At 55.2% G+C, this 57,671-nt stretch carries 41 protein-coding genes (2 of these 41 cut by a window edge); 19 read left to right on the forward strand and 22 right to left on the reverse strand.

The genetic code is table 11. The features are described from left to right. The 4 genes in view from Pla52o_RS02950 to Pla52o_RS02965 are tightly spaced (at most 60 nt apart) and all read right to left on the reverse strand, a layout consistent with a single transcriptional unit that may run on beyond the window. Positions 1 to 1,847, reverse strand: the 5' portion of a protein-coding gene (locus tag Pla52o_RS02950; RefSeq protein WP_146593063.1) for a hypothetical protein. The gene continues 1,048 nt to the left of window position 1, outside the view; only the first 1,847 of its 2,895 coding nucleotides appear in the window; it begins with the start codon at positions 1,845 to 1,847; the stop codon falls past the left edge of the window. Continuing rightward, positions 1,847 to 4,612, reverse strand: coding sequence for a GAP1-N2 domain-containing protein (locus tag Pla52o_RS02955; RefSeq protein ID WP_146593064.1), 2,766 nt, complete (start codon positions 4,610 to 4,612; stop codon positions 1,847 to 1,849). Before Pla52o_RS02955 ends, Pla52o_RS02950 begins: the two co-directional genes overlap by 1 nt. Then, entirely contained in the window at positions 4,609 to 5,958 is a 1,350-nt protein-coding gene (locus tag Pla52o_RS02960; protein WP_146593065.1) for a hypothetical protein, read from the reverse strand. The genes Pla52o_RS02955 and Pla52o_RS02960 overlap by 4 nt, the downstream gene beginning before the upstream one ends. A 60-nt stretch (positions 5,959 to 6,018) precedes the next feature. Next, a complete protein-coding gene (locus Pla52o_RS02965; protein ID WP_146593066.1) occupies positions 6,019 to 6,996 on the reverse strand; it encodes a hypothetical protein in 978 nt (325 codons plus the stop codon). A gap of 1,007 nt (positions 6,997 to 8,003) precedes the next feature. On the opposite strand from Pla52o_RS02965, the gene Pla52o_RS02970 reads away from it, so the two are divergent. Beyond that, complete coding sequence (locus tag Pla52o_RS02970; protein ID WP_146593067.1) at positions 8,004 to 8,666, forward strand: PEP-CTERM sorting domain-containing protein; 663 nt, start codon at positions 8,004 to 8,006, stop codon at positions 8,664 to 8,666. A 122-nt stretch (positions 8,667 to 8,788) separates the two neighbouring features. Here the strand turns inward: Pla52o_RS02970 and Pla52o_RS02975 are convergent, their stop codons facing one another. Then, a complete protein-coding gene (locus tag Pla52o_RS02975; protein ID WP_146593068.1) occupies positions 8,789 to 11,158 on the reverse strand; it encodes an inverse autotransporter beta domain-containing protein in 2,370 nt (789 codons plus the stop codon). A gap of 739 nt (positions 11,159 to 11,897) precedes the next feature. Here Pla52o_RS02975 and Pla52o_RS02980 point away from each other — a divergent pair. After that, positions 11,898 to 13,703: an ATP-binding cassette domain-containing protein gene (locus Pla52o_RS02980; protein ID WP_146593069.1), complete on the forward strand. Its 1,806-nt coding sequence runs from the start codon at positions 11,898 to 11,900 to the stop codon at positions 13,701 to 13,703. Between the two features lie 29 nt (positions 13,704 to 13,732). Here Pla52o_RS02980 and Pla52o_RS02985 read toward each other — a convergent pair whose 3' ends face one another. From Pla52o_RS02985 to rpmB, 7 genes are all read right to left on the reverse strand, one after another. Next, the gene (locus Pla52o_RS02985; protein ID WP_146593070.1) at positions 13,733 to 15,094 is read right to left on the reverse strand and encodes an ANL family adenylate-forming protein; all 1,362 of its coding nucleotides are present in this window, start codon (positions 15,092 to 15,094) and stop codon (positions 13,733 to 13,735) included. Between the two features lie 14 nt (positions 15,095 to 15,108). Next, a complete protein-coding gene (locus Pla52o_RS02990; RefSeq protein ID WP_146593071.1) occupies positions 15,109 to 15,846 on the reverse strand; it encodes an SDR family NAD(P)-dependent oxidoreductase in 738 nt (245 codons plus the stop codon). Then, the gene (locus Pla52o_RS02995; protein ID WP_146593072.1) at positions 15,836 to 16,144 is read right to left on the reverse strand and encodes a hypothetical protein; all 309 of its coding nucleotides are present in this window, start codon (positions 16,142 to 16,144) and stop codon (positions 15,836 to 15,838) included. The genes Pla52o_RS02990 and Pla52o_RS02995 overlap by 11 nt, the downstream gene beginning before the upstream one ends. A 247-nt stretch (positions 16,145 to 16,391) precedes the next feature. Next, on the reverse strand, positions 16,392 to 17,369 hold the full coding sequence (locus Pla52o_RS03000) for a hypothetical protein (protein ID WP_146593073.1): 978 nt from the start codon (positions 17,367 to 17,369) through the stop codon (positions 16,392 to 16,394). Between the two features lie 244 nt (positions 17,370 to 17,613). Next, the gene (locus tag Pla52o_RS03005) at positions 17,614 to 19,209 is read right to left on the reverse strand and encodes a Na+/H+ antiporter NhaC family protein (protein WP_146593074.1); all 1,596 of its coding nucleotides are present in this window, start codon (positions 19,207 to 19,209) and stop codon (positions 17,614 to 17,616) included. A gap of 35 nt (positions 19,210 to 19,244) precedes the next feature. Further along, on the reverse strand, positions 19,245 to 19,550 hold the full coding sequence (gatC, locus tag Pla52o_RS03010) for an Asp-tRNA(Asn)/Glu-tRNA(Gln) amidotransferase subunit GatC (protein WP_146593075.1): 306 nt from the start codon (positions 19,548 to 19,550) through the stop codon (positions 19,245 to 19,247). A gap of 51 nt (positions 19,551 to 19,601) precedes the next feature. Continuing rightward, positions 19,602 to 19,871 carry a 50S ribosomal protein L28 gene (gene rpmB, locus Pla52o_RS03015; RefSeq protein WP_146593076.1) on the reverse strand — a complete coding sequence of 90 codons (270 nt, stop codon included), beginning with the start codon at positions 19,869 to 19,871 and terminating at the stop codon, positions 19,602 to 19,604. A gap of 241 nt (positions 19,872 to 20,112) precedes the next feature. Between rpmB and Pla52o_RS03020 the strand changes: the two genes are divergently transcribed. The 4 genes from Pla52o_RS03020 (at position 20,113) to Pla52o_RS03035 (ending at position 23,411) form a co-directional block, all read left to right on the forward strand. Next, positions 20,113 to 20,670 carry a hypothetical protein gene (locus Pla52o_RS03020; RefSeq protein ID WP_146593077.1) on the forward strand — a complete coding sequence of 186 codons (558 nt, stop codon included), beginning with the start codon at positions 20,113 to 20,115 and terminating at the stop codon, positions 20,668 to 20,670. A gap of 262 nt (positions 20,671 to 20,932) precedes the next feature. After that, positions 20,933 to 21,187: a hypothetical protein gene (locus tag Pla52o_RS03025; RefSeq protein WP_231612047.1), complete on the forward strand. Its 255-nt coding sequence runs from the start codon at positions 20,933 to 20,935 to the stop codon at positions 21,185 to 21,187. Between the two features lie 138 nt (positions 21,188 to 21,325). Beyond that, positions 21,326 to 22,552, forward strand: coding sequence for a DUF1559 domain-containing protein (locus Pla52o_RS03030; protein WP_146593078.1), 1,227 nt, complete (start codon positions 21,326 to 21,328; stop codon positions 22,550 to 22,552). Positions 22,553 to 22,922: 370 nt separating this feature from the next. Further along, positions 22,923 to 23,411, forward strand: a complete 489-nt coding sequence (locus Pla52o_RS03035) for a thioredoxin family protein (RefSeq protein WP_231612048.1) — start codon at positions 22,923 to 22,925, stop codon at positions 23,409 to 23,411. Positions 23,412 to 23,650: 239 nt separating this feature from the next. Here the strand turns inward: Pla52o_RS03035 and Pla52o_RS03040 are convergent, their stop codons facing one another. Genes Pla52o_RS03040 through Pla52o_RS03050 form a run of 3 tightly spaced genes read right to left on the reverse strand, consistent with a single transcriptional unit; the run spans position 23,651 to position 26,661 of the window. Further along, complete coding sequence (locus Pla52o_RS03040; protein ID WP_146593079.1) at positions 23,651 to 24,874, reverse strand: MlaD family protein; 1,224 nt, start codon at positions 24,872 to 24,874, stop codon at positions 23,651 to 23,653. A 9-nt stretch (positions 24,875 to 24,883) separates the two neighbouring features. Beyond that, on the reverse strand, positions 24,884 to 25,852 hold the full coding sequence (locus tag Pla52o_RS03045) for an ABC transporter ATP-binding protein (RefSeq protein ID WP_231612049.1): 969 nt from the start codon (positions 25,850 to 25,852) through the stop codon (positions 24,884 to 24,886). Continuing rightward, positions 25,849 to 26,661 (reverse strand): MlaE family ABC transporter permease, encoded by an 813-nt coding sequence (locus tag Pla52o_RS03050; RefSeq protein ID WP_390620835.1) that lies wholly within the window; start codon positions 26,659 to 26,661, stop codon positions 25,849 to 25,851. Before Pla52o_RS03050 ends, Pla52o_RS03045 begins: the two co-directional genes overlap by 4 nt. A gap of 387 nt (positions 26,662 to 27,048) precedes the next feature. On the opposite strand from Pla52o_RS03050, the gene Pla52o_RS03055 reads away from it, so the two are divergent. The 3 genes from Pla52o_RS03055 to Pla52o_RS03065 are packed head-to-tail and all read left to right on the forward strand — an operon-like array spanning position 27,049 to position 32,166. Beyond that, positions 27,049 to 28,074, forward strand: coding sequence for a sugar phosphate isomerase/epimerase family protein (locus Pla52o_RS03055; protein ID WP_231612050.1), 1,026 nt, complete (start codon positions 27,049 to 27,051; stop codon positions 28,072 to 28,074). Continuing rightward, complete coding sequence (locus tag Pla52o_RS03060) at positions 28,031 to 30,607, forward strand: c-type cytochrome (protein ID WP_146593081.1); 2,577 nt, start codon at positions 28,031 to 28,033, stop codon at positions 30,605 to 30,607. The genes Pla52o_RS03055 and Pla52o_RS03060 overlap by 44 nt, the downstream gene beginning before the upstream one ends. Further along, complete coding sequence (locus Pla52o_RS03065; protein ID WP_146593082.1) at positions 30,601 to 32,166, forward strand: DUF7133 domain-containing protein; 1,566 nt, start codon at positions 30,601 to 30,603, stop codon at positions 32,164 to 32,166. Before Pla52o_RS03060 ends, Pla52o_RS03065 begins: the two co-directional genes overlap by 7 nt. Positions 32,167 to 32,204: 38 nt before the next feature. Here Pla52o_RS03065 and Pla52o_RS03070 read toward each other — a convergent pair whose 3' ends face one another. Beyond that, positions 32,205 to 33,056: a fumarylacetoacetate hydrolase family protein gene (locus Pla52o_RS03070; protein WP_146593083.1), complete on the reverse strand. Its 852-nt coding sequence runs from the start codon at positions 33,054 to 33,056 to the stop codon at positions 32,205 to 32,207. Positions 33,057 to 33,268: 212 nt separating this feature from the next. Here Pla52o_RS03070 and Pla52o_RS03075 point away from each other — a divergent pair, with 212 nt between their 5' ends. Next, positions 33,269 to 34,567, forward strand: coding sequence for a hypothetical protein (locus Pla52o_RS03075; protein ID WP_146593084.1), 1,299 nt, complete (start codon positions 33,269 to 33,271; stop codon positions 34,565 to 34,567). 81 nt (positions 34,568 to 34,648) lie between these two features. Here the strand turns inward: Pla52o_RS03075 and Pla52o_RS03080 are convergent, their stop codons facing one another. The 3 genes from Pla52o_RS03080 to Pla52o_RS03095 all read right to left on the reverse strand — a co-directional run bounded on the left by Pla52o_RS03080 (position 34,649) and on the right by Pla52o_RS03095 (position 39,522). Continuing rightward, a complete protein-coding gene (locus Pla52o_RS03080) occupies positions 34,649 to 35,947 on the reverse strand; it encodes an alpha/beta hydrolase family protein (RefSeq protein ID WP_146593085.1) in 1,299 nt (432 codons plus the stop codon). A 331-nt stretch (positions 35,948 to 36,278) separates the two neighbouring features. Then, a complete protein-coding gene (locus Pla52o_RS03085; protein ID WP_197168963.1) occupies positions 36,279 to 37,502 on the reverse strand; it encodes a glycosyl hydrolase family 28-related protein in 1,224 nt (407 codons plus the stop codon). A 655-nt stretch (positions 37,503 to 38,157) separates the two neighbouring features. Then, positions 38,158 to 39,522 (reverse strand): IS4 family transposase, encoded by a 1,365-nt coding sequence (locus tag Pla52o_RS03095; protein ID WP_146593087.1) that lies wholly within the window; start codon positions 39,520 to 39,522, stop codon positions 38,158 to 38,160. 564 nt (positions 39,523 to 40,086) lie between these two features. On the opposite strand from Pla52o_RS03095, the gene Pla52o_RS03100 reads away from it, so the two are divergent. From Pla52o_RS03100 to Pla52o_RS03115, 4 genes are all read left to right on the forward strand, one after another. Next, on the forward strand, positions 40,087 to 41,664 hold the full coding sequence (locus tag Pla52o_RS03100) for a DUF1549 domain-containing protein (RefSeq protein ID WP_197168964.1): 1,578 nt from the start codon (positions 40,087 to 40,089) through the stop codon (positions 41,662 to 41,664). Positions 41,665 to 41,818: 154 nt separating this feature from the next. Beyond that, positions 41,819 to 43,108, forward strand: a complete 1,290-nt coding sequence (locus tag Pla52o_RS03105; RefSeq protein ID WP_146593089.1) for a DUF1501 domain-containing protein — start codon at positions 41,819 to 41,821, stop codon at positions 43,106 to 43,108. Then, complete coding sequence (locus Pla52o_RS03110) at positions 43,105 to 44,205, forward strand: WD40 repeat domain-containing protein (protein WP_146593090.1); 1,101 nt, start codon at positions 43,105 to 43,107, stop codon at positions 44,203 to 44,205. The genes Pla52o_RS03105 and Pla52o_RS03110 overlap by 4 nt, the downstream gene beginning before the upstream one ends. A gap of 310 nt (positions 44,206 to 44,515) precedes the next feature. Further along, positions 44,516 to 45,961, forward strand: a complete 1,446-nt coding sequence (locus Pla52o_RS03115) for a hypothetical protein (protein ID WP_146593091.1) — start codon at positions 44,516 to 44,518, stop codon at positions 45,959 to 45,961. Positions 45,962 to 46,358: 397 nt separating this feature from the next. On the opposite strand, the gene Pla52o_RS27300 is transcribed toward Pla52o_RS03115, so the two are convergent. Together Pla52o_RS27300 and Pla52o_RS03120 are read right to left on the reverse strand one after the other, a co-directional pair. Then, positions 46,359 to 46,649 carry a hypothetical protein gene (locus Pla52o_RS27300; protein ID WP_231612051.1) on the reverse strand — a complete coding sequence of 97 codons (291 nt, stop codon included), beginning with the start codon at positions 46,647 to 46,649 and terminating at the stop codon, positions 46,359 to 46,361. Beyond that, positions 46,646 to 48,583: a GntP family permease gene (locus Pla52o_RS03120; RefSeq protein WP_146593092.1), complete on the reverse strand. Its 1,938-nt coding sequence runs from the start codon at positions 48,581 to 48,583 to the stop codon at positions 46,646 to 46,648. The genes Pla52o_RS27300 and Pla52o_RS03120 overlap by 4 nt, the downstream gene beginning before the upstream one ends. Before the next feature lie 480 nt (positions 48,584 to 49,063). Between Pla52o_RS03120 and Pla52o_RS03125 the strand changes: the two genes are divergently transcribed. From Pla52o_RS03125 to Pla52o_RS03135, 3 genes are all read left to right on the forward strand, one after another. Further along, a complete protein-coding gene (locus Pla52o_RS03125) occupies positions 49,064 to 50,488 on the forward strand; it encodes a class II fumarate hydratase (protein ID WP_146593536.1) in 1,425 nt (474 codons plus the stop codon). A gap of 67 nt (positions 50,489 to 50,555) precedes the next feature. After that, positions 50,556 to 51,293 carry an ATP-binding cassette domain-containing protein gene (locus Pla52o_RS03130; RefSeq protein ID WP_146593093.1) on the forward strand — a complete coding sequence of 246 codons (738 nt, stop codon included), beginning with the start codon at positions 50,556 to 50,558 and terminating at the stop codon, positions 51,291 to 51,293. Continuing rightward, the gene (locus Pla52o_RS03135; protein ID WP_146593094.1) at positions 51,290 to 53,410 is read left to right on the forward strand and encodes an ABC transporter permease subunit/CPBP intramembrane protease; all 2,121 of its coding nucleotides are present in this window, start codon (positions 51,290 to 51,292) and stop codon (positions 53,408 to 53,410) included. The genes Pla52o_RS03130 and Pla52o_RS03135 overlap by 4 nt, the downstream gene beginning before the upstream one ends. Positions 53,411 to 53,627: 217 nt before the next feature. Here Pla52o_RS03135 and Pla52o_RS03140 read toward each other — a convergent pair whose 3' ends face one another. After that, complete coding sequence (locus Pla52o_RS03140) at positions 53,628 to 54,992, reverse strand: glycerate kinase type-2 family protein (RefSeq protein ID WP_146593095.1); 1,365 nt, start codon at positions 54,990 to 54,992, stop codon at positions 53,628 to 53,630. Between the two features lie 56 nt (positions 54,993 to 55,048). Here Pla52o_RS03140 and Pla52o_RS03145 point away from each other — a divergent pair, with 56 nt between their 5' ends. After that, the gene (locus tag Pla52o_RS03145; RefSeq protein WP_146593096.1) at positions 55,049 to 57,505 is read left to right on the forward strand and encodes a DEAD/DEAH box helicase; all 2,457 of its coding nucleotides are present in this window, start codon (positions 55,049 to 55,051) and stop codon (positions 57,503 to 57,505) included. 82 nt (positions 57,506 to 57,587) lie between these two features. Beyond that, positions 57,588 to 57,671 carry the 5' end (the start) of a tetraacyldisaccharide 4'-kinase gene (gene lpxK / locus Pla52o_RS03150; RefSeq protein WP_231612052.1) on the forward strand. The gene runs 1,020 nt beyond the window's last position, so the window shows 84 of its 1,104 coding nt (coding positions 1-84); its start codon is at positions 57,588 to 57,590; the stop codon falls past the right edge of the window.

Below are 57,671 nucleotides of genomic sequence, written 5' to 3' on the forward strand. Positions count from 1 at the left end.
ATGGAGCGTTCTTCGGCGACGCGTTTGAATTCCTCCGCCATTGACGATTCAGGTAAACGCGAGGCAAATCGTTTCATTTCGGTGGCGAGTTGATCGAGTGACTTCGCCTCCAGCAATGAGCTCAACAAGCGGCTTTCTTCCTCAACGCGTCCCATTTTCTTTTCAATCGCATTTCGCATCGAGATCACGCGTGGGCGAACCGAAGCAATTTGATTGCGAGCCGAGGTGGAGGCGCGAAGGTAGGAGCTTTGTAGTGAAGTCAATTCGTCGAGAACGTCGCCGAGCTGCAGTCGTGCGTCCTGGTTTGCCGGGCCACGTTCAATCGTCTCGACTCGCTCGTGAATGGCCGTTAATTGTGCGAGCAATTGTTCGGTATGCTGGGACGCGATGGCAGATTCCCAATCGCTTTTACGTCGCTGCATGACGAAGACTTTGCCCCGTTCTTCGTCACTTTGGGCAAGCTCCTCCGCTCGGTGGAGTGCGGATAAATCAATATCGGAATCGAGCTCTGCGTCGGCTTCCGCCAAGTACTTTTCAAACTGAGCTTGACGCTCCTGATTTTGATTGATTCGCGATTGCAATTGTCCAGCAAACGAGGCGATCTCGGGAGTCGCGGCGAGCTGAGGATCGACTGCTGCTAGCTTGTTGTAGAAGGTGCTAGCGCCGTCGAGGTTGTCGCTATCCAGCAGCGATTGAAATTCGCTGGCTGTCTTGGCGATCCGCTTCTGTTGAGCCGACTCCAGTTGCCACCAAATCAAGGCAACGATCAGAATCGTCGCGGTCGCGAGGATCGCAGAGATGATTGCCTGGAATCGCCGCTTCTTGGTGAGTTGCAGTTCTTCAACGACGACATGATAGCGTTGGACCAATTCCTCTGGAGGCGGTTCGTCGTACAGGCTCGTTTGTTGATAGGCTCTTTCCAGATCATCAAGCGATAGCTTACGGTCGAGTGCCGATTCTAATTTGCCAATTGCCGCGGCGCGTTGGTTGCGTCGCAACGTCTCGCGATCCACTTCTTCGAGCCATAAGATCACGGGCTCGACCTGTTCGCGAAGCGCTGCGGGAAGCGGCGAACTCAATTGTTGGAGCAATTCGTTCCAAACCGTGAGTTGTTGGCGAGCGGTGGGCTCATCGAATTCACAAAATGCATCGTAGAGGGTGGTCGCGACGCTTTCGAGCTGCGCCAGTGTTTGAGAATCCGCGAGACGAGTGAGCGCCGCCTGAACTTGTTTGGCGATCTTTGCATCGGGACGAATGCGCCAAGCCGTTTGAGTCAGCTCTTCTTGCAGGCTGCGTAGCGTTTTAGGGTCTGCGGTGGAAATCAAGCGGGGGGCTTCGGTGGCGATTTGTTTATGCCGAACCTTTTCCCAGCTCTCAATATCCTCTTCCCAAACACTCGAACTCGCATCGACCTCGGCAATCCGCCGCAAGATTTTTAATCGCCAAGCGAGCGGAGCCCGGGCAATTGCCAGTCGACGGTGCCGCTTCAGTAGCGACTCGATCGGCTGGGTTTCGACGATTGCTTCATTGAGCTGCTCCACATGATCGTGGTTGAGCGTCGGCGGAACGGGGATGTCGAGGAACTGCAAGATGTCGAACCAGCCCTCCAACTCCGCTTCGGGTATGTCAAGTTTGATTGCGTCGTCGATCGCATTGGGAGGGACGGAGGCTGATTGGATTGCCTCGCTACGCAGTCCCTTGTGCAGTAATGCGACGGCCGCAGAGAGTCGGCCATTGACGCGTGTGACCTCGACGGCATAGGTCGCCGCCAGCGGTCGCAACGCCGCTTCGGAAATCCCGTCACGTTTGGCAAGCGATTGCCGAATCAATTCAACGATCGTCGCCATTACTTAGCCTCCTCGGTGAGCGTGAGTTGCAATGAGAGAGAAAAATCTACTTCAAAACTATCTTTGCTAGTTTGGAAAAGGTTAGCGCCTTTGCTTTGTTTTAAAAGAAAAAGTTTTTCTTCGGGCACCGGAGTTGGTTTTGACAACTCGCTGATTAGTACATTTATCCGTTCTTGTTTAATTATGAATCCGTTCAGGTTCTCTAGCCGCAACGGTAGCGGCGTTAGGTATCCAGAATGTTTTTGAGACTCTTGAATGGCTTTTATACCGTCGTGGTGTTTTTGGAGCTCTTTTAAGGGAGCGTTTGTTAGGTGTTTCCAGTCCTTCTTGATCAGCGATTGAACTTCGCCACGTATCTTATTTATCTGTTCTATTTCAGCGTTTTGGGATTCAAGTGCCTGCTTTCTTTCCGTGTCCTTTTCGGCTTGGATTTTTGAGTCAAGGAACGTTTCTTCTGTCCAATTGTTTATTGCTTTTTTTAACGCATTGGCTTCATCGAGCGTTTTTATTAGTTCGTTGCAATTAGCGTCAAAACTTTCCGTAGACGATTCGTTGTAGCGAGGACCGCCTTTCGCCGTTATGCGCGGCCGATATTCAATGATTATTTCAGAGCTTTCCTTTGGGGACTCTGATTGGATCTTGAGTTTGAGGAAGTTTTGATTTGGATAGTCGACTTCAGCGATTTCACCTTTCTTAAGTTTCTTAAACGAGAGACTGGCTGTTTTATCTTTTGCATCTTGCTCCCATCGAAACGATTCCATTTCGGATCTCTTCAAACTGATGGGAAGTGTCTTGGCTCCCGAAATATTCGTAGGATTTTGAGAATCGAAATTGATTCGCACCAACAGCAATTTTTCTTTCTCAACTTGTTCTTGCGCAATTTTTTGCGTGGCAATGTGTTTATCCAACTCCTTTTGAATTTCCACGATCTGCTTACTGACTATCAGGGCTTTATCAATTCGTTCTTGAAGCATTGAAAATGCTTCAAGTTTTTCTTCCCATTGTTGTTTTAGTGCAGTTTCTTCTCTCGCTAGTGCGGCTTCATCGATGGGGAGGAATGCTTGGTTTGCAATTTGTTGCAATTTTTTCAAGCGAGTGGATGCCTCTGGAACCAAAACGAAATATTCCTCGTTTGCGTTCATAAAAACGTTGAGATGGTCAATCATCGTTGCAACGCGTTCATTGAAACTGGATTCTTCTTTCCTTCGTGTCGCGTAATACTCGCTAATTGACTTGAGGTTTTGATCGATTGAAGCAATGCTTGCTACCAAACCTGATGGGGGCTCAGTGTCTCGTACTCCGCGAAACTGCTTCAACGTTTCCTGTCTCACTTGATCGCCTATTGTTTCGCCGACCTCAGACTTCAGTTGTCCAACAATTTCAGTCTGATCCACAGAGAAATCAACAGATTGCTGGGGGTCAAATCGAAGCTTCCCAATTGCGTCCTCGATTTCCACAAGCGCGGCTGGAGCAACTGGGCTGCTCAGGTCGAGCTCTGGTTTAGTTGTTTTTGTGACGTACTTCAGATCCTTGATTTCGTTCTCAAGCTTGAGAAACGGAATTTCAGCAGTCTCTTGTATTCGCCGACGTTCGCCGATTTCGTCTACTTGTTCATTGTCTGAACCTTCGATGTCTTTAGACGATACGGATTTGTGTCCATCAATTTTCCAGTTGAGAATAATAGGAACTGCGCCGGCAACAATCAGTAGCATGAGACCGGCGATTCCAAGCAAAACAGCGGTTCGGGAAGAGCGAGGATTGGATCGAAAGGGGGGCTCTGATGGAACGCGTGGTGGTGGCCGTCTCGAACCTGTGGCAGGACGAGGGGTTGGCGGTTGGAGTGCGTAAGACGGATCGCTCATCTGTGGCGGTGACCCTGCACCCACCCCGGCGGCGGGCGAATCGTGGGCCTGCGTGATCGACGGTGCGGCGTTTGTCGCCCCGACCGGGTCGGCTGCTTCCCCTGTTTTGAAGCCGTTTCTAGCCAGCTCGATCAGCGGTGAAGTGGCGGTGAGCGTTTGAGGCTGCGTGAGATCAATGACGCCGCCGCGTGCCGATGCCAAACGCGCTTCCTCGGTCCCGGCGAGGACGCAGCGGACTCGGCACTCAATCTCGGGCGGCAAGTTAGTGTAATAGGTGCTGAAAGTGGTCAACCAACGCTCCGCTTCCGGAAGAAGTGCGATCGATTCGTTAAGCAGTGACAACAGTTCAGCGTTTTGCGATAGATCGAAGATGATCCACAATGGCCGTGCGGCGGAAGCACGAAACGTGTCTGCGACGTGACCACCCCAACCGGCATCGCCCATCACCGCTTTCCAGGCTTGGCAGATCGCGGGCACTTGGTTTTGCATCGGAATGGCGGGACCGGTCGGAGGCGTTTCGTTGTTGCCATCCCACTGTTCACGCAAAATTGCTTTTTGACTTAGCACCCACGCGGGTCCTGCCGGAGCCTGTTCGAAAGCTTCCGCCACAACATGGTGCGCCAACTTGTTGCTCCGACCGCTGTAGTCCACCCCATACGCAGATATCCGCGATAGGACGCTTGAAGAGATTCCCCCAACCTTGACTCGCAAATGCGAATAACAAATCGGGTTCGTCTCCGCGTTGGCATCCTGGGGCGGAAACACATGACGATAACCCGAGAGTGTTTCGAGCCGCGAGGCGAGATTGACCGGCATTCCGGCGGTACTCAATACCGTGCAAAATCCGCGACTGCCTTGGCGTAGTCCCGAGGTCGTCGAGGTGTACAGCAATTCCAAACTCATCGCTTGTCTCCATTACGTGATGCTGCGCTCGGGTTAGCAAGTTGATGTTGCGATGAAGCGACCCGGCGTTGGGATCCGATCAAACCACGCGACCATGTCGCCAAGGCGTAAAGCATCGGAACTTCGACCCAGTAAGGTTTGATATTGCGGGGACGGATGCCGAGCGTCCCGGTTTCGGTATCGACTTCGGGACCGACACCCGTGGCACTGACCGGAACAAAAACAAGATCGCGTGCAAATCCTTGTGCCGACGCAACAATCTCAGGACAAAATTCTTGCAGTAAAGCTTCGACTGCGTCGGAGGTTTCGCGAATGCGATCACTATCGAGCGTCCGCAGAGAATGATTTTGATGATCGATGTAGGGATCCTTCGTGCTCAACTCCGGTAACAATTCCTTCCAACTATCCCATTTCGTGACTACGATGATCATCGGCCGTTGGTGTTGTTCGTCTTCGCGCAAGCCCGCATGACGCCGCACTCGACTGATCGCTTCCAATAAGATCGTGTCTTGACGAACGCTTGCTTCACGTTGCAAGCGAGCGTTTCGCGGTTGCATTTGCGGATCGTGACTCTTGCCTTCACAAGCGCGCCGGAATCGCGGGTCCTGTGTGGGGTCAAAACAAAAGAAAAGGCAGGCGGAGTGAGCCAAGTGTCGTGTTACGGGACTGGTGACCGAATCGGCTCCTGGCAAGAAACTTTCTCCGGCGTTGTCATACAAACAAATCACGCGTGAGGCGGATTGCGCCTGTGCGTGATTTGGGTGTTGCGCGATCGGTTGCAGTGTGAACAGAAAAGGACGAGGCAGCGTGATCGAGTGATCGCCCATTTTGACTTGGTCGTACAAGTCGCCTTGGGTTTCCGTTTTGGCAATTGAGACCAATTCGTCGGGATCAGCACTCAGAAATTGTTGCTCCTCGTATCCGTGCAGCCTCGCGTTGGTGGAGGCGTCCGCATCATTGAGTGAAACTTTGAAATGGCGTGGCAGAAGTTGTCGAAGTTGCCAGGTCATCGACGCCAAGAAATAGCTTTTGCCGCAAGCGGGTGCCCCCAGAATTGAATAAAAGATCGCCGGCAATTGGTAAAGAGGACGCGAAACTTCGAGATGACAATTCGGACACGCTAATCGTGTCGTGCGGTAACCCTCGGTGTCGATTGCATCTCCTTCCGGTGAAAAACGCGAAGGTAAGAAACGGACCGCATGCATGTCACCCAGTTTGGCATCGCCTAGTAAGTCGGGATGTTCTGAGACCCATAGCGAATCTTCTGGGGCAAAAGCGTGCCAGCAGTGAGGACAGGTGACTTGATTCAATAGGGTCAAACGACCCGCAGACGGTGAGGAGGACATGCAGGGCTCGGAGGACAAGCGGGGCGATGAATCAGAGGGTGGGGGCGTTCAGTACAGCGGTTAGAATTGAGAACGCGAATATTCCGCTAACTTTGACTGATAGCGTGATAGGAACGCTTCGTGTTCTTCTAAAAGTGTGCCAGAAAGGGCACGTACGTTTTCGACGTAAAAAGTGAATTGGTAGCTGTCCCGAGCAACGGAGTACCGGATCCACCCTGAGCGACGGCTTTTTTGCTGATCCCCTGAAATTGGCGATGTCCGCTTTTGCCGTGCAAATTGGATTTTGGCAAATGAATTGCGATTACCTTCCGATAATTGCCCCTCGACTCGAACAATACTCCCCATCTTCAGTTGCCTCGCTTGACTCGGAGAAGTCACTACTGTGATGTTTGCGGCGTATTCATGCCCCGGAAAGGTTGGATCACCAAGGGATAAAAGGAAGGCTTGCTTGTGACGGTTCAAAGACTTGCCTGGATCAATATCCTTTAATGTAAAGTGAATGGCAAGCTTCTGGCCTTTGAATGCACTCGAGTAGTTCTCTCTAGCCGTTTGTAGCAAATCATCCCTGACGAGTGGATTGGCCGCCGTCTCCGCCTCATCCGAGGCGGTTTCCAAGGCAATGATCGCACCGTCAATCACTTGTAACACAGAAAAAAACTGACGTTCCCATGCAGGAACCGCTAACCGCGTTTCCTCAAGGTTTGAATGCTCATCAGAGACGGTGGGGCGATCCGACTCCGATTTTCGTTTGAGCAGTTGGGCGTGACCAACGCTAGGGAAAACCAGCGTAGAAATAGCAAACAATGCAGAAACAACCAATCGTGCAATAATGCGTTGCGCTGAGACGCGGAGGTGGGGAAAGCAGTGTGGCGTCTGTATTGCCTGCATGACAAATTCAAAAGGTAGGGTTGAGCGAGTTGACGGCACTCCAGTGCTAATTGTCGCTCGGGTTGCTGGTGGGGTGCGAATAGCTTGATCGGTGCGCTGTTGCAAAGCAAGTGCAAATGGGAATTGCGGAGTTGCGTGCAGAACGCACATGTTTCATCGAATCTGTGTCCGAGGTGTCGCTCAATCATCTTGATGGAGAGTCTTCAAGACCATTTTCCGTTCGTGCCCAAATTTTGCTAGTTGCTAGAAGACGCCTATGTAGGTTATGAGAACGCAGTAGGAATGAGAAAGAGTTAGAACAAGTGATGTTGGCCATAGAGAATCAATTCGCCGACAAGTCAACGATTTGCTTTTGCGAAAAAAGCTCCAATCTGATGCAATGGGCTGGTCCCGGTCGAAGGCAATCTCCGTTTCAAGTTTTTGAGCGAAGCAGGCGGGGCCGAATGAAAGTGGCGAATTCAGTTGCGATATCGAATGACAATGCGTCACGTTGGATGAACATGCGGACAGACATCAATGGGTGCTTGCATCATGTATGGCGGTGACGTCGTTCACGGTTCGCGATGAGAGGGGGCAGAATCGCGGACCTCACATCCGATGCGCAGCAACACATCTCTGTCGTTGCCTTCGGAAATCAAAAATGCCACCAGATTGTATTTCGACTCGAACCACTGCGCGAGAATGAACACCATGGTGGTCTGCTGCCCCAGTGCCGCCGCTTCGCTGTATTTCGCTAGCCGCCGAGGCCTAAGGGATGCGTCCCGTCCGCAGGTTCGAGCGCAACGGTCCGGTGTGTTCCGCAGAGGGGTGCGGACGCCTCTGTTTGTCTGACGCCGCAAGTATCTAGATACCCATTGGGGGCTGGGATTCGACGTGGCCGTACGTTCAGTGAGCAGTCGTTATATTTTGCAAAAACCTTCTATTTTAACACCAGGAGGTTGATTGCGCTGGCTTGATCATTAGGATGCTCTTCTGAGTCACCCCCTCCGAAGAAGGCCTTCTGGAGACGTGCTTGCATGAAGTTCTATGGCGGGGTGTTTGGGAAGTTGAGCGTCATTGAGGGCGCGGTCAGGCACTGAGAGATTCCCCGATATTCGGTCGGGGAAAGGGGGCAAAACTTAAACGAATTTTTTAGACAAAGAGATTGAGATCTAGAGATGCGAACGGTTCTGTTAGTAATGCTTGTGATTCTTTTCACGTCCTCGCAAGTGGAGGGGGCGATTTCAGTCACGTTTGACTTGACGGATTCGAGTTTAGCTGAATCCGCTGGTGGAGTAGCTCACGGAACGTCGCTTGCCTTCGACGTAATCCATAGGGAGTTGTCTTTGGAAATCAATGCGAAAGTGGAATTGATCGCAGAATCTGGGTTTATAGTTTCTAATCCCGGTGGTACCGGTCGACTCGGTTCAAGATCTGGTTTTTTTACGGACGCTACCGATATTCGGTTCACCGCTCCGATCCCTACGGTTTCGGGAGGGACTGTGACGTTCGAGGGGTTTCAGTCGTTTACACTTGTGGGAGATGCTTTGCCTTATAAATTCAAGGTGACGGACCCAACCGCTTCAGTAAGCGTTTCCAATGACTCGGTTACTGATCCGGTGAGTGTATTTGAGTTTGTTGAACCGCTAAAGACATTTAATCTCTCGCACGTCAGTGGTGCATTTCAAGTTAGCCAAGTCGTCGGTCGGTATTCCATTAATTCAACGGGGGAAGCATCCGCAGTGCCCGAGCCTGCATCTGCGGTTGGGTTCGCGATTGCTGGTTCTCTTTTTCTTATTCGTCGACGTTGGTCTCAGGTGAAATGCCTGGATGACGATTGATGGACTGTGGACGTGGTGTGAGTCTTTAGGTTACTCACATGTCTGGCAATGGCTGAAATATGAGAAACAGGCTTGATCGTTCCGCATCGATCGCACATGACGGTTCGCATGCACCGCTTCAGTCAGGGATTGTAGGTCGTCGTCTTAACTTCTGTGATCTGGGCAGCATCAATTCCGTTCGCGGCAGCGAAAGCGTCTTTGTCTTCGGCTCCAATGACAGTGATTGACGCGTCCGTGCGATTGGTGAGCAAGACCGTTCCGTTGCCCTCTTCTAGCTGGTTACGCTTGAAGTCGATTTTCGGATTCGTTAACTCGCGAACCACATCAACATTCACCTCAAACGATTGTGCCGAACTAATCTGGCTATCGTAGACCGTGGCAGCACTGTTTCGTTCGATTCGAAGCCCAGCAGAACCATTGCCGGTGGTGACCAGGGATCCGTTGTACATGAACAGTGTTGCACGATCTTGCAATTTAACACCATGGGCATAGGCGCCGGTTGTGGATACCCGTGAACTGTGATCAACCAATGCGGTAGCGTCGTGCCCGATGAAGATTCCGTACGCTGCAGATCCGCCCGTGTGAATCTCGCTGCTGTTATCCAATGTTACCAACGAGAAATTTAAACTCTGGGTGCCCGAAGAGGATTGGCCAATGGTGTAAATGGTCGACGCGTTGTCCAACTTCATGGAGGAGTTGCCCGTGGTATAACCTCCCGCCGCCGCGAGCCCTGAGGTAAATACCGAGCTGCCGTGATCCACCAATGCGGTGGCGAAGTCGGTGGTATAAACTCCGTCGGCAAGCATGCCACTAGTGGAGATGCTGCTTCCATTGTCGACCGTGATCGTGGCATTTCCTTGGGCCGTGATTCCGTCGGCATCGAAACCACTTGTCGTGATGCTGCTGTCGTTATCGATCAAGGCAAACGCCGTATCGAAGGCTGCGACGCCGTACGCGTTATCCCCTGAAGTCGAAATCGTGCTTTGGTCTAAGGTAATCCGCGACGTGCCGGAGGTGAAAATCCCGTAAGCGTCGTAACCGCCGGTGCTGATGTTACTGTCGATCATGTGCACGTCGGACGCTCCGTCGAGGGCGACGCCGTAGAGGTTGTCTGCGGTGGTGGTGATCGAGGTGTTGGCGATGCGGACTCCGCTGACGTCCAGGCCTGAGATGCCGGCGCCGGAAACTGGGTTGAGGATCGAAAGGTTGTCCACGACGGAGTTGTTGGCCAATTGGATTGCATCGTCCGTTGAGTTCATCAACACCGGAGCGGTTCCGTCGATGTCGCGAACATTCGGTAATACGATCGATCCGAGCTGTTGTGTGTCGACATGGTGGGTGTAGTGATTTCCCTCTCCAAGCAAGCGTTGACCATTTTGAAGCGTCAATGTGGTTTGGCCGTCATACACGCTGTTGGCATACAGATAAACGATGTCGTTGGGGAGGGAGGATGCGTTGATGTCTGCCACGTTGTTGAGCGGATTTTCAAACGTACCGTCTCCGTTGCTTGCTTGTCCGCCATCGACATGCACAATTCGCAAGTCGCTTCCGTCCGGGTTTTGGAGTCGAGTGCCAATGAAGGCCGGGGGCGCGCCGATGGTGCCGCGTGCAATCATTATCCCCGACCGCCGCGTGACGGGGTCATTCATGCGGCGGTCGATCGAAGGGAGTTGCGAACGCCAGCGTTGGTTCAAGACGCCTGGGTAAAACGTTACCCCCAGTGTGCCACGGGTGCCAAAAAAATTGTCATCTTGGACCCCGACATTGATATCGAGATTATCAAAAGGTTTCACATTCAACCGCGTGAAGACCCCCGTCACATCGTCGAGGTCTGGGTTCTTCGCGCCATAGATGCCGACGTAGCCATCGACCTTGGTGCGGGTACCGAGCAGGTCGTCGAACAAGCGACCGCCCATTTCAAGGTCGTATCCCCGCAGCGATTGTTCGATCTGGGATTGGTGATCGTAGATCCAGCCAAACTCTAAGAAGTTGTCTTCGAATACCAATAGCGGCGCCGCATCACCGATGATGCCCGACGGGGCCGTTTTCACGATGCTTCGCTGGTTGCCGACCGGCAGATAAGTGTTGTTGCGTATTTCCAACCAGTCGAAAAGCAATTCGAAACCGAGACCGACTTGACGGTAGTTCGCAAACCCGGTGCGGCGCTGATCCGTAAATAAGTTCGCGCCCCAAATCGTGTCGAACTCTTCGAGGTAGCCCCGCATGCCCATCCCAAGGTTGTAGCCAGGACTGAGCCCTTCGCTGCTGAGTAACAGTCGCCCGTCCAGGAACAGCATGCCTTCGCGTTGCCCGAAGGGAACAAAGGCACGGATATCCGAGTACGTTTCCTCGACGCCATTGTGTGGCGACTGGGTATGGATTCCGATTCGACGTTTGAAGGGCTCAGCGGCGCGCGCTGAAACGCTGCACAGCAATAGCACCAACGCACTGATCCAGATTCGGAATCGGCGATTGGGGGGCTGCGTGATCACGGTTCACATCCTTCATCATGCCGTTTGTGTACGATACGAACGACGGTAGCGGGCCCCGTGGCTAGTGATCGTACAAAGCGTTGGCGGACTGAAGCAGCGAAGCAATATATCTCTTCAGTATCCAGCAGAGGGGTGCCGGGGGCGCGGGTTATGCTTGTATTAACCAGGCACGATGGCGCCGAGGATGGTGAACATTTGAATTAGGCGGCAAGCCGCCTTTGCCGCGGAGAGGGTGTGCGGCAAAAAACGGATGATCGGCAAAGTCGGGAGGGGGAGATTGCTTCGTTCGTCCCCCGTTCTGTGGAACGGGGGACCTTCTTTTTTTAGAAATTGCGTTTGTTTTCAAGGGTTCGGTCAATCGATCATCCACCGCCGCGATGCGGCCCTGCGTGTGCAAGCACAGGAGGCCATGCACGCTCAAAAACGCGATGTCATCGGCTTTCGGCTTGGATTTTAATCCGGTGGCGGCGTACCGTGATGGGTGGGCACGGTGGGAGAGTGTGACTGGATTGAGTTGGATCGAGAGGCGTTTGCTCTACAGGTTTTTCATCAACAGAGGGGGGTGGTTTGCTCAGGGTGACGATTTTGGCGTGGGGCGACGCTGGCGAGAGCGAAAAGGGCAGGCGAGCGGCTAGAAGTGCCTGTAGTGCGTCGGCGGATCGTTTGGCCAAAGCGGTGGAAAAAAATCCTCAATGCACTTCCTCTGGACGATTCCGCTCGCGTTCGCTCCACTCTTGGCATGACGCTTATATCGATTGACAATCTGACTATTGGTTTTCGTGGCCCTTCGCTTCTTGATTCGGTTTCGGCCAAGATCGAGATGGGGCAACGGATTGGACTTTTGGGCCGCAACGGGGCCGGAAAAACCACGTTGATGCGCATTTTGACGGGGGATGTGGTGCCGGACAGTGGTTCGGTCACGCTTCGTTCGGGCGCGCGCGTCGCGAGACTCTCTCAGGAGGTACCGCGTGATTGGTCTGGAAGCATCCGATCGATCGTGCTGGGGGATCAGGAAGCGGACCACGACGATTATGAGGAAGCGTGGAAGATCGAACATGCGGTCGATTCGACGTTGTCGCGGATGCAATTGGATCCTGATACCGATTTCCAAACATTATCGAGCGGGCTGAAACGCCGTGTCTTGTTGGCTCGTGCGATTTCTCGTGAACCCGATGTGTTACTGCTCGATGAGCCGACGAACCATTTGGACATTGCATCGATCCTATGGCTCGAGAACTTTTTGAGTCGCTGGGAAAAGACGTTGATCTTTGTGACGCACGATCGTTCGTTTTTGCAAAACCTAGCGACACGAATTTGGGAGATTGATCGGGGCCGATTGTTCGATTGGTCGTGCGACTACGAGACGTTCTTGCTGCGGAAAGACCAGGCGCTTGCGGCGGAAGAAAAGCAGAACGCATTGTTCGACAAAAAGTTGGCCGAAGAAGAGGTCTGGATCCGGCAAGGCATCAAGGCGCGTCGGACCCGAAATGAAGGGCGTGTTCGCGCGCTCAAAGCGATGCGTGAAGTTCGCGGGGATCGACGCAGCGGCGAAGGAAAGGCCAAGCTGAATTTACAAGAGGCTCAGCGAAGCGGTGCGTTGGTAGCCCAGCTTAAGGAGGTCTCGTTCTCGTTTGAGGACAAACCGATCCTGAATGATTTCTCGACCACGATCATGCGTGGTGACAAACTTGGCATTATCGGGCGCAACGGGGCCGGGAAAACAACCTTGCTGAAACTGTTGCTCGGCCAGCTTGAGCCACAAGCAGGGAAGGTTCGTTTGGGGACGAATCTCAAGATTGCCTACTTCGATCAGCTTCGCGATACGCTCGATCCTGAAAAAACGGTGCAAGAGTGCGTCGGAGACGGCGGGAACCAAATTCAGGTCGGTGACAAGACAAAGCACATTGTCGGTTACTTGCAAGATTTTCTGTTCACGCCGGAGCGGGCTCGCACTCAGATCAAGTTCTTGTCGGGCGGTGAGCGGAATCGAGCCCTGCTGGCTCGTTTGATGACTCAGCCTGCGAACGTGATCGTGTTAGATGAGCCGACGAATGACTTGGATTCCGAAACGCTTGAAATGCTCGAAGAGCAGCTCGTCAATTTCGCTGGCACCGTGTTGATGGTTAGCCATGACCGGACGTTCCTCAATAACGTGGTCACCAGTACGATTGTGTTTGAAGAAGAGGGAGTGAACGAGTACGTCGGCGGTTACGATGATTGGCAAGCCGCGCTTGAGCGTCGTCGTGAGAGCGAGAAGAAGCTTGCGGAGTCAAGTAAAGCCGAAGCGAAGGAGAAAGCTCCAGCGGCAAAGCCGGTGAAGACGGATGCGAAGAAGCTTTCGTTCAAAGATAAGTATGAGTTGGAACAGTTGCCTGCCCAGATTGAAAAACTGGAGACCGAGATCGCTCAACTTCACGAGCAGATGGCGGATCCCGAATTTTACCAACAAGGGGGCGCCAAGATCGCCGTGGTGACTGGCAAGTTGGCCGAGTTGGAACAGCAGCTTGCTACCGCGTTTGCGCGATGGGAAGAATTGGAAGGTTAGGCGTCGGAGTGTTGTGCCAGCCACGGCGGCTATTGCGGTGGCAGCCGTCGCTTCTTGAAGCGTTCGTCGTGGGACGGTTCGGTATCGATCGAAACGCGGACCGGGATCTGTTTCGGTGACAGGTGGTTGCGACAGTGCTCACGCACTTTGCGAGTCAATTCTCTCTCCGGCACGACGTTCGGAGGGGACAGTTTGACCCGCACGCAGACGATCATTCCCATGATCGCATTGGTTTCGCCGTAGGCTGTGGCGGATTGGATCTCCGGCATCGCTTCGATCACCTCTTCGACTTCAGCGGGGTAAACCTTTTCGCCCCCGACGTTGATGATTTCGCCGCCTCGTCCGAGCACTTTGATAAATTCGCCATCGACTTGGACCGCATCGCCGGTGACGAACCAGCCATCGGTGGTGAACGGGGACGGGGCGTTCAAGTAGCCGAGCATCGCCGAGCGTGATTTGATTTGCAGGACGTCGTCGACAACGCGCGTTTGGGTGTCGTCGCCACCTAATTGCATCCACAAGGACGACGAGTCTTTGGACTTCGAGCGCAGGATGCCCACCTCCGACAGGCCGTACGTTTGCTTGAAAGTCACGTGCGGGAGGATTTGATGCAGGGTAGCAAGAATGCTCTGTGGCATCGGTTCGGTGCCATACGTGATCATTTTCAGCGAACGAAGATCGTAGTCGTGGTAAGCCGCGCTGATCAGCAGTAGCTTCAAAAAGGTGGGTGACGTGGGCAGCAATTCGACGGCGAAGTCTTGGATTGCGGCGAGCACCGATTCCACCGATCGGTTGGGAGTCACGACAATGCATCCGCCGCTCGAAAGGGTGTGCAAGAGCGTGTTTAGTCCGCCGATGTGATCGTAGAGTAAGAAGGCCAAGGTCCGTGCCGGTCGACGGGGCAATCGGAATTTTTCGAGCAGCAGGGCGAAGTCGTGAACGGTGGCTTTGGGTTGTCCGCTCGACCCCGACGAGAACAATACCAAGCCGGGGTGTCGGCTCTGTCTCAATCGCGTGTAGAGTTCATGGTGTGCCGGGGCAATGTTCTGTGTTTGATGGATTGAGATCTCTTCATGGCTGGAGACCTCGATTTCGATTTCACATTGTGAAATGCGTTCGTAGGCTTGTTTCTTGTTTACGACGGAGCGGGTCATCGGCACAATGATGGCCCCGCGTTGGGCCAGCGCGAGCAGCATCGCCACCGAGTTGGGGGAAAAATCGGCCAGCAAACTGGTGACCGTGCCGGCGCGAACTTCGCTTTGTTCGAGGCGTTTGCTGCAGCGATCGATCGCCTCGGCGAGCCAGCGGTAGGAGCAAGATTGTCCTTGCCACACCATCGCTTCGCGGTCACCGGCGTCGTGGAATCGCTCTTTCAAAAAACGTAGGGGCATGAATCGGAAGCGGTCTAGATGCCGCCCAGGTAGATGACTTGTCCGGTGATGAAGTTGCTTTGCGGACGTACGAAAAAATCAATCACGTTGTAAACGTCTTCGACTGTCGCCATGCGTTTGATCGCTTGTCGGTTCGTCAACTGCTTGATCTTCTCCGCTCCGACCCCGCGAATTAAATCGGTCTGGATGGGAGAGGGGCCCACGGCGTTGACCGTGATCCCGTACGGAGCGAACTCATGCGACATGATTTGCGTCAGATTGGCTACTGCCGCTTTGGAGGCCGCGTAGGCGGATTCGCCTTCGAGTTTTAGCGGCGAAGCAACGCTGGCGAGATTGATGATGCGGCCGTTGCGATTGGCGAGCATCCATTTTGCTGCCTCTTGGCAGAATAGGAATGTGCCGATGACATTGGTTTCGAAGATGGACCGAACGGTATCGATGGGAGTCAACAGACAGTGGTTCATCGACGCGATGCCTGCGTTGTTGATCAAAACATCCAAGCGACCGTGTTGCTGTTTGAGCTTATGAAACAGCGCGAGAACGGCGGTTTCATCTGCCACATCGAGACAGTGGTGTTCGTAGCGATTGCGGTACTCCTCAGGCAATGGAGTCGTGGGAACGCTGCGGCTGCAACCGATCACGTGATCGCCTTGGGAGGCAAATTGCTCTGCCAGATAACGTCCGATCCCTTTGCTCGATCCCGTGATCAAGATCACGCGCCCCGTCGTGGGGATTCCGTCCTTATTGGTCATCGGATGTTTCGACCACTTTGGTGGCGAAGGCGACAAGGGAAGCGATGTTCTTGAAGGGGCTGCGGGTTTCGGACATCGCTTTTTCATCCGTCAAGCGAATCGGACGCCCGAACGATTCTGAGAGCGACGTCTCGAGGTTGACGAGCAGCGTGACTAAGTCGATCGATTCGAGCGAGCTTTGCGCCCCGACCAGCGGTGTGGTATCGGTGAACTCAATTCGGTTTTCCGAAGGGAGTTCGGCGTTGAAGTCTTCAAAGACCTCTTCGAAGATTGCCGCAATTTTCTCGCTGGAATTCATGACGCAGGGGATGGGGGTGCAGTACGGGGGAGCCGTTTTTTTGCCGGAGCAAGCGGATGAAGCAACCGCAACACGCTCAGTCTAGTTGCATCCCAGCGCAGGCAACATCGGGGGCGATATGCAACGCGCGTTGGAGGGGGCGCGCGGCTCCACGCCGCAAACGCTGCGGCGGTTGGGAGCTGGCGCGGTTGGGAGTTGGCGCGGTTGGGAGTTGGCGCGGTCACTCCGCTAGCTGGAGGTGTCCTGTTTAAGGAAAGAAGTAGCGGACCCAATTGCGGACGCCTTGACCGGGCACATAGGCAACCGGTTGTCCCCAGAGTCCTTGCCCGACTTGGACCGGATACGCTTCTTGCCCGAGTGTGAACAGCGATGGGACCGGGGCTGCCGTGCCAGCGGCCAGCGGAGCGCCGTAGACCGCAGGAGGAGCCACGCCGGTGGGTGGCAGAATCGCGGCCGGGGCGTAAGTGGGAGGCAGCGTCGCGGGGACGCCACATGCGGCGGGGCCGCTGTAGCTGGTCGGCGTGACGTATTGCGGTCCGAAGGCTGCGGAGTAGCCACTGGGAGCTGAGACGCACGCGCAATTTCCCATCGTCGCAAATTGGGTTTGCAATTCTGGGGTAGGCAGTGGCGTTAGGTCGCTGCTGCTATTGGGGTGGTAGGGCAATCCCGGCGGGTTGCCCGACTGGATTGAAGTTGGCGGGGCCGCAGGCGCGAAGGCATTGGGCGGCAGCGTCGCGCGAGGAGCTGGATTCACCGGCGGCGAAGCGACCGGCGGTGAAGCGACCGGCGGTGAGGATGGCAATGGTGGTGGATAGGCAGGCGGATTGGGGGAGGGGCTGGCAGCGCCAGGTGGAGTGAAGGCGTTAGGTGGCAGTCCCATTCCAGCGCCGCCCGAATTTGGGGCGAGGGAGTTCGGGTCATTGGGCAATTGGGGCGCCGTTACGGATTGCGGGGCCATCATCATCGCTTGGCGCACTTGCGAGCTTCCGTCATTGCCTCCGGTTTGGCGATAGCGAGCCGTTTCGGGGGGCGTTTGGCGATAGCGATCGACCGCGCTAGAGGAACCGATCGGGCGCAGTCGCGTTTGCGGGGTATCGATCGATGTGCGGCCCGAGACGCTTTGAGATGGAGGGACCGAATTCGCGTATTGTTGACCATTGGCACGCGTTTGTAGGCCTACCGCGAACGCCAAGGGAATCGTCAGAAAAAGGGTGTGTCGATTCATCCGTGTACCTCATCCAGAGTAAGCGTCATCGTTGAGCCTGAGTGTTATTCATTTTTAGAAGGCCTGTGTTTCAAAGGCCAGTGCAATAGGGATGCCGAAATGCCGTAGGGTAAGAAATCGCGGCAAAAAGGGGGCTGCGGTCGCTGGGGTTGGGTGTTTTATTACAAAAGCGATGTAGGACTTTCAAGACATTTGTGCTTTGGCGAGTGGGGGGCATCCCTCGCGCAAGCGTCGAGTTGCGGGATCAACCACCCGAACCGCGTTGCAGTGGTTCGTCGAGTCGGCTGCCGAAAAAGCGAACGATCATCGCCAGGGCGGCCGTGCTGAGGATGAGGCAGATCCAGGGGGAAAGGCCCAGTGCCGCCGGGATCGTTCCCAATCCCATGCCGACCACGGCGACCACGATTGCATACGGCATTTGGGTTCGAACATGCTCCAGATGGTCGCATCCGCAGGCGCGGCTGGAGAGTACCGTGGTGTCGGAGATGGGGGAGCAGTGATCGCCAAGGATCGCGCCGGCCAGGACGGAGCCGGCGGTCGCTAGGCAGATCACGCCGCTGGGGCCATCGAGCGGGGCGAGTTCAAGCGAGAGCGTGACCGAAAGTGGCGTCAGGATGGCCATCGTGCCCCAGCTCGTTCCTGTGGCGAAGGCGACAAGTCCCGCGAGCACGAAAACCACCGTGGGCAGCGCCCTTGCGTCGAGGCGATTCGAGAGCACGTGGGAGAGGTAATCGCCGGTGTGCAGCCCATCGGGCCCGGTCATCGCGCTTAACGCCCAGGCCATCCAGAGGATCACCATCGCTGGCATCATTTGCCATCCGCCTCGCATCGTACCGACGCATAGAGAGCGAATGTTGCATTGGCCGAGTGTCGCGTGAGTCACCCATGCGGTGACGAGTCCCGCACCGCCACCGAGGATCAATGCGAGGTACGCTTCGCCGTTTCCAAGGATTTCGATGGCCCGCCTCAGCAGGCTCGCCTCCGCGTGCAGTGCTGCGGATTGTGAACCCGTGACGATCAACGTGATCATCAAGCCGGCGACACAGGCCGCGATCGATAGCACCGCTGCCAACCACAATCGCGGTGGGAATGTGGGGGTCGCTGCCGTCGCTTCGGCTCTCGCCGGTGATCCTGAGGAGGTGGTTGACGCGAGTTCGGCACGCCGCATGGGGCCGAAGTCGCGTCCGGTGGCCGAGGTTAAAAACACCATCACCAGCGCCAAAATGGGATAGAAACGGTAGGGAATCGATTCGATAAACAGGGTGAATCCGGCCGATCGGTCGGTGATCCCGGCATCGACCAAACCTTCGCTCATGTAGCTGATTTCGATCGCAGCCCAGGTGCTGATTAACGACAGTCCGGCCACCGGGGCTGCCGTGCTGTCGACAAGGTACGCGAGTTTTTCGCGTGAGACTTTGTATCGGTCCGCGGTGGACCGCATCGTTCCGCCGATCAGCAGCGTATTGGCGTAGTCGTCGAAGAAGATGGCTAAACCGCTAAGTGAGATCATCACTTGGGCGTTTTGGCGAGTTCGGATCCGACGTGAGAATTTTGCGATCAACGCTTCGATGCCGCCGCCGATCTCCATGACTCCGATCATCGCGCCGAGCAACAGCGTGAAGCCAAGCGTTTGGATGTGGTCCCAGTCGGCGATGCTGGCGTAAATCGTCGCCACAAAGATTCCAAACGAATCAAGCAGCGTTTTCGGAGGGTCGTTGTGCGCAAGCAAAAATGCACCCGCAAGCACGCCGGCTGCGAGTGGAACGACGACACGACGCGTTGCGATTGCTAAAAAAATCGCAACCAGCGGTGGAGCTAGGCTTTCGAATCCGTGCTGCAATGGACACCAGCCAGTGGCGGGATTCTCAGTTCTCTCTAGTTCTTCGCTCCGGCGGTGCCGAGAACGGGAGGGACGAGAAAGCAATCGTCATCGCGCGCAGGGGCATTTTGCAAGGCTTGATCGTTGGTCAAGCCCGGCTGTATGTCATCGTCGCGCCAACGGTTGTCGACGTCCAATGCCGTGGTCATGGGGTCGATGTCCTCGGTGTCGAGTTCCGACAATTGCTCAACGAACCCCAAGATCTTGCTGATCTGAGGTCCCATCGCATTGACTTCGTCATCGGAAAGCTCCAGCCGAGCTAGCAGGGCTAGCCGCCGAACATCGTCCGCAGAGAGGGCCATCGAAAATCCCTAATTGTTTGGGTTGGTACCCGTCACACGCAAATAAACGCGTTACTTCTTGGCGCCACTAACGTCAAACGGTTTGGTTTTAACCGTCTTACGAATCGCACCGCTACGAATGCACTGAACGCAAATTCGCATTGTCTTGTTTTGGCCATTAGGCATGGTTACATGCACTTTCTGGAGGTTAGGGACAAATTTCCGGCGTGTACATCCGGTGATCTTTGTACCAACACCACCAAGGTATTTGGCCTTACCACGTGTTTCGATTCGGTTGCCCATTTGGACGCTCTTACCGCACGTTTCACATTGCCGTGCCATCGATCTTCTCCGCCACTTATACGTGGTAAAAAGCAAAAATTCATGTTCTGGGAAGCTCGGCACTATAGCGATCGATGCTCGCCACGTGAAGAAGGAAACAGCGAAACCGACCAGGTTCTTCAACGAATTTTGTGACTTTTCCGTTTTTGATGATGATTTGCAGGAGGAAATGCCGATTGGGTGTTATGTCTAGCCTAACCCGCAAAGTTTAACATCCACCACGTAGCTAGTGAGACTTCACATGTCCTCCCTCACCAATGGCCGACGCCGCTTGGGTTTGGTTCTCCATCCGTTGGCCACACTCTGCTTCGCGGTCGCGGTCGTTTCGAGCGTCGGCTGCAGCACGTTCAAATTGCCAGGATTCAATACCACGCCTGTGGGTGGGGCATACAGTACCGGAGAGCTGGGCGGGGTCGATGAAACGATGGACATGGACGTCTATCAAAAGGTCCGGCAAGCTCAGGCGGAGAACTCGATTGTGTTGCAGGTTGCCAGCGACGACGACGAGCCAGTTCGTGTTTTGCCTTTACCCCCCGAATCAAGTGGCCGAGCCGTGTTCGTCAGCGACCTGCTGAAGCAGACCGGTGTGATGCAAAAGTTGGGTTCGGTCGAGGCGACGCTCTACCGCAGTTCACCGCAAGTGATCGGTGGTGTGCGTATGAAGGTTCGCATGAGCGAAGGACGCACGGTGGTTCTGCCGGAGTCGGACTACTCGCTGCGGCCGGGCGACCGTCTCTATGTGGCAAAGTCGACGAACACCGTGATGGATACGTTGCTTAGTGCGGCGTTGGGGATCTAAACGCCCTGGACTGATCTTCCCGCGCAGCGGTGGCGCCGATGCGAATGGATTCCGCTTGATTGATTTCGCTGCGGCTTGTCCTGCTTGCTCGTCTTGCTAGCTTCGCCTGATTTGCTTGCCTTGTCATTGCGTCGTGGTGGTGGGTTGCTTCAAAATTCAGGGAAAGAAGCTAGTCGTTCGGCGTGGTTCGCGGTACAACGAATGTACGTTTGTTCTTCTTTTTAGGAACTCACTCTATCAGCCTGCAACTCAAAGGCGGCTTATGAGTTTTCTACGACGTGTTTGTTTCTCGCAAACGACCTCTTCGGCTCAAATCTTTTCGACTCAGGCAGCGCGAACGAAGTTTTTCCTCTTCGGGCTTTCTCTGGTTGCCCCCGTTTTTCTTTCGCTCCTGTCGCCCGGTTGTGCCAGTCACAGTGGGGGCGTGGTCGAAGAAACCGAAGAGTATTCTTACGATGACATTATGGCTCAAGCGGCGGCGGAGGAATTGGCCTCCGAGGCGGAACGAGAGCGGTAAGAGGCGGGGAACTTTCGTCGTGGTTTGCTCCTAGACGCATACGGTTGATCGGCGTTGACGAAGGTTGACGTGGAGGATGGATCGTCGGTTTGGATCGATTCATCGGTGTCGGAGTGGGATCGATTGGAAAGACCCATCATGCAGCGTCAAACCGTTTCAGACCCACGCGTCGCCTTCACGTTAGTCGAGTTATTGGTCGTGATTGCGATCATCGGCATCTTGGTGGGGCTTTTATTGCCTGCGGTCCAGTCCGCTCGCGAGGCCGCACGGCGCATTCATTGTGGTAACAATGTGAAGCAACTCGGGCTCGGGATGCACCACTACCATGCCACCTTCAAGCAATTGCCCATTCACGGGGTGGGCCCCACCAACGAGAATACTAATGACACGGCGTTAGCCGACAAGCGAGATGGCACCGCCTTCACCCGTCTTGAGTTGTCTTATTTGGTGGGGATTTTGCCGTTCATCGAACAGCAAGCCTTGTGGGACCAGATGAGCCGTCCGATGGTCGAGGCCGATGGGGATCGCTGGCCCGCGTTTGGACCGCGGCCTTGGAATGGCCATTATCCTCCTTGGGCAACCGAGATTCCGACTTTTCGTTGCCCGAGCGATCCTGGGGTGGGCGTACCCGCGTTGGGGCGAACCAACTACGCCGCTTGCACTGGGGATGGTTTTTATGATGCCGAACACGGCGTCACGATTTGGGATGGAGTTCGTTGGCGTTACAACAGCGACTCCGACGCACGGATTCGCGCTAGGTGTGGGTTGCGAGGGGCGTTTGTGCCTCGCAAAAGGATGAAGTTCCGAGACTTCCTCGATGGCTTGTCTAATACGATCGCCGTCGGCGAAATCATCACGGGATTAGGCGATCGCGATAATCGAACGGTCGGTTTTAGCAATGCGAAGGGGGGCTTTTTTGAGGTCGCCAATCATCCCAAACGCTGTTTTGATCTGGGCTACATCGATCCCCAGCAACCTCGGTATTGGATCGACAGTGCGAAGGTTTATAGCTCCGTTTCGCAGCGAGGTTTTCGCTGGGCTGATTTTCATACGTTGCAATCTCAGTTCAATACGATCTTGCCACCCAACGCGGAAATTTGTCTGGTCGGCCACTCCGATACCTATGGGATTGCGCCCCCGAGTAGTCACCATCCGGGAGGCGTTCAGGTGTTGATGGCCGACGGCGCGGTGAGGTTCATCAGCGATTCGATTGAGGCGGGCAATGTCAACACGCCCTGTGTCTATTGCATTGCGTTGAGCGCCCGAAAGAACAGCGTCACTCGCGCTGGCTCGCGAAGTCCTTATGGAGTCTGGGGGGCGCTCGGTACACGCGCCTCTAGGGAACCGATCCAGGCCAATTTTTAGCCGCCACATCACCGCTCCTTGCCGATCGCTTGGCGCGGCAGCGACGGGGGGCTCATTCTTGAAGTCATGGCGGGACTCCTCGCACGCCCATTTCCCGCCGGTCACGATCTCTCCGTGTGGGCCTCGCTCTCGACCCGCGCGCCTCACTCTCGCCCCGCGCGCCTCATTCTCGACCCGCGCGCCTCATTCTCGCCCCGCGACCAACTTCGGATTTCCGTAAGGGGGATTCGGCGTTCTGTTGGGGGGGAGGTGTTGCCTTTCGATATGGGTGGATTTAGCCTGCTGCCCACTACTCAGAGATGACTCTTTCGAGCGTCTTGTTTCTACTGATCCATTCATCTTCTTTCGTTTTCTAATCGGAGAGATCGCCATGAAACGAATCATGGTTCGCCCCCGGCATGTCGCCTGCTTGGGAACTGCATTGGCTGCAATACTGTTAACGTTCACTCAGGGAGGTCCGGTGGCGGCCGAGATGCCGCGATTGAACGCCGTCACGCCGCTGAATCAGGTGCCCAAGCCGACGGTGGGTTGGCATCGTACGTTGCGCTCCGGGTGGCTGGAGGCGCGCAAACGCAATCTTCCGATGGTGATTTATATCTCCAGCGATCACTGTGCCTATTGTGACGCGATGAAGCGTGATACGTGGAGCAATCAATCGGTCGAGCAGCGTGTCTCGCAAGACTTTGTGGCGATCCTGTTGACGCCTCGAGAGAACGCAGAGACGTTGGGACGCGTGAACGTTTCGATGTACCCGACCACGTTAGTCGGCATGCCTGAAGGCAAGATCGTCGCTCACCGCGCGGGATATCAACCCGCCGCGGCGCTACACCAATTCTTGTCCGATGCGTTAAAGCGATAGCGTTTCGAACGCGGTCGAATTGACAAGGCTGCTGGGCATACGTGATGCGTCACGAGCTCGGCTCCCCCTGCCCTGCCCTGCCCTGCATCCGTTGCTTTGGGCTTTGGGCTTTGGGCTTTGGGCTTTGGGCTTTGGGCTTTCAGTTGCGTTGGGCTTTCAGTTGCATTGGGCTTTCAGTTGCATTGGGCTTTCAGTTGCATTGGGCTTGTTGCGTCGGCACGCCGTGATGACTCTCGCTGCTACTTCAACCCCGAGCCAGAGGGGCGTTTTGACAACGCACCGCGAACCCCAAGTTCGCGTGGATCTCGGGCGATTTTATCACTGAAGATGCGGACGTCATCGAGAATCGGGCGAATGCGTGCCGAGGCCGCTTCGACGTTTTCGATCGTGCGTCGAATTTGCCAATAGATCTCGTCGTCCTCAAGGAAACGTTTGAACGATCCATCGCTGTTGTTCACGGATCGGCCGAGCGTTTCAAACTCGGACAGCGCCAAGTCGGCACTGGCCAAGGTCGAAATCACTTGTTCGACCAATTCACCCCCGCGATCTCCGAGCGGTTCGGTGAACTTTTCGACGTTGTGAATCGTGCGATCAAAGCTGGCAACGGACCGCTTCGCCGTCGTGATGGTTTCCTCGGCGGCGGCACCGACTCGCTCGAATCGATCGCCCACGCGGCGGAAGCTTTCAAAGGTTTCGCGGGTGCTGTCGAGCGTCTTTTGGGCGTCGAGCAACAGTCGTGGTAATTGTGACATCGAGTCCTCAAGCCCTTTTTGGATCGTGGGACTGCCCACAATTTTACGCACATCTCGAATGGCACCTTGGAATTCTTCGAGCGTGTTGACCGCTTCTTGAGCCAGTTGATCCATTCGCTGATCTGCCCCGCCGACGGTTTGTTGAACGTCGATCGCTAATTCGTTGACGGTGGTGCCCGCGACTGCGATTGAATCCCCGGCCTGGCGGATGGATTTCATCGTTTCGAGCATCTCTTCTTCCATGCTGAACAGAGCGGAGTAGGGATTTTTTGATTTTTTGCCGTAGTCCAAAAAGTCGTCGTCTGCGAAAGGGGTGTTCACTAAATCCAAATTGTCCGAGAGGACCTTGCGCAGTTCTTGCTCATCGGCACGCACGAACTCGATCGCGGCATCGCCGGTCACCAGCGAGCTGTTTCCGATCGTGGGGATGTAGTGGCGATCGATCGGTTGGGTGCTGTCCATTGCCAACGACACCAAGACTCCGCCTTCGGGCAGCAGGGTGATTTTATCGACGCGTCCGATCCGAACGCCATCTCGCAGTACCGACGTATTGGGGCTGACCCCTTCGGCCGATGGGAACTTCACCGTCAACATGTAGCTTTGGCTGAGCACGTTAGGAAACGCCCCAAACAAAAACGTTAAAATGATCCCGATGCCAATCGCCGAAACGACCAGCACGCCGACACCGAACCGAAGTTTATTATCATCCATGGTCTATTCTTAACCTTCGCTGTGAAGCGACATCTCCTTCAATCGTTCGCCCGCTTCGCCGCGGACAAACTGGCGGACACGACGATCGTCGGCGTGCTCCAGATCACTGGGCGACCCATCAAACAGCACTTGCGATTCATCGACGCCGAGCCGGCGACGTGGATAGAACATCAGCACGCGATCGGCCACCTTGCGCGCGGTGTGCATGTCGTGGGTGACCACAATGCTCGTCACCGGATAGCGACGCCGCGTCTCGAGGATCAATTCGTTGATCACGTCGCTCATGATCGGATCGAGCCCTGTCGTTGGCTCGTCGTAAACCACCAACTCGGGGCGCAGAATCAAGGCGCGGGCCAGCCCCACTCGCTTTCGCATCCCACCGGATAACTCCGCCGGGTACTTTCGCGCCACTTCGCTTGGCAGGCCGACTTCGAACAAATGCTGCATCACACGTTCGTGAACTTCGGTTTCTGGAACGACTTCGTTCTGCCGCAATGGGAATGCCACGTTCTCAAAAATCGACATGCTGTCGAAGAGGGCCGCATTCTGAAAAACAAATCCAAATCGTTTTCGGGTTTGAGTTAGTTCGGTCATGCTCATTTGGTCGAACCGGCGACCATCAAACGAGACCGAGCCGTGGGTCGGGGCGATCAAGCCCACCAATGTTTTCATGAATACCGTTTTGCCGCATCCGCTTTCTCCGATTACCGCAATCGTTTGGCCGCGCAGGATCGAGAGGTCGATGTCTTGCAGAATCGTTTGTCCTTGAAACACCACACTCAAATCGTCGACATCGATCAATACCGGGCTGTCGTGGGTGAACGTGTCATCGGGTTCCACTTCCGCGTACGCGACCTCATCCTGTTCATGCTCGGTGGGGTTGCTCTTGTCATCGTGTTCGATTTCGCCATGTTCCATCTCATCATGGTGATGGAGCTCTTCTTCGTCGTCGAACTCAGCTTCGTTGTTGGAGTTCATAGGATCGAAGTTCCTCCGGGGTAGAGTTGGAAGTACACCGCGTCGAGGAAGATATTGAGAACTAGGTCGATCGCTAGGATCAACACAAACGAGTAGACGAACGCTGCGGTCGCAGCTTTGCCCACCCCTTCGGCTCCCGCTTCGCAATTGAATCCGCGGTAACAACTGACGATCGCGATCACGCCACCAAAGAAGAAGCTCTTGAAGATGCCATTGAACAGGTCAAAACCACGCACGCCTTCGCGCGAATGATTCAGGTACGCGGCATGGTCGATCCCAAGGATGATCACACTGTAAAAATAGCCTCCGACAATCCCCATGAAATCGGCCATCAACGTTAGCGCGGGGATCAACAAGATGCAGGCTAGAAAACGAGGCACGACGAGATAATGGATCGGGTCGGCCCCCATCGTCGTCAAGGCATCGATTTGTTCGGTGACTCGCATCGTTCCCAGAACTGCCGCCATCGCACTGCCAACGCGTCCCGCTAGCATGGTCGCGGCAAGCACCGGGCCGAGTTCGCGGACCAAGGAGGTGTTGATGACGACGCCCAAGCGGTTTTCCAGCCCGAACGCGTGGAATTGGTAGTAACTGTTGACGGCCAAAACCATTCCAATGAAGGTTCCCGTCAAAGCCACGACGGGCAAGCTCAGCACGCCCACTTGATAGAAATTGATCAATAGGGTGCCGCGACGCGGTAGCCGCGTGAACAACCAAACAAACATCTTGTAGGCGAAAATCGCGATATCGCCGACGGTGATGATGCCGTCGACCACCGCCGAGCCCCATTCGGTGACCCAGCGCACCAGCGGACTTTCATTGGGGATGTTCCCCTGGGAAGAACCGTTGGGACGAGATGACGGCAATGCGGCGGTACCCTGCTGAGCCACGTTTCTGGTTACTCCCTATGCTGAGAACTCAGCAAAAATCGATTCGCGACCACGGATATCTCGATGGGGGCATACGCGTCAGTTGCCTTCCCATTGTTCACGATAGGACATTCTTCTCGCGATCATCTTGTCGTATGTTGAATTGTATCGGTCAGGCAGACGTTGAGGATTAGCGAAAGGTTTTGGATCGTAGGTCGATGGCACTGCCACATTTCGCTTTCGGCGCGGTTACAATGGCAATCCTCCCCCAAACCGGGGTCCCCTTGGGGCGATTGAAATGCAGCCTTTTTGATCGATACCGAACGATTGAGACTTACTGAACTGACACGAGCGGGCGAGAACATCTTGATGGCTAACCCAACCCAAGCATCCCCTCCTTTATCGCGGCGAGAGGGTATCTCACGGCGAGATTGCGGCATCGCGATGGGAGCGACCGCTTTGCTAGCACCTTTTCTTTCGATGGTATCGGACTCCGCCGCACGGGCCGAGTCGGAGTCGTCGGAGTCCGCTGCGTTCTCGCTTCGCTACCTGCTGTCCAGCGCCATGTATGGCTATACCTCGCTGAGCGAGATCATGCCGGAAGTACAGAAGATTGGGGCGTCGGGTATCGACATTTGGCCCAAAGTGCATGGCAACCAACGAGAGCAAGTGGACGAAATGGGCGAACAAGCCTTTCGTGAGTTGCTGGACTCGCATGACGTTTCGCTGCACTGCATCACGCAATACAGCTTAGGGCCGTTTCGATTGCAAAACGAGATGCGGTTTGCCCAGCGATTTGGTTGCCACACGATGGTCACTGGTGCCTCAGGCCCCAAAGGTTTGGCGGGCAGCGAATTGAAATCTGCCGTCGCGAAATTTGTCGAGGCGATGAAGCCACATCTCGCTGTGGCTGAGGAAACCGAGGTCACGATTGCGATCGAGAATCATAGCAATAGTCTGATTGAGTCGCCCGATTCGTTGAAATGGTTGGCGGAGATGCTGCCATCAAAACACCTCTCGATCGCGTTTGCTCCCTACCACTTGGAACAAGATTCCGAGCAAATGGCGACACTGATTCGCGAGCTTGGTAACTCCATTTCCATGTTCTATGCATGGCAGCACGGCAAGGGATGTCACGTCAAGTTGCCCAAGGAAGAGGAGTTGCTACAGATGCCCGGTCGCGGCGAATTGGAGTTTGCTCCGATCCTCGCCGCATTAAAAGCGATCAAGTATCAAGGATGGACCGAAGTCTTTATGCACCCCGTGCCGCGTGGGGTGCCGATCTTGGAATCGACGGCGGAAGTGACCAATGAAATCAACCGAGGACGCGGGTATCTTGATGAACGGGTGTAATCAGTGGTTGGACGGGTTGCGATCCGCGTGGAGTTGTAGGCTGCTATTGGCTGGATTGCTGATCGGCGTCTGCGCGAGTGACGCGGGTGCGGAAGACGAGGCTGCGCGATCACCTTTCGTGGCAGGTTTTGAACGTTTTGGACGGCACGACGAACTCGATTCCAATGTTGCCGGAGCGTTGTTGGTTCGAGAACTCAGTTGTACGGCATGTCACGACTCGAGCGTGGAATCGTTTGCGGCGAAGCGGGGGCCCAAGCTCAACGCAGCGGCGCGGCGCTTGCAACAAGATTGGGTGGTTCGTTATCTCGATGCGCCGCACCGAGTCAAACCGGGGACCACGATGCCCGACGTGTTGGCGCATCTTCCTGCCAGCGAAAAGGCGGAGGTGCTCGATGCCTTGGTCGCGTTCTTGTCGACTCAGCAGGCAGCGTTTCCAACGCTGGTCGCCAACGGAGGGTCTCCGCTGAGAAATGAATTTTGGAACAAGGGTGATTTGGCGCACGGCAAGAAGCTCTATCACGAAGTGGGCTGTGTCGCCTGTCATGCGTCTGACGCAGATTACGAGGTCGGTGAGGTTGAAGAGTCGGCGATCGACCGACTGATGGAAGAACTTGACCCCGAGGAGCTCGCCGAACTCGGGTTGTCCGGAGCCGCGCGTCGAGTGGAATCAATTCCCTTAGGGGAACTTGACCAAAAATACACGCGTCGCTCATTGGCTCACTTTTTGCACGATCCTCATCGCGACCGTCCCGCATCGCGGATGCCCAAGTTGAATTTGACGCCGACCGAATCGGCTGACATCGCTGAGTATTTGTTGCGTGAGCAAGTCGCTCGGGAGCAAGCGTTCTCGATCGAGCCCAATGCCGACAAGGCTTTGATCGAAACCGGACGCCAATTTTTTGTTTCGATGGGCTGTGTGAATTGTCATGAGGCGAGCTCGGTGACGGTGAAGCCGGCATCGAGCACGAAGCCCATGCGGGCAAAACCACTCAAGGCACTTGATGTCACGGCATCTGCTTCTTGTTTCGAGTTGTCCTCGGGGGCTAAGTTGTCTTCGGAGTTCAGCGCACACTACCCACTCGATGCGATGCAGGTCGATGCGATCAAGGACGCCCTTTCGGATGTCCTCACGGAGCAGGACGATGCCCATCTAGCGGTGGATCAAACCCTGTTGTCGATGAATTGTTATGCTTGTCACGAGCGGGCCGAGTTGGGGGGAGTCGGGCGTTACCGGAAAGCTTATTTCGAGACCGTTCGACAAATCGATTTGGGTGACGAAGGACGCTTGCCGCCTTCGCTTTCCGACGTCGGCAAAAAATTGACAACGCCGTGGCTCAAGCGAGTGCTCGCTGGGGAGAAGGCAACGCGGCTTCGTTCCCACATGACCATTCGCATGCCTGTTTTTTCGCATCCGAGCGTTGCGGAACTCAGCGATGCCATCACTCGTGCGGATGAGCCCGACACCGCGAGCGAGCAGGAGGTGTTTGGCAAACTCAATGCCAAAACGGTTGCCGAACGAGCTTCGATCGGACGCCAATTGATGGATGTCGGTTGCATCCAATGCCACGCGTTTGAGCATGACGCGTTGCCTGGCGTTGTGGGAGTCGATTTAAGTGGGGTGCCTGGTCGCGTGTACCCAAGTTGGTTTCGTGATTTCGTCATGGACCCCGCCAGTTTGAAACAACGCACTCGTATGCCGACTTTTTTTCCCGATGGAAAAGCACAAGATCCGAATTTGTTGGACGGCGATCCCGTTCAGCAAATCGGTGCGATGTGGAGCTATTTGAAACACATTAAACAGCAGGGCGTTCCTGAGAAAATCGCTGAAGCGCGATCGGCAAACTACGAATTGAAACCGAGCGATCATCCGATCGTGTTGCGAACGTTTATGAAACAGGCCGGCACGCATGCGATCGCGGTTGGTTTTCCCAGCGGCACCCACTTCGCATTTGATGCCCAGCGTCCCAACCTCGTCTTGGGGTGGAAGCAGCAGTTTGTCGATGCACGCAGCACTTGGTTCGAGCGTTTTGCGCCCGCGATTGACCCGCTCGGTGAATCCACCACGGAGTTGTCCCGTGGATTCGCGATCGTTTCCAAAGAACCGGGCAAGCAGGAATTGGCCGATGATGAGACGTTCCAGGACGACTCGCGTTTTTCAGGCTATCGACTGGATTCGAATCGGGTGCCCACGTTTGTGTATCAATTCGGTGACTGGAATATCGAGGATACGATCCGCTCGGATTCCGAAACGGGGTTGCACCGGGTGCTGCATTTCGAGACCTCGGAACGCGATCATGCTGATTCGTCTCAGCCGGTGGCAAACGAGTCGACACGGCGTTTGTACTTTCGTGCTTTGGTGGGCAAGACGATTGCGAAAACGTCTCCCACCGCATGGCGACGCCAGGATGGATTGGTATTGACGCTCGTGGGGAATGGTGCCAGCGAAGGTGAAGTGATTACGCAAGCGGGGACGAGCCAATTGCTCCTGCCGATTCATGGAAAAACTCAAGTTGAGGTGAACTACCAATGGTAAATCGATCACGCATCCTCGTCGCTCTCGTCTGCGCGGGAGTTTGGGTCGGCCTTTGGGGCGCCGTCGCGGGCGCGGCTGATGAGAGCGATTATTATCGCATTGTCTCCATTGCCACCTCGTCGACCTCGTTGGATTCTCGCGATCCGAACTGGAAACCAAGTGAGGATGGAATCGCATTGGAGGTCAGCGGGATCGCCGTTCTGGATTCCTCCCGCGTCGCCGTGGCGATTCGCAAGGGGGAGATCTGGATTCTCGATGGCGTTTACGACGATCCGCCGAAAAACGTGACGTACAAACAATTTGCCACCGCACTTCATGAACCGCTCGGGTTACTCAAGCTCGATGATTCGCTGGTGACGACTCAGCGAACCGAGTTGACCGCGATACGCGATCTGGATGGGGACGAGGTCGCAGACGAGTACAAGACGCTTGCCAGCGGTTGGGGCGTGACGGGCAATTATCACGAGTATGCTTACGGTCCGAAGCTCGATCGCAATGGGGATCTGTGGGTCACGCTCAATATCGGGATGGGGATCAAGGGGGATATGTTCAAGCACACCGTTGCCGATCCGACGCTCGGTTATCGCCAAGGGAAATGGCGCGGATGGGGATTGAAACTGAGTTCCGATGGCGATTTGAAACCGGTTTGCGCGGGGATGCGTTCACCTAGCGGACTCGGAGCGAATGCCGATGGCGATATGTTTTACACCGACCAACAAGGCAACTGGGTGGCAACGAACTCGCTGCATCATATGCGTGAAGGCGTGTTCTTTCATCACGCCGAAGCACTGGCGTCGATGAGCCAACCCGGGTCGACGATCACCGGGGTCAGTAAGGTGCCCAATGGTTTGCCGTTGCCTCAGGCTCTACGCCAATTTCCACAAATGCAACCACCGGCGGTTTGGTTCCCGTATAAAAAAATGGGGCAATCGACCACCGATATAATGCTCGATACCAGTGATGGGGAATTCGGTCCCTTCGCCGGCCAATTGTTTGTTGGCGAGTTTACTCAAGCGGCGATCAATCGAGTGTTCTTGGAAAAAGTGGATGGCGAGTACCAAGGGGCTTGTTTCCCCTTTCGGCATGGCTTTGCCTCGGCGGTGTTGAGAATGGCTCAGGGGACCGACGGCAGTATGTTTGTCGGGTTATCCAATCGCGGATGGAGCAGTTTAGGCAGCGCGTCGTATGGACTCGAGCGTTTGGTGTGGACCGGCAAAACGCCATTTGAGATCAAGGAGATGCGGGCGACCTCCGATGGCTTCGAATTGACCTTTACCGGCCCCGTCGATCCAACCACCGCAGGCGACGTCGCATCCTATGCAATGAAAAGTTACACGTATCTGTACCAATCCGCTTACGGAAGCGACGAAATCCAGACGCAAACGCCCAAGGTGACTCAGGCGATCGTGGCAGAGGACCGCATGAAGGTGCGGTTAGTCGTCGAAGGTTTGCGAGAATTGTATGTCCACGAGTTAGACGCAGCGGGCGTGCGCAGCGCCGCTGCGGAACCACTCTTGCATCACGATGCCTATTACACGCTCAATCGGATTCCCAAATAAGCGTGAGGCGTGATGCGGTCTCGTTTTCGATTCGCGACTCACTCCGCGACGCAGGGATTGACGAGCGTGCCGATGCCATCGATTTCGACTTTGCAGACGTCGTTTGGTTTTAGGAAGACAGGTGGCGTCTTGGCCGCGCCAACGCCGGGCGGAGTGCCGGTGAAAATCAAATCACCAGGCTTCAGGGTCATGATTTTCGATAGGTGGGAGATCAGTTCGGGGATATTGAAAATCAGTTGTGCGGTGGTGCTGTTTTGCACCACTTCGTCGTTGAGATGCAATTTGACCCGCACATCGCTGGCGTCTGGCAACTCTTGCGACGTCGCAATACAGGGCCCTACCGGTGCGAAGGTATCAAAGCTTTTGGCGAGTAACCATTGGCCGCCGGGGCGTCCTTTTTGCCAATCTCGCGCCGAAACATCGTGGCCGCAGGTGTAACCGTACACGTAATTCATTGCCTCGTCGGTCGAAACGTGCTTGGCCGTTTTGCCGATCACGACCACCAATTCGGCTTCGTAATCGACTTGCTCTGAAACACGCGGTAAACGAATCTCCTCGCCATGGCCGACAAGCGCCGTATTGAACTTGCTAAACACGATGGGTTCGGAAGGGATTTCGGACCCGGTTTCGATCGCGTGATCACGGTAGTTCAAGCCAATACAGATGATCTTTTCCGGCGCATCGATCGGCGGCAGCAAGCGATCCGGAGCCGGTTGCCATTGCGAATCGGAGGGGGTGGGTAATTCGGCGAGCCACGTTGCCCCTCCGGCCAATAACTCCGCTTGCGTGGGAGCAGTCTTGGTCAGCAAGGCGATGGGACAAATCCGTGAGCCATCGTAAATCGCAAACTGCGAGTTTCCATCGGCATCGGTGAATCGGCAAATTGGCATAACTCTCTATCCTGTGAAAATCAATCGAATCGGGGTGTGTTTGATGCGATGGCGTTTCGCGATCTGCCACAGTGTAGCATTGCGGCTCCAATGTTCATGCCACCCCAAACGAACGGCAAATGCGATTCCGTTATAATGCGCGACACGCAACGTCAGCGAAAGTTCTCCCCCCCCCTCCCCTGCCCCAAAATACGATTAGGCATTCCATCCCGGTGAAGTTTGTATCCTCGAGACGAAACGCGTTAAAAACAATCGCTTCGGCAACCGCTTTGGCGTCGGTCGGCCGAATCAGCCATGCAGAGCAAGCAAGTGCCCAAGTAGCGGACTCGCTTCCCCCGGTGCGGCAAATCACTCGGGGGCCACTGAATCATTGGTTCGGCTACTACGACAAACTTGAATTTGATCCAACCAATCGTTTTGTTTTGTCAGGTCAAGTGGCGTTTGAGCATCGCACCCCGCGTGCGGACGACACGATTCGCGTCGGCATGGTCGACACGGCGGACAATGACAAATGGATCCCGCTCGGTAAAAGTAGTGCGTGGGGATGGCAACAAGGTTGTATGTTGCAGTGGCGTCCGCAATCCGAGTCGGAAGTGGTTTGGAATGATCGCCAAGGCGACCAACATGTTTGCCGGGTGATGGATGTGAAGACCCAAAAGCTTCGCACATTGCCGCGACCCATCTATGCACTCAGCGGAGACGGGAAATGGGCGATTACGGCCGATTTTTCACGGATTCAGCGGATGCGTCCAGGCTACGGCTATGTCGGGTTGAATGATCCTTGTTCACAATTGCGAGCACCTGAGGACTCGGGCGTTTGGAAGATGAACATGGAAACGGGGGAGTCCGAGTTGATCTTTTCGCTCGCAGCTGCCGCTCGAATCGACCATCAAGGCAAGTCATTGGCCGACAAATGGAACTACTTTAATCATTTGCTTGTTAGCCCCGACAGTTCCCGATTCATTGTCTTGCATCGCTGGCGCGAGAGCACTGGTGATGGGCCGGATGCGGAGCCGGCCGGAAGATTCACGACGCGAATGTTTACCGTCGGCATGGACGGTAGCGACCCCTTCATTCTCGATCCATCGGGGGAAACGTCTCATTTTATTTGGCGGGATCCGTCGCATGTTTGTGCGTGGACGAAACCCACGGGCAAGCGGTCAGGGTTCTATCTGTTTCGCGATCAAAGCGACGAAGTTCAGACGGTGGGCGAAGGAGTGATGAAGCGAAATGGGCACAATACCTATGTGCCACATACGGACAATGAGTGGATTCTCAATGACACTTATCCGCAAAAAGGAGCCCGTACGCAGGATCCGTATTTGTATCACGTGCCTTCGAATCGTGTCGTTTCGCTCGGTCATTTTCATTCGCCGCCCGAATACACCGGCGAGTGGCGTTGTGATACGCATCCGCGAAACAGTAACGACGGAAAGTCGGTGGTGATCGATTCGCCGCACCACGAGGGACGGCAGTTGCATCTGATTGATATCAGCGAAATCGTGGCATGACCCTGCATCATTCCTCTAGTGGATCTTGTTAAATATCCACTATTTAAGGATTGATGGCGGAGGGATCTTTAGCAAGATCCACTACGGCGCGGGCGTCGGGTCTTGAAATTGAACTGGCGTAGTGACCATCGCGTTGCGCTGGTCCGTGACCGAGACGAACCAGGTATTGGCATCCTGGGGCGGTTTCGTGGCGATAATTGTTTCGTTATTGACTTTGGCGGGAGTGCTTTTCCATTTGCGTTTGGATCGAATCCCTGTGTCCGTGGTGTAGTGAAGGGTCGCTGATTTGAGCGGAGCTTGACTCTGATAACGGACGTGCATTTCGTTGCCATCGATGACCGGAATTTCAAGCGATGCCAGCGGCACGCCGCCGCGACAATGCGCATCGATGAACAAACCGATTTCTTGCGGAGCCCAGCCGGGCGGATGGCCATGCGGCATGTTGACTTCGATGCGCATTTGCTTTTCACCGGGAACAATCTGAAAGCTTTTTTGGTAACTGTCCAACGGGTAGTGAATGTCATTGGTGCCGTTGACAAACAGAATCGGGACGCGGCATTGACTTAGCACGCTGGAGGGATCGTAAGCCTTGATCCAAGCTTCGCGGCGCTCGTTCAGTTTGTCGATCGCAGGCTTTTGAACCGACTCGCCTTCGAATAAGAAACCGCAACCATAAACGGGAACGGCGGCGTTAAAGCGATCGTCAAGCGATGCAGCGAGACAGGTCGTGTAGCCGCCCCAACTGATTCCGGTCACCGCGGTTTGTTCGGCATCGACTTCGTCAAACGATCGGATCAGTGAATGAGCACGAAGCACGTTGGATGCCGCATGGAAGGGCCAGTCATCGGAAGCGTTGCCATCGATCGAATCAAACTTGGTGTCGTGTCCTTGATCGGGGCCGCCAAGCGGCAAACGCGTTCTTGTTTCGTGACCTGCGGTTTGATTGCGGATCGGGACTCCGGTTTTCGGATCGTAAATCGGATCAATCGGACGTGATCCAGCCAAGTCCATTGCAATTGCAGCATAGCCACGCTTGGCCCACAGCCAAGCCCACTCGGCGAACGCGGTTCCGCCGCCTCCGTGGATCAATACCACCGCGGGATAGGGACCGTCGTCGTTGCCCTCGCCGAGAGTGGATGGCGACGCATAAAAGGCAAACACTTCGGTCGGATGTCCTTGGTACGATTCTCCCTCGTAGATCAATTGGTGTACCGGCCCCGATTGGTCTTCCCACCGCATCTTGGGCACTTGCTTTGCCGCATTCACCATTGCATACAGCGGGTTGGTTGTGCGCGGGGAAGACGCGGTGGAGGGTTCTTGCGCCGTAAGCGGGACTGAGAGCCAGGCAGACATGGCAAGCGAGAATAAAGCTCGTTTCATCAGTGACAGCTTTCTTGAGCGAGTGGAGGGACTTGGTTGAAGTGGCTTGGGCGGGACGCTCACGCCGGGGTCAGGCTTTGCGGTCGGTTTTCACCACGCTCGCCGAACCGACTTGCATTGCCGGATACCGCACGCAAGGCACTGAGAGTGATGCGATAAATCGGATGAAGTCCAGACGGAAAGGGTTTAACGACAACGGGAAATGCGAAGGGGGTAAGGATACCAAAGGCACTGCGGGAACGGTTCTCGGAGACTTTGTTTTCCCTGGAGCCTTTGTCTTTCCACAAAAAAAACGAGGCTCCATGAGTGGAAGGGAGACAACCTTGCCATCTTAGGGGTCTGTTTTTGGCACGGGTTTCTGCGATGTTTGCGTTGCAGAACCTTTCGCTTTTACAGCACGCGGATGGTCTTCTTTCCATTGCGAGTCGTGGCTTTTGGAAGTGATCTTTGTATCGTTCGCAGACGTTGGTGTATTGTTCTCAAACGTGCTTTTGCCAGTAAACGTGACGCCGTAAGAAATGTTCTTCATTGGTTTTTGAGTTGTTCCAAAATCATTTCCACGAATGGTGGCATCACGCAATTCGCCCGTGGGATTAGTGCGAACTTTGACAAATTTGCCCAGTTGCGGATTATATAAAAATTGCATCTCGGGAAATATTCCCCGAACCCGAACTGAAATATCGCGAAAGGTACAGCCAATCACAGAGATGTTGCGATTTTCCAATTTTTCTTCGCCCGACAGGGTGAACATCGCGCCCCATGTGTCGGTGTTCATGTCACCAGCATGACGGCCGTCAAACTCGCAATTCACGAATGCGCCATCGCGCACAAACTGACCTTGGTTGGGTTCAATGTCTGAATGATACAAACCCCACAACGATCCGAAGCGGCAGCTGGAAATTAGAAAGTTTTCATCATTGCCAACCATCGAGATGAGATTGCGTCCGGCACGATCGAACTCGCAATCAAGCACACGCAGATTTTGCGAGCCGCGTGTGTATAAGCAATCGTAACGGCATTCTTTGGCACTGACATTGCTGATGACCACATCCTTGGCAATCATCGTTGGCGTGTTCCCCACGCGAATGATATGCGAAGTCCACGCCGAACCTCCCTTGCCAACTCCTCCTGTCCCCACTCTCCAAAACTCACCCGAAGATGCACTCTCGGGAGTTCCGTAAGCCGTGAAGTTATGCAGTTCCCCGCCCTCCATCTCAAACATAATCCCTTTGTTGGCAGCACGGAAAATCGTTTGCTGCCGATCTGCTCCGATGATTTTGACACCGGGCTTCACGGAAAGCCCACCCACACGATAGACGCCTGGTCCAAATATCAACGATCCACCATCCGGATTCTTTGCCAGATAATCGATCGCCGCCTGCACTGCCTCGCTGCTATCGGTTGTACTATCACCCACTGCATTTTCATCGGCTATTTTGAGCCGTGTCAAATCAACGCTGGCATCAATGAAAAGCGGCGCGGAATAGACCGTTTGGCCAAGGCATGTCACAGCCAGCAATGCAGTTACTCTTAGCGAATGCATCAGCGTCATCATTGTCAATCCTATCGTCATCTTTATGAATCCACCCGTAAAGAAGTTTCATCGGGTTTAAAATAAACAGCACGGCTGGGTCCGGTGCTGGAAATGGCCGTCGTTGAAATTCCGGCGTTGGACATGGTGGCTTGAGGTCCAGTGAGATCATTTTTGCCTGCGAACGCCTGCCGCCAGCGACGAGTGATCGAGCCGAGTGATCAAGCACTGCCCAGAGCGATCGAGCACTGCCCAGAGCGATCGGCTACTGCCGAGAGCGATCGGCTACTGCCCAGAGCAATCGGCTACTGCCCAGAGCCATCGGCCACAGCCCAGACAATCGGCCACGGCCAAAACGTGTGGCTTCGCCGCTCCGCTGTGGCACGCTCCGCATGGGCGCGATGCCACTTCGTTCGGGAATTCAGTCCCCTGTGTATCGTTCACGTCATTTCAACAAGGGAGCTATCATAGCAGATGAACAGCTCGTGAAGAATCAATCCTGTCTATGGAGAGTGAGCGTTTGCGGAGTCGCGCAGAGCGCTGGCAACCGCTTGTATCCCAATCGATTTCGCCTCGCTTCAGCCTGCTAAGCAGGTAGGCAGGAGTCTTTCGGTAGATTAGCCGTTTTGGCGTTAGCCACGGTTCAAGCGGTTCAACCGGGGCTAACGCCCAATGGCACTCACTTTGACGTTGGGTCTTCTGGATCGTTGGGTTTACTTTTCTTTTTTCGTTTCTGGAAGTGGGTGGTTTTGGGGCGGCGGGCGTAGGCTTCGCGTGGATAACTGCGGCCTGGGCGGTTGGGAAGCTTTTGCTGTGAGGCGTAGTGCAGCACGCGATCCAAACGTTCGATCCAACGACTGGGGGCACTGACTTCAACCCCCTGCAGCATGTGACGGTAGACAGACCACACGCCCGTAAAGCTTAATTCGCGTGGCTCACACTCGGCAATCACTGCGGCTTGGCGACGCAATTGGGTCGCTAAATTGTACGCTACCATCGACAAGGCGAACTCTTTGAGAAACATCTCCTTCGACTTCGCTCGGATCTCTTCGGTGCCGATCACCAGTTTGATGTTGCGGATGTCGACTTCGATATCGTTGCGTTTCCAGTACAGATCGCGCAGTTGCTTGGGCGTCGCATCGATATCCTCGACGAGGTAGAGGCTCTCTTCCCCGATCTTCAATTCATGGATCATCGCCGCTATGACACAGTCTGCTGGGAGGTCCGGATTGGTTACTCGTTCCTTGGCTGAAGGAGTCCAGGACACCCGGTAGCATTTCGAAGTGGTTGTCGAATGGATTAGCTCTGCCCGCTTCCGAATTCGATTGAATCGATCTTTCTTAAGCCGTAGAACAAAATTGTGTCCGTTCAAATGGGCGTGATAAGCAGTCGAAAATATTCCGTACCCAGCGTCGGCCATGATGATGGATTTAGCCGGGAGTCGCTTCATGAGAGTTTGAGCAAGCCGAGTTTCTGAGACGGCGTTTGGGCCATACATAGCTCCAATCTCTTCAGGCACTGCTGCACCGGAGCTAAGTTCATGTGCGAAAACCACATACGCAATTGGCCACACACTTTCGCCGTGTTGGTTGGAGGCGGGTGGGTAAGCGGCCTGAAGCTCGGCCACTGGAGCCAGTGTAAAGGTCGTTCCATCGATCAAGAACACACGCCGGTCACCCCATGTCGGCGCCGTCGAGTTAACGATCGACGACGCGACACGCTCTTGGAACCAATGAGCTGCCTTCAAGCTGAGCCGATGCCGTGCATCGCTGTAACTGCTGCTCTTCGTCGAAAGCGAACCCTCACGAAGTCGCTTGTTAGTCTTGAGTTCCGAGGGAGCCGTTTCGACAAAGTGGAGCACGGCATCTCGCAGACTCGCCTTGGGGTTAAGGCGTTGGAAGAGCATCAGCCACAGAACGACACTCGTTTTATAGACGGCCGCTGGCCCCAGCTCTTCAAACACATCGGCATCGCCGATGTCCGTCCACTGTTTGAGCAGTTCGAAAGCCGCACTAAGGTTCTGAGTTCTTGCATCGCTCGACATGGAATGGCTCTTTTTGGCAGTCAAAAGAAAACCAAACCGCTCGCGCAAATTCAGTGCCAATCACATGTGGTTGGGAGCATAATGTTCCTGGAATGTGAAAATGAGTGCCATTTGGCTAACGCCCAAGCGGCTAATAGGATTTCGCCCAATCATTCCTGCCTCACTGCTACCAGGCGAACAGACGCACCGGAAACGGGCGGCACGCCCAAAACGTTGAGTACACAAGCAACCATTGTGCGTTGAATAATGGTGCTTTGAAGATCTGCAGCTTATTTGGATCACCCAACGATGAGGAAGCCAAAGTCAAAACATCGATCGTAATTCAAAAATGCCTGTGTTTGCCCCGGGGGACCATTGTGGATGCGATCGAGATCAGGGGACAACTCCTCAACTTGTTAAATCGCACACCCTTCGCGGCTAAGGGCACGCAACGATTGCAGCAAATGTCGCAATGGAATTAGCACCGCTCACGCCCCAAAATCGATGGCTTACCACTCGATACGGAACTTGGCAGAAAATATGACGAAACCAAGTCAATGTAGAGCCTCGATACGTCTATGTGCAATGATTGCGGCAATAGTCTCGTTGTCCGCCGCGTTGGGCGTGATCGCACCGGCGGCAATGGCTGCTGAGCTACACGATACGATTGACCAACAGATTGCAAAGCGGGCGGGCGGCCCCGTTGCAGGTTTGGCAGGTGACGCGGAGTTTCTCAGGCGAATTTCAATTGATTTGACTGGCAAATTACCGACACCCACCGCAGCGAAGAAATTCTTTGCCGACCCCGACGCAGCGAAGCGAACCAAACTGATCGACCGACTGCTCGCTAGTGAGGACTTTCCCCGTCGCATGCAAGAGGCGTTCACATCGATGCTTCTAGAGCGGCGTAGCGATGCAAAGATTCCCGACGCCCAGTGGGAAGAGTATCTACGTGATTCCTTTGCCGCTAACAAACCGTGGGACCAACTCGTCAGCGAATTGTTGTTTGTCGACGAGGAAGACGAAGCGATTAAGCCGGCATCAAAGTTCTTCCTCGTGAGCGGTCGTAACGACGCGAATCTGAAGACCGAAGACGTCGCTCGATTGTTTCTTGGTCGCGACATTGCTTGCTCGCAGTGCCACGACCATCCCACGGTAAACGACTACACTCAAAGTGAATATTTCGGGCTGTTCACTTACCTGAAAGACAAGCCAGCCGAAGCAACGATTGAATTCGAGTCGGTTTTCATCTCGGGAAAGCATACAACCGGCCCGCGGCTGCCGGGCGGCGAAGAGTTAAAAATCCCCACCTTTGAGAAAGATCAACAGCAAGAAGCCGCCAAGTACCGTCCGCGAATGCTGCTTTCTCGCGACCTGCCCACCGCGGGCAACGAACCGTTCGTTCGCAATAGCGTCAACCGGTTGTGGTTTCTCATGATGGGACGTGGTTTGGTGCATCCGCTGGATCAGCACCATTACGACAATCCGCCTTCGCACCCCGAATTGCTCGACGCATTGTCCGCTGCGTTTGTCGCTCACAAGTTCGACATCAAGTGGCTGCTGCGCGAGATCGCCTTGAGCCAAAGTTATCAACGAAGTAGTCAACTGCCCGAGGGCGTCGCCTTGAAGGACGCCCCGCCGCAACTCTACCGCGTGGCGGTCCTTAAACCGCTGACTCCCGAGCAGATGTGTTGGTGCGTTCTCGGCGCGAGCGGCAATCTCGACAGGGTACTCAACACGCCTGCTCCTGAAAAATCAGAGTTCTCGCACTTCAGCTATATCAACGGTCTCATCGACCAATTTCCCGAGAACGTTCCCGAGGTGATGAAATTGTTCGTGGGCGTTTATGGCAATCCACCAGGCGAGCCCGAAGTCGACTTCACGCCGGCGATGGGGCACGCCTTGTTCTTAAAGAACGATCAAGGCGTACTCGAATGGTTGAAACCTCAGGCGGGCAACCTGGTGGAGCGGCTTGCAAAAATGAAAGATGCGGCCACCATTGCCGACGAACTTTACGTGAGCGTGTTAACGCGAATGCCAAGCGAGGAAGAAACCGCCGAAGTTGCCGCATACTTAGCTCAGTTCAAAGATCGCCGCAGCGAAGCACTGGGCGAGTTGGCGTGGGCGTTGCTTGCGTCGGCAGAATTTCGCATGAACCATTAAGCTGAGCCACTAAGCGTTGCGCGGAAAATAAGTGACGTGTTTCCCTGTAGCGGAAGTCGTCAAGACTTTTGTTTTTTTTCCAGTCAGGCCGAAACTCTTAACGCGTTTCGCTACGACAGTCATTGCTACGCAGAACTAAGCTAAGCGAGTCACCATGAGACACAACTACGCCTGCAACGGCGGCGGGCATGAATTCTCACGCCGTCAAATCTTGGGATCGTTCGCCGGGGCGGCCGCAGGCACCCTTGGGATGGGGACGCTGCTGCATCCTGCGCTGGCGGAAGAAATCAAATCGCAGGGCAAGCAAGTTCTGTTCATCTGGCTCGACGGCGGCATCAGTCAACTTGAAAGCTGGGATCCCAAACCGAACACCGAGTTTGGCGGCCCCTTTCGCTCGATTCCGACTTCGGTCCCAGGCGTGCACTTCAGCGAACTTGTTCCCGAAACTGCCAAGCGAATGGACAAACTGGCGGTCATTCGCAGCATGCACACCGTGGACCAGAACCATTCGACCGGCGTGCCCCGGGTGCAGCGTGGCGACCCCAAGAACCGCGGCGTCGACTATCCGTTTATCGGCTCGGCGTTATCGAAATTGATGAAACCGGTGGAGAACAATTTGCCGCCCTACATTCACATCAAACCCGGTCGTGGCGGCTACATGTACAAGGATGCTGGTTTTCTAGGGGCGAAGTACGGCGCGTTGGCTTTGGGCGACGGCAAACCACCGATTCATATTCATCGACCCCCTTCGATTGACGATGCGATTGACTCGGCCCGTGACGGCTTGCGCCGCAAAATGAACGAACGTTTTCGCAAACGCCGCACCAATTCGGAATTAGACGCCTACGAGTATTCCTATCAGGTCGCCGAGAAGTTGATGAAACGCAAGGAGTTGTTCGATGACTCGCTACTACCCGCCAAAGATGTTGAGCGTTACGGTTCGCATCCGCTGGGCCGGCACTTGTTGCAAGCACGTCGCTTGCTCGAGGCGGGCGTGCAGTTTGTCAAAGTGACGTCGTTCCACTGGGACACCCACGGCGACAATTTTAATATGCACTTAAATCTCGTGCCGCAAATCGACCGTCCGTTCGCAGCCATGATCGACGACCTCGAAGATCGAGGGATGTTGGATAACGTGTTGGTGGTGCTGATGTCCGAATTTGGCCGCACCCCGAAAATCAACACGCGGGTCGGTCGCGATCATTGGCCCGAAGCGTGGTCGCTCGTGCTGGCGGGTTGCGGCATCAAACGCGGTGTGGTCGTTGGTCAAACGACCGCCAACGGCGCCTGGGTCGATACCCAAGAGTACGATATTGGGCATTTGTTTCACACGATCTTCCACACCATGGGAATCGATGCCAACAAAACCGAGTATTTGCACAACGAACAACCGCTTCCGATCGCCCACGACGATCACCACAAAATTACCGAGGTGCTCGCATGATGGCTGAATCGAGCCTCCAATTCGATCCCACCAAAATCTGGGAATCACAGTCGTTTGAGCACGATCGTGTGTTGACGGTGTGCGCGTTTAGCCCTTGTGGAAAGTACGTCGTCGCCGGGGCGCGGCATGAAGATGTGCAACGTTGGCAACTCGAAAGCGGCGACCGCATGCCGTTGGTTGCACATCGTAGCTGGGTGATGGCGATGGCGTTTCATCCCGACAGCAAGCGATTGCTAACGGGCGACTACCACGGTGTGGTTCATTGCTGGAATTACGCCGACGCAAAACCAACGCCGTTGTGGACCATCCAAGACACCGGGCATGGGTGGGTTTGCGATTTGGCGATTGCTGCGGATGGTAAATATTTCGCAACCGCCGGCAACGATAAAATGGTGAAGTTGTGGTCGAGTGACGATGGAAAACCGGTTGCCGAATTTGCCGGTCACGAGCATCATGTTTTTAGTCTGGCCTTTGCTCCCGATAGTCAAACTTTCTATAGCGGCGATCTGCTGGGGATGGTTCATCAATGGAGTGTCGCAACCGGTAGTGTGCTTCGCACGCTGGACGCCAGTGCGCTGCACGAACGTAAGGAAAATTACCTTGCCGATGTCGGCGGTGTTCGTCGCATGGCGATCTCTCCCGACGGAAACTTGCTGGCGTGTAGTGGAATGACCGAAGCCAACGGCAACACGTTTTGCGTCGGCAAGGCGGCCGTGTTGGTTTTCGATTTGGCCACCGGGAAGCTCAAGCAGACGCTTCGTCCCAAGACAAAAATGGACGGCCCGCTCGAAGGGCTTTGCTTTCTACCGGACGGAACCATCGCCGCTCAGGGCCAACTGCTGCACAGCACGACCTCGATCGAATTCTGGAAGCCCGACACCGCAGAGCCCTTTCATGTTCTCAAAGCCCCCACCGGCTACAGTCTGCATCTGCATCCCGATCAACTTCGCCTCGCCTCCGCCTGCTACCAAGCGAACGGACGTACCGGCAACGGACGGCACACCGACAAAACGGAGTACACCAGCAACAACGGTGCGTTGAAGGTCTACAGCTTATTCGAACAACCAAACGATGAAAAAGCCAAAGGCAAATCATAAGCAGGTACGGCGAATAGAGGTCTTGTGGAATGAATTCCCCCAACCTGCATCGATCGAAATTCAATAACGCCTGCGTTTTACCGAGACAGCGACATTCGGTCCTGGAGCCTTTTCTTGGTTGGAGATTCCCTCACTCACGCCTCGGGTGACGATGCGAGACAAGTGATCCAGCCTCGATAATTCAAAAATTCAAAAATTCAAAAATTCAAAAGCCCTCAAAGTCCGAGGAGTATCCAGGAATCGCAGCCCCGATGTCGGTACAATCGTGAGGTCGTTTCTTTTCATGTGTATCGGCAAGAATGTGAGCGTCATGAACTACCCAACTCGACGGACGTTTCACGTTGTGATGATCGTGACCCTCGTGAGTACCGTGGTGTCGGTGCGCGGGGCGGCCGAGGAGGATTCGCCGACGGTTCTGAACATCGGTTCGCGGCGAGAACTGTTCGTCGATCGACACCTTGTCGGCGGGCTCAATGGAACATCGCTGAAATTGCACACGCCGCAGTTGGCGGCACCCGTCTCACCGGCTCGACCGCATGGTCACTATGCGACCGTGCTCAAGGACACGGACAAATTTCAGTTTTACTATCGTGGCGATACCAAGCCGGGTAACCACTGGAAGCAAGGATGGGAGCAGTATCATGAAGGCGAAGTGACGCTGTACGCCGAAAGCAAGGACGGCATCACTTGGACGTTACCGAAACTCAACATCTATGACGATCATCCGACCTTCCCGGCGGGCAACGTCGTGTTGATGGACGAGTTTCTGGTGACGCACAACTTCACACCGTTCATTGACACGCGGCCCGGAGTGCCGGCAGCCGAGCGATACAAAGGATTGGGCGGTTTGGCCTACCAACCTCACGCGGAGCATCTTGAGGTTCGGTTGCGCCGTGGCCCAGGCGGCCTAAAGGCGTATGTATCGCCCGATGGCATTCACTGGCGGCGACTGCGTGACGAGCCGGTCGTCCCCGAGGAGTGGGGCAAGTACTTTGATTCGCAAAACTACGCATTCTGGTCGGACTCGGAGCAGGCGTACGTTTGCTATTTTCGCCGCTTCATCAAGGGCTGCCGGGGGATCGCTCGAACCACGTCCCAGGATTTCCTGAACTGGACACCGTTCGTGGAAATGGAAGCGAATTTGCCGAATGAGCATCTCTACACGCCATGTACGCAGCCGTACTACCGGGCGCCCCACATTTACATCGCCCTCCCAACCCGGTTCATGGCAAATCGTGGCGCGGCGACCGACATTTTGATGATGAGCACGCGGGGAGGCGCGAAGTTTGATCGCGAGTTCACGCAATCGTTTATTCGTCCGGGGATCAGTAGCGCCGGGTGGGCGAACCGCGCGAATTACTCGGCGATCGGGATTCATGCGACGAGCCCGACGGAAATGTCGATGTTTTTGACCGGTGGTCGACGCTACACGCTGCGGATTGATGGTTTCGTCTCGGTCAATGCGCCATTGGCCACGGGCGAATTTATCACCAAAGTCTTGTCGTTCGAGGGTTCGGAACTGGAAATCAATTACTCGACCAGCGCGGCGGGTGAGCTACGCGTCGAGCTTCAAGACGCGGTCGGCAAACCACTCGACGGCTATTCGCTGGACGACTGCGAACCGATTTACGGGGACCATATTTCCCGCGTCGTCACCTGGAACGAGAGTGGCGATGTCAGTGCCTTGGTGGGGAAGCCGATACGAATCCGGTTCGAGATGTCGGATGCGGACTTGTACGCGTTGAAGTTCAACTAGGCGCAACTTCCGCAAACGGTCGAGTTGCAATTCGACGAACAACTCGCCTGGCAAGTACAGCAGATAGCTCGACCCCAGTTTGAGAATTCAGCAGGTGCTGCCCGCTTCGATTTTGCCCCTGGATCTCAGACCCCGCGGGCCGTCAATGTCATTGCCGGGGCTGATAAACCTCGCTGCCAAAGCCCAGGGAAACCTGACCACTGAATTCCCCAGTCGCATTGCGACGGTCCTGGATAGCTCCGCTGAACTTCGCTTCGAGCCTGCGGACGTAAAAACGCTCACCCGACGGAGTCGAGTGGTCTCGGCCATTTCGCTAGAGTTAGGCGGTAGATGCTGGCCGCGGTGCCGCGCGACTCGTGGCTGAAGACGCCGATGTTCAGCCCCGTGGAATGCGGCGTTAGCGACGGAAGCGACTGCGTGCATAATCGATGATCATCCACTGGATGACGACCAAGAGGAGTGGCGCCATAAAAAGGATGAACTGCGACGCTTCAGGTTTCTTGGCCCAGGCGGGGAAATTCGACTCCGCTGCGGTTAGCAACGCCATCACGAAAGAGGCGTTGAAAAATAACAGCACACACGTTACTGCGACGGAGCCCAGCGTTGCGGCGCATCCCAGCAACGAGGGGTTGGCGATTCGGCCCCTTGGATCGCGTGGATTCGAGGGCGGGTTGGGGGCTGCACTCACAAACTGGCTCGCAACGGTAGCACTTGGCTTAACAATAATGTCGCTACGAGTCCGGTCAGGGACAGCACGGCTAGCAACGGCGTCCAGCTGCGCAGCGACTCGCCTTCGGTCAGGCCCCCCATTTTAGTGAAGACCCAAAACCCGCTGTCGTTCATCCAGCTGCCCATCAACGAACCGGCGCCGACTGCGGTGGCGATGTAGACCATATTGTACTCTGGCTTCGCATCGCCGATGATCGCCGACATCATGCCGGCACCAATGATCATCGCTACGGTGCTGCTGCCCTGAGCGATTTTCAATACCGCAGCGATGCTCCATCCCAAGACAATCAACGCCATTCCGGCGCCGCCTTGGTTTTCGAACGCTTGTTGGATCGTGTCGCTAATGTTGGTAGCGGTCAACATCGATCCGAACGCACCCCCGGCTGCGGTGATCAGGATGATCACGCCGCCACTCATCAGCGATTCTTCTACGTCGGCGGCCAGCTCTCGCCATGACAGGGTACGTACGATTTTCAGCGTCAACATTGCGCAGATCGCCGCCAACATCAAGGCAAAGTTCGGGTTGCTCCAGAGCGTCAATGAACTTGCAAATTGACGTTTCGGGGTGTCCCATTCGTGCTTCTTAATCAGCTCAGGAAAGGCGTCTTCGAGCAGGGCGCGATTCATTCGCCGACGATCCACCGGTTTCATTCGCAATTGGTTGGCGTTGATATGGGTTTTAGCCACGTCCGACAACGCGACGCCGAGAAACGCTTCCTCGGAATAGATGTCGGCGTCCAGGAGCACTTCATTGAGCAGTTCCACCACCTCGATTTTTGCCGCATCGCTCATCGCCGGTTGGGTTAACCGTTCCGCTTCGGTTTCATTGAGCGTTCCGCTGGCGAGGATACGACCGGCCGGCGAGTTGGGGGCCGCGTTTGATAATTCGTTGGCGAGGGCGTCGAAGTTTTGGATGTCGGTGATGCTGAGCAGCGCGCGGTCTTCGCGATCGGCGACCGTGGTGGCTAAGGTCCCGGCGCCGATCAAAACGACCGGTAACAAGACCGGCAGCAGGGCAATCCACAGCGAGGGCAATTGGTCATCGAGCAGCGGTTTGTGCTTGTTTTCGTTGGCGCTCAAGGGACGCATGACCACCGGCGTTTTGTTGTCGACGACGATTGAAAAAATCAGCCCCACGATCGCTGCAGGAATGGCAACCAAGGTGCCCACCAGCATCATCATGCCAATGTCGACGCCCAGGATGGAGGAGACGAGCAATGGCCCCGGGGTGGGAGGGACAAGCGTGTGAGTGATTGCCCCGCCGGTGGCAATTGCCATCAAGTAACGAAGGTAGTTTTTGTTGGTGCGGCGGTGCAAACTTCGAGCGAGGGGCACGAGCAGATAAAAGACCGTGTCAAAGAAGACGGGGACGGCGAGCACAAATCCGCTCACCATCAATCCCAGCGACGCTTTCTTTTCGCCGGTGACATGGACGGCACTGCGGACGATGCGGTCGGCCGCGCCGCTGTCGAGCATGCACTTGCCAATGATCGCTGCCATTGCGATCACAATGCCAATGCTTCCCGCCGAGCTTCCAAATGCGGAAACGACGGCATCCATGCGAGCTCCCGCTGATCCCTCCCCGTTTATCCCGACCAACAAACTGACGATCAGCGCGGAAAGGATCAGGGCCAGAAACGCATTGAGTTTTAGCCCGATGATCATCCCCAAGACCGAGAAAATCCCCACCGCTAGAACGATCACGGGAGTCGGGTCCAATCCCGTCGCGGTGCTCAAGTCGGCGGACGAGGGGATCGATTCGGCGTTGGCAACCTCTTCGGCGATTGGCACGGCTTGAGCGATTGCCGCGTGCGAAAAGAGGCCATTTGAAACGAAGCAAAGTGCCAACGCGATGAGCAACAATAAAGGGGGAAAGCGTAGGGGGCGCGTCATGCGGTAGCCGTGAAGAAAGAAAGAGGTCGAGAAGCAGGAAGTAAAACAGACCGTAATTCTAGTCTGTTTTTCATGGCTCGTGGGGTGGGGTTGGGGGTGAGGTTGGAGGGCCGAAGGGGACGCGGAAAATGGTTCGACCGCATCGCAAACCGCCGCTGGTCGGCACCTCCGCCGGCTGCGAATGACGGCAAGTGTCGTTCGATCCAGCCTAAGAGCATCTTGGAAATGGGGGTGGGAACCGGCCCTGCGACCGATCTAAGAATGCCCTAGCCCGTGATCGGAGGTTTTCCCGAGAAACGTCATTTTTTGGGGGGTGACGCTCGATCGCCTCCGCCATCCAACGCAATGCGGGACCTCAAAGGCGAAGTGCATCTGTAAACGCGGCAACCGCATGCCGCCTCGTCAAAACCGACCTGGACGCTCTATGATGTGGGTCTTGGAATAACCTTCTTGAATCCCACAAGCGATGAAGTGAAACCGATGACCCAGTACCGTACCGAACACGATTCCATGGGCGACGTCCAAGTGCCCGCCGACGCCTATTATGGAGCTCAGACTCAACGCGCCGTTGAAAATTTTCCGATCAGCGGTTGGCCATTGATGCCGTCGATGATCTCGGCGATGGGATTGGTCAAGTACGCGTGTGGAGTTGCCAACCGCGATCTTGGGAAATTGACGGGCAGCGGGAAAAATCCACTCTCGGATGCGCAAGTCGAGGCGATGTTGCAAGCGGCACAAGAGATTGCCGATGGACAATTCGCAGATCAGTTTCCAATCGACGTTTTTCAAACGGGATCGGGAACCAGCAGCAACATGAACCTCAACGAGGTGATCAGCAGTCGTGCGACCGAGATCGCCGGTGGGGATCGTCTGGGCACCGAAAAATTGATCCACCCCAATGATCATGTGAACATGGGGCAGAGCACTAACGATACCTTCCCTACCGCGATCCACGTGGCGACGGCGATCCAGATTCAAACCAAATTGCTTCCCGCGCTTCGCAAAATGCACGCCTCGCTTGCGGACAAGGCGAAGCAGTGGGACAAGATCATCAAGATTGGTCGCACCCATTTGATGGACGCCACACCGTTGCGTTTGGGGCAAGAGTTTGGCGGGTTTGCTCGTCAATTGGAATTGTCGATTTCGCGAGCCGAAGCGGCGCGTGACGCAGTGTTGGAATTGGCGGTCGGTGGCACCGCAGTCGGCAGCGGCATCAACACTCACCCCGAATTTGGTTCGCGTGTTGCACAGGAGTTGGCGTCGAAAACCGGTGTGGCGTTTGTCGAAGCGGTAAATCATTTCGAAGCCAATGCGACACGCGATGCGTTGGTCCATTCCCACGGTGAATTGAAGTGCATTGCCCAGACCTTGTTCAACGTGGCGAACAGCATTCGTTGGCTTGGTAGCGGACCACGATGTGGATTTTTCGAAGTGCAATTGCCCAGCCGCCAACCGGGCAGTTCGATCATGCCGGGTAAAGTGAATCCGGTGATGTGTGAGTCGATGATGCAGTTAACGGCGCGAGTCATGGGCAATGACACTTGCATGACGTTTAGCGGTGCCGCGGGTGGCAATTTTCAATTGAACATCATGATGCCCGTGATGGCGCATTCGATCTTGGAATCGATTCACTTGTTGTCCAGCGGAAGTGAAGCGTTCATCGAATTTTGTCTCGATGGGATGGAAGCCAATGTCGAAGCGTGTGAAGCGTCGGTCGAGAAAAGCTTGTCGATGTGCACCAGTTTGAACCCGTTGATTGGCTACGAGCAAGCCGCGAAACTTGCCAAAGAAGCTTTTGCTTCGGGGCAAACGATTCGCGAATTGTGTCGTGAAAAGGGCATTTTGCCCGAAGACACCCTGACCGAAGCACTCGATCCATGGAAGATGACCGAACCGCAGGCGTGATTGACGTTCTGCTATGCTGTTGGTGAACCGAAACTCGTTCTGAACTTTGCTCACGGTCGTTGCCCACATGCTCCAGGTTCAATCGCTCGTTAAATCCTTCTCGCTCGATTCCGGGGAGGTGCGCGCGGTCGACGATTTGTCGTTTTCGGTTTCCGAAAAAGTGGTCTACGGCTTGCTCGGGCCTAACGGAGCGGGCAAGACGACGACCTTGCGAATCATTCTCGGTTTACTTGAACCCGACCACGGCTACACGGCGGTTGATGGGATTCACACGACGGTGGATCCGATCGCGGTGAAGTCGCGATTGGGGTTCGTTTCTTCCAACGACGGTGTTTATCCGTGGTTGAGTGTTCGCGAAATGCTGTTGTACTTTGGCGATCTTTACGCCGTCGATCCCGATCTCGCCGCAACGCGTGCGGAAGAGCTTGCGGCGTTAATGGGGATCGAGCATTTACTCGATCGCCGCGCTGGGACGCTCAGCACCGGACAACGACAACGCGTCACCCTCGTTCGTGGTTTGATCCACGATCCGCCCGTCATGTTGTTGGATGAACCGACGCGTGGTTTGGATGTGGTTGGGGTGCAGACGATTTTTGAATACATCGGACATTTGCGTGAAGCGGGCAAGGCGGTTGTCGTGTGCACGCATCGTTTGGACGAAGCCGAGCGGTTGTGCGACCGATTTGGTTTGTTGCATCAAGGCCGATTGGAATACGAAGGTGATTTGACGGAGCTTCGGCAAGCGACCGGTCGTGATCATCTTGTGGATATGTTTGTGGACTTGATGAATAGCGAGGCGGCATGAGTGGAGTGCTGATGCGCAGCCGAATTTTTCGGCTTTGCCAAAAAGAACTGCGTGAAACGATCCGTGATCGGCGGACCGTGATGACGCTGTTAATCATGCCGCTGCTTCTCTATCCGCTTCTGAGCATGGCTTTGAATCGGTTTCTGCTGACCTCCGGAGCCAGTCCGACAAATGTTTTTGTCATCGGCGTGGCCACGCAGAAGGAGGGGGAATTGCTGAGGTCGTTTTTGGACGATCCGCAAAGCCAACCCCCTAGCTCTATCGCCGAGTCGAGTGGAGGAGGCATCGCTGAGTTTGACATCCGGTTGACGGAGAACGGAGATGCCGTAGAGGCGTTGAACGCAAATCGATGTGATGTCGCAGTGCAAATTGAGTTTGCCGAAACGCCGCATTTCACGATCACGTCGTTTCGCGGTGACGCCGGCAGCCAAAATGCACGTCGCGTGCTGGTCGAACGTTTGCAGTGGCTACGTTCCAATTTTGCACAGCAAGTTGCTGAGGTGGTGGCGTCTGATTACCGTCCTCCGGCGGAGGTGAGCGTTGCTGAGATTGGTCAACAGGGCGAGATGCCGCTGTTGGCAACGATCGTGCCGTTGGTGTTGGTGTTGATGACGATCACGGGGGCGGTTTACCCCGCGATCGATTTAACCGCAGGGGAGCGAGAACGCGGTACGATGGAATCGTTGATGGCGTCGCCGGTGCCTCGCTTTTACGTGTTGTTTGCCAAATACATCGCGGTAGTGATCGTTGCGTTGTTAACGGCCATGGTGAATCTGTTGGCGATGTTTACGACGCTGTGGTTGTCCGGGATGTTGCAGTTCTTGACGGGCGACAACGCATTTCCTTGGATTGCCGTGCTGCAAATTCTAGGGCTGTTGATTCTGTTTAGCGGTTTCTTTTCCGCATTGTTGCTCTGTTTGACGAGCTTTGCCAAATCATTCAAAGAGGCTCAAGCCTATTTGATTCCGGTGATGTTGTTGGCGCTCGCGCCAGGCATGTTGTCGTTGATGCCGGGCGTCGAGTTGAGCGGGCCATTGGCGATCGCACCGTTGATCAGCATCGTGTTGTTAGCTCGCGATCTGCTCGCAGGAGCTTTCAATCCGGTGGGCGCCTTGGCGGCGGTGCTTAGCACGATGGGGTATGCCGCCGCGGCGTTGGCGGTCGCCTCGCGATTGTTTGGCAATGATGCGGTCACGCGCACGAGTGAACAATCGATTGGCTCGTTTTTTCATCGTCCGCAAAAAGTGACTCCGGTTCCGAGTGTCCAATCGGCGGCGTTGATGTTGGCGTTATTGGTGCCGATTTATTTCATGGGATCCAACGGTCTGATGCGGTTTGTCCAAGCGTTTGGGGACCAGGTTTCGATGTCGGCAAAGTTTGCGCTCAATATCATGACGCTGCTGTTGACGTTCGGGTTGGTGCCGTTGGTCGCAACGTGGCTGGGGCGACATCGCTACCGCACGACGTTTCGACTTCGCATGCCGCCGATGTTTTGTTTCGTTGGGGTGGTGTTGATTGGGTTCGGGGCCTGGGCTCTGGCTCATGAATCGTTTGTCGTCGCCAAGTCGTTTGGGATCGGAGGCTTAAGCGACGAGCGGATCACGGAGGTGCTTGGACAATTGGCGGCCATCAAACAGGTGCCGGTAGGGTTGTTGTTGTTGACGTTTGCCGTCGCCCCGGCGGTGATTGAAGAGTTGTGCTTTCGCGGTTTTCTGTTCTCCTCGTTTTCTCGTGTGATGTCCCCTGTGCAAACCATCGTGCTCACTTCGGTGTTGTTTGGTTTGTTTCATGTGTTGACGGGCAATGCACTGTTGATCGAGCGGTTCATTCCAACGACGTTGTTGGGATTGATGCTGGGTTGGATCGCGTATCGAACGGGCAGCGTTGTGCCGGGGATGGTGATGCATTTCGTTCACAACGGATGGCTTTCGTTGTTCGGACGCTACAGTGAACAATTTGATTTCCTGGGCAGCGCCGTTGACAATCAGCAAGCTCATTTACCGTGGCTGTGGATCGTGGGGTTCACTGCGGTTGGTGCGCTGGGTGCGTTGATTGTGTGGTGGAGTACGCGCGCGTCCGATATCGTTGATCGCTCCGCGATCCATCCGCAAGCTTGATGTAGAAAAGAGTCGAAGCAATGCGTTGTTTTGGAAGTTGCGTTGTTGCCGTTCTTGCCTGCTAAATTATAACCCGACGCGTCAGCGAGGGACCGAGTCACGAGTGATATTCCCTCGCTTACACTTCGGGTTATGAAAACGTGTCACTTCCAAAGGCGTTGCCTGAGGATGTCATAGGATTGTCCCGCTAGGGCGAAACGCAAAGATCGCGGAGCGATCAGCGACGCTTGGCGATCACGCCGACGCGGATGTCACAGACGTTGGTGCCGGTTGGGCCAGATTGGATTAGACCGCCGGTTTGCGCAAAGAAATGATAGGCATCGTTGCGTCGCAAAAAATCGGCGATGTCGAGTTGTTTTTCGCTGGCGATGCGATGCACGCTCGCGTCCAATATCGCACCGGCAGCATCGGTGGGGCCATCTTCGCCGTCGGTGCCGCCGGATAATAAGGCAATTTGGCTCCACTCTTCTGGCGTTAAATCGCAGTCCAAGAGGGTTTGATAGGCGGCCAGGACAAGTTGTTGATTGCGGCCGCCGAGTCCGCGGATCTCCGCGGGCGCGAGCGTGACGACCGGTTCGCCACCGGTGATCAAACAATTCGATCGATGCTCGTCGTCGCTGCGAAGCATCGCCACCAACATCTCGGCAAACTCGCGTCCCACCGTTTCGGCGGACGGTTCGGCGGTTTTGGCTGAGTGCATGATATGGTTGTAGCCGAGCCGCTCGGCAACGATCCCGGCTTCATCGACCGCCAGTGCATTGTTGCCGATGATGCAGGTCGTGGCGGTCGTTGTGGGAGGCGGATTCGTGACGGGGGCGGAATTCAGGGCGTCGTAGACCGATGCGGGCAAGTTTCGCTGGGGATCGAATTTCGCCAGTACATCCAACGCGTCCGTGTTGCTCGACGTGTCCTCCACCGTGGGTCCCGAAGCGATCAAGTCGATGGGATCGCCGAGCACATCGGATAGGATCAAGGTGATCAATTGCTTGGCGCGACACGCACGCAGCAATCCGCCTCCTTTGACATCGCTGAGATGTTTGCGAACGGTATTCAGCTCGGTGATGTCCGCGCCGGACGCACTGAGATGCCGGATCACCGCGAGTTTGTCCTCGAGGGTGACACCGGAGATCGGCGCGGGAAGCAACGCGCTGCCTCCGCCGGAAATCAACGCGATGCAGAGGTCACGCGGGTTCGCAGCGCGGACGAGTCGCAAGATTTGTTCGGTTCCGTAAACGCCGTCGGAGGTTGGTTCGTTCACTGACGCCGGACGAGCGGGATGAATATGGATATGGCGAAGTACTTCGGATCCCTCTGCGGGGACGGTGCCTTCAGGTACATTGATCCAGCCCTCGATGGGCAACCGATCGCCGATCGCTGCGGTCAACCCCGTGGCCATTGCGGTGGCTGCTTTGCCCGCACCGACAACAACGATGCGGTCGAAATCGGCGAGCGAGAAAACATGATCGGCGATGCAAAGTTGATCGTATTCGACTTGGATTTGCGAGACGACGAGCTCATGGGCACGGACGGAATCGACCCCGGCGTTCCAGATCGAAAGGGCGTCTTGTCGCAGACTTGGCATCGATTCTTGTCTCCCTAGGTCCATTGTTCTTAGATGACTGTTACAACTTGTAGACTATGACGCAACCAACTGAGAATCCCGACCGTGACGTTTTGGCTTCGGAATACTTCGATCTGATTCCGTTCCAACCGTATCCCGTCCAAGAAGAAGCCTTGCTGGCGTTTTTTACGAACGAGCAAGGAGTGCTGGTGTGTGCCCCCACCGGGACGGGGAAAACGCTGATCGCCGAGGCTGCGGTGTATGAAGCGTTGCGGACCGGCAAACGAATGTACTACACCACGCCGCTGATCGCACTGACGGACCAAAAATTGGTCGAGCTTCGCGAGTCGGCCGTCCGCTGGGGATTTTCTGCGGACCAAGTCGGTTTGGTGACCGGCAATCGGACCGCCAACCCCGACGCCCCCGTGTTGGTGGTCGTCGCTGAAATTTTGCTCAATCGGTTACTCAATCCTGAGTCGTTTGATTTTGACAATGTTTCGTCGGTCGTGATGGATGAATTTCATTACTTCAACGATCCCGAACGTGGCATTGTTTGGGAGTTGACGCTCGGATTGCTGCCGGCACATATCCGCACAATGCTATTGAGTGCGACGGTGGGCAACGCCCTCGATTTCACCTCGTGGTTGTATCGATCGCACCAACGGCGGTTGCAATTGGTCTCGGGAACCGAACGCAAAGTGCCACTACAATTCGAGTGGGTTGAAGACGACATTCTGGCCGACTTTGCCGAAAAAATCGCCGCCGGAGACGAGGTCACGCGACGGACACCGTCGCTGCTGTTCTGTTTCAGCCGCTCGCAATGCTGGACCACCGCGGAACTGTTGAAAGGCAAAAGTTTAATCGACAAGACACGCCAAGCCGAATTGGCGGACTATTTGAACGCAGCCGATATGAGCGAAGGTGCGGGGCCAAAGCTGAAGGCGATCCTGATGCGCGGCGTCGGTGTGCATCATGCGGGCGTGCTGCCGCGTTATCGGCGGATTGTTGAAGAGTTGTTCCAGCGGAAATTGTTGAGTTTTTGTGTGTGCACCGAAACGCTCGCCGCCGGCATCAATCTGCCCGCGCGAAGTGTGGTGTTACCCAGTTTGCTGAAAGGCCCGAAGGACAAAAAGAAACTGGTCGATCCCTCGTCGGCGCAACAGATCTTTGGGCGCGCCGGGCGGCCTCAGTTCGACGACCGCGGCTATGTCTTTTCGTTGGCCCACGAAGACGACGTCAAAATCAATCGTTGGCGAGAAAAGTACGATTCGATTCCTGAGGACACCAAAGATCCGGGATTGATGAAGGCCAAAAAACAGCTCAAGAAAAAAATGCCCAAGCGGCGGAGTGGCGAATCGTATTGGACGGCGTTGCAATTTGAACAGTTGCAGCAAGCGGCCGCCGCGAATCTGTCCAGCCGAGGACGATTACCGTGGCGATTGCTCGCTTACTTGTTGGGTGAGAACGCCGAAGTGCAACCGATTCGCGATTTGGTCGGACGTCGCTTGTTGCCGCCCAAAGGCATCGAAGAGGCTCAGCGCGATTTGAATCGGATGCTGATCACGTTGTGGACGGCCGGTTACATCGAACTTGATCCCAAGCCGCGAGCGGCTTCGCCCAAACTGATCAAGAAATCGAAAGACGATGAGCCGGCGGTCAAAGCGACCGAAGGTTTGTTTGGCAATTTGCTGGATCAAATGCGGAGCGATGACGAGACCCAAAAGGCGAACGAAGAAGAGGACAACCAAGATCCGGCTTTGATCGAAAGTCGTGGCTACGAGGTCGACGACTATCGACCGACGCTAGCGAAGCCGACCGACCGATTGGAACGCTTGGTGCATTTGAAAAGCATCAATCCGTTGTTTGGCGTTTACTTGGCCGACCAATTGGCGATCGCCGATCCGCAAGAACGAATCGCGGTGCTGGAAAGCGTTTTGGAGGTTCCTGGTTCGGTGGCTCGCTATGTGCGAATGCCTTCGTACGATGACATGCCCGCCGGCACGCTGGCAACGACGCGGTTGGATTCTCAATTGTTGACGATGGGGCTGGCGACGGCCGAGGAACTCGGGGCCAAGGGAGATGACGAAGAGGAAGAGGTGCGTGATCGCGGCTTCGGTCGTGTGATGTTTGACGAACCGCGGGTGTGGCCGTTGACGATTGGCGAAAAACTATTGCGGTTGTTTCGCGAAGAGTTTCCACGCGTGCACAACGTCAACGTACGTCCCGTTTGGATTGTCGGCGAGTTGCTCGAGTTTGGTGGCGATTTCAACAAGTACGTCACCGCGCGAAAGTTGCAAAAGGAAGAGGGGATCCTGTTTCGCCATTGTTTGCGGATGATTCTGTTGTTGGATGAGATGGCCAATGTTCCTCCGCTTGAATCGACCGTCGAGACCTGGGAAGATCCGCTCGACGATCTTGCGGATCTGTTGACCGAATCGTGTCGCAAGATCGACCCGCAGAGTACCGATGAAATTTTGTCGGACAGCAAAACACCGGTTGATGATTTGGTCGGACTCGGACGCCGCAACTCTTAGCGTCGTCATCGATTTGCCTTTCACGCTAGAGCTGCCGATGCCACTTCAATCGGCTCGGAAATTTATGGACTATCGATCAATTATGAACGGCCGGCGAAAAGGTCCGTTGGCCGCTGCGATGCGGGGTGGACTTTGGGTTGCCAGCCGAGCGTATGCCGTCGGCGTT

The sequence above is a fragment of the Novipirellula galeiformis genome (assembly GCF_007860095.1).
GTDB classification, from domain to species: Bacteria; Planctomycetota; Planctomycetia; order Pirellulales; family Pirellulaceae; genus Novipirellula; species Novipirellula galeiformis.

Excerpts from the sequence above, each read along its gene's own strand:
- Pla52o_RS02955 (WP_146593064.1), bottom strand. The coding sequence starts at position 4,612 with ATGAGTTTGGAATTGCTGTACACCTCGACGACCTCGGGACTACGCCAA.
- Pla52o_RS02960 (WP_146593065.1), bottom strand. The coding sequence starts at position 5,958 with ATGTCCTCCTCACCGTCTGCGGGTCGTTTGACCCTATTGAATCAAGTC.
- Pla52o_RS02965 (WP_146593066.1), bottom strand. The coding sequence starts at position 6,996 with ATGTGCGTTCTGCACGCAACTCCGCAATTCCCATTTGCACTTGCTTTG.
- Pla52o_RS02970 (WP_146593067.1), top strand. The coding sequence starts at position 8,004 with ATGCGAACGGTTCTGTTAGTAATGCTTGTGATTCTTTTCACGTCCTCG.
- Pla52o_RS02980 (WP_146593069.1), top strand. The coding sequence starts at position 11,898 with ATGACGCTTATATCGATTGACAATCTGACTATTGGTTTTCGTGGCCCT.
- Pla52o_RS02985 (WP_146593070.1), bottom strand. The coding sequence starts at position 15,094 with ATGCCCCTACGTTTTTTGAAAGAGCGATTCCACGACGCCGGTGACCGC.
- Pla52o_RS02990 (WP_146593071.1), bottom strand. The coding sequence starts at position 15,846 with ATGACCAATAAGGACGGAATCCCCACGACGGGGCGCGTGATCTTGATC.
- Pla52o_RS02995 (WP_146593072.1), bottom strand. The coding sequence starts at position 16,144 with ATGAATTCCAGCGAGAAAATTGCGGCAATCTTCGAAGAGGTCTTTGAA.
- Pla52o_RS03000 (WP_146593073.1), bottom strand. The coding sequence starts at position 17,369 with ATGAATCGACACACCCTTTTTCTGACGATTCCCTTGGCGTTCGCGGTA.
- gatC (WP_146593075.1), bottom strand. The coding sequence starts at position 19,550 with ATGGCCCTCTCTGCGGACGATGTTCGGCGGCTAGCCCTGCTAGCTCGG.
- rpmB (WP_146593076.1), bottom strand. The coding sequence starts at position 19,871 with ATGGCACGGCAATGTGAAACGTGCGGTAAGAGCGTCCAAATGGGCAAC.
- Pla52o_RS03020 (WP_146593077.1), top strand. The coding sequence starts at position 20,113 with ATGTCCTCCCTCACCAATGGCCGACGCCGCTTGGGTTTGGTTCTCCAT.
- Pla52o_RS03025 (WP_231612047.1), top strand. The coding sequence starts at position 20,933 with ATGAGTTTTCTACGACGTGTTTGTTTCTCGCAAACGACCTCTTCGGCT.
- Pla52o_RS03030 (WP_146593078.1), top strand. The coding sequence starts at position 21,326 with ATGCAGCGTCAAACCGTTTCAGACCCACGCGTCGCCTTCACGTTAGTC.
- Pla52o_RS03035 (WP_231612048.1), top strand. The coding sequence starts at position 22,923 with ATGAAACGAATCATGGTTCGCCCCCGGCATGTCGCCTGCTTGGGAACT.
- Pla52o_RS03040 (WP_146593079.1), bottom strand. The coding sequence starts at position 24,874 with ATGGATGATAATAAACTTCGGTTCGGTGTCGGCGTGCTGGTCGTTTCG.
- Pla52o_RS03045 (WP_231612049.1), bottom strand. The coding sequence starts at position 25,852 with ATGAACTCCAACAACGAAGCTGAGTTCGACGACGAAGAAGAGCTCCAT.
- Pla52o_RS03060 (WP_146593081.1), top strand. The coding sequence starts at position 28,031 with ATGAAATCAACCGAGGACGCGGGTATCTTGATGAACGGGTGTAATCAG.
- Pla52o_RS03065 (WP_146593082.1), top strand. The coding sequence starts at position 30,601 with ATGGTAAATCGATCACGCATCCTCGTCGCTCTCGTCTGCGCGGGAGTT.
- Pla52o_RS03070 (WP_146593083.1), bottom strand. The coding sequence starts at position 33,056 with ATGCCAATTTGCCGATTCACCGATGCCGATGGAAACTCGCAGTTTGCG.
- Pla52o_RS03080 (WP_146593085.1), bottom strand. The coding sequence starts at position 35,947 with ATGAAACGAGCTTTATTCTCGCTTGCCATGTCTGCCTGGCTCTCAGTC.
- Pla52o_RS03085 (WP_197168963.1), bottom strand. The coding sequence starts at position 37,502 with ATGATGACGCTGATGCATTCGCTAAGAGTAACTGCATTGCTGGCTGTG.
- Pla52o_RS03095 (WP_146593087.1), bottom strand. The coding sequence starts at position 39,522 with ATGTCGAGCGATGCAAGAACTCAGAACCTTAGTGCGGCTTTCGAACTG.
- Pla52o_RS03100 (WP_197168964.1), top strand. The coding sequence starts at position 40,087 with ATGATTGCGGCAATAGTCTCGTTGTCCGCCGCGTTGGGCGTGATCGCA.
- Pla52o_RS03105 (WP_146593089.1), top strand. The coding sequence starts at position 41,819 with ATGAGACACAACTACGCCTGCAACGGCGGCGGGCATGAATTCTCACGC.
- Pla52o_RS03110 (WP_146593090.1), top strand. The coding sequence starts at position 43,105 with ATGATGGCTGAATCGAGCCTCCAATTCGATCCCACCAAAATCTGGGAA.
- Pla52o_RS03115 (WP_146593091.1), top strand. The coding sequence starts at position 44,516 with ATGAACTACCCAACTCGACGGACGTTTCACGTTGTGATGATCGTGACC.
- Pla52o_RS03120 (WP_146593092.1), bottom strand. The coding sequence starts at position 48,583 with ATGACGCGCCCCCTACGCTTTCCCCCTTTATTGTTGCTCATCGCGTTG.
- Pla52o_RS03125 (WP_146593536.1), top strand. The coding sequence starts at position 49,064 with ATGACCCAGTACCGTACCGAACACGATTCCATGGGCGACGTCCAAGTG.
- Pla52o_RS03130 (WP_146593093.1), top strand. The coding sequence starts at position 50,556 with ATGCTCCAGGTTCAATCGCTCGTTAAATCCTTCTCGCTCGATTCCGGG.
- Pla52o_RS03135 (WP_146593094.1), top strand. The coding sequence starts at position 51,290 with ATGAGTGGAGTGCTGATGCGCAGCCGAATTTTTCGGCTTTGCCAAAAA.
- Pla52o_RS03140 (WP_146593095.1), bottom strand. The coding sequence starts at position 54,992 with ATGCCAAGTCTGCGACAAGACGCCCTTTCGATCTGGAACGCCGGGGTC.
- Pla52o_RS03145 (WP_146593096.1), top strand. The coding sequence starts at position 55,049 with ATGACGCAACCAACTGAGAATCCCGACCGTGACGTTTTGGCTTCGGAA.